Origin of the sequence: Nonomuraea basaltis, from assembly GCF_005893125.1 — a bacterium.
GTDB lineage: Bacteria > Actinomycetota > Actinomycetes > Streptosporangiales > Streptosporangiaceae > Nonomuraea > Nonomuraea basaltis.
Window position 1 is genome coordinate 1 of record NZ_VCJS01000084.1, and the last position, 50,964, is coordinate 50,964.

General features: G+C 71.0%; 39 protein-coding genes and 2 pseudogenes. 28 read left to right on the forward strand and 13 right to left on the reverse strand.

The features are described 5' to 3' along the window. Both EJK15_RS33355 and EJK15_RS33360 read right to left on the reverse strand, forming a co-directional pair. On the reverse strand, positions 1–929 hold a 929-nt coding region (locus EJK15_RS33355; RefSeq protein ID WP_138714465.1), incomplete at its 3' end, for a tyrosine-type recombinase/integrase. A 184-nt stretch (positions 930–1,113) separates the two neighbouring features. After that, complete coding sequence (locus EJK15_RS33360; protein ID WP_138714466.1) at positions 1,114–2,292, reverse strand: cysteine desulfurase-like protein; 1,179 nt, start codon at positions 2,290–2,292, stop codon at positions 1,114–1,116. A gap of 9 nt (positions 2,293–2,301) precedes the next feature. Here EJK15_RS33360 and EJK15_RS33365 point away from each other — a divergent pair, with 9 nt between their 5' ends. Genes EJK15_RS33365 through EJK15_RS33375 form a run of 3 tightly spaced genes read left to right on the forward strand, consistent with a single transcriptional unit; the run spans position 2,302 to position 5,994 of the window. Continuing rightward, complete coding sequence (locus EJK15_RS33365) at positions 2,302–3,354, forward strand: winged helix DNA-binding domain-containing protein (protein ID WP_138714467.1); 1,053 nt, start codon at positions 2,302–2,304, stop codon at positions 3,352–3,354. Positions 3,355–3,382: 28 nt separating this feature from the next. Next, positions 3,383–4,813: a WS/DGAT/MGAT family O-acyltransferase gene (locus EJK15_RS33370; protein WP_138714468.1), complete on the forward strand. Its 1,431-nt coding sequence runs from the start codon at positions 3,383–3,385 to the stop codon at positions 4,811–4,813. A gap of 53 nt (positions 4,814–4,866) precedes the next feature. Then, on the forward strand, positions 4,867–5,994 hold the full coding sequence (locus EJK15_RS33375; RefSeq protein WP_138714469.1) for a winged helix DNA-binding domain-containing protein: 1,128 nt from the start codon (positions 4,867–4,869) through the stop codon (positions 5,992–5,994). 172 nt (positions 5,995–6,166) lie between these two features. Here EJK15_RS33375 and EJK15_RS33380 read toward each other — a convergent pair whose 3' ends face one another. Next, on the reverse strand, positions 6,167–6,817 hold the full coding sequence (locus EJK15_RS33380) for a TetR/AcrR family transcriptional regulator (protein WP_138714470.1): 651 nt from the start codon (positions 6,815–6,817) through the stop codon (positions 6,167–6,169). A gap of 189 nt (positions 6,818–7,006) precedes the next feature. Here EJK15_RS33380 and EJK15_RS33385 point away from each other — a divergent pair. The 3 genes and pseudogenes from EJK15_RS33385 to add all read left to right on the forward strand — a co-directional run. Next, a pseudogene (locus EJK15_RS33385) lies at positions 7,007–7,912 on the forward strand (RNA polymerase sigma factor); the annotation flags it as partial. A gap of 188 nt (positions 7,913–8,100) precedes the next feature. Next, a complete protein-coding gene (locus EJK15_RS33390) occupies positions 8,101–8,868 on the forward strand; it encodes a class I SAM-dependent methyltransferase (protein ID WP_420847114.1) in 768 nt (255 codons plus the stop codon). Positions 8,869–8,992: 124 nt separating this feature from the next. Next, positions 8,993–9,940 (forward strand): adenosine deaminase, encoded by a 948-nt coding sequence (gene add / locus EJK15_RS33395; RefSeq protein WP_138714472.1) that lies wholly within the window; start codon positions 8,993–8,995, stop codon positions 9,938–9,940. Between the two features lie 112 nt (positions 9,941–10,052). Here the strand turns inward: add and EJK15_RS33400 are convergent, their stop codons facing one another. After that, positions 10,053–10,526 (reverse strand): NUDIX hydrolase, encoded by a 474-nt coding sequence (locus EJK15_RS33400; RefSeq protein ID WP_206061243.1) that lies wholly within the window; start codon positions 10,524–10,526, stop codon positions 10,053–10,055. A 142-nt stretch (positions 10,527–10,668) separates the two neighbouring features. After that, positions 10,669–12,690: a beta-galactosidase gene (locus EJK15_RS33405; protein WP_240777379.1), complete on the reverse strand. Its 2,022-nt coding sequence runs from the start codon at positions 12,688–12,690 to the stop codon at positions 10,669–10,671. A 358-nt stretch (positions 12,691–13,048) separates the two neighbouring features. Between EJK15_RS33405 and EJK15_RS33410 the strand changes: the two genes are divergently transcribed. Further along, entirely contained in the window at positions 13,049–14,059 is a 1,011-nt protein-coding gene (locus tag EJK15_RS33410) for a LacI family DNA-binding transcriptional regulator (RefSeq protein WP_138714473.1), read from the forward strand. A gap of 92 nt (positions 14,060–14,151) precedes the next feature. Here the strand turns inward: EJK15_RS33410 and EJK15_RS33415 are convergent, their stop codons facing one another. After that, positions 14,152–16,809, reverse strand: coding sequence for a CHAT domain-containing protein (locus tag EJK15_RS33415; protein ID WP_138714474.1), 2,658 nt, complete (start codon positions 16,807–16,809; stop codon positions 14,152–14,154). An 87-nt stretch (positions 16,810–16,896) separates the two neighbouring features. Between EJK15_RS33415 and EJK15_RS33420 the strand changes: the two genes are divergently transcribed. Then, the gene (locus EJK15_RS33420; RefSeq protein WP_138714475.1) at positions 16,897–18,120 is read left to right on the forward strand and encodes a S8/S53 family peptidase; all 1,224 of its coding nucleotides are present in this window, start codon (positions 16,897–16,899) and stop codon (positions 18,118–18,120) included. A 279-nt stretch (positions 18,121–18,399) separates the two neighbouring features. Further along, on the forward strand, positions 18,400–18,861 hold the full coding sequence (locus EJK15_RS33425) for a hypothetical protein (RefSeq protein WP_138714476.1): 462 nt from the start codon (positions 18,400–18,402) through the stop codon (positions 18,859–18,861). Between the two features lie 2 nt (positions 18,862–18,863). On the opposite strand, the gene EJK15_RS33430 is transcribed toward EJK15_RS33425, so the two are convergent. Next, the gene (locus EJK15_RS33430) at positions 18,864–19,436 is read right to left on the reverse strand and encodes an RNA polymerase sigma factor (protein WP_138714477.1); all 573 of its coding nucleotides are present in this window, start codon (positions 19,434–19,436) and stop codon (positions 18,864–18,866) included. A 658-nt stretch (positions 19,437–20,094) separates the two neighbouring features. On the opposite strand from EJK15_RS33430, the gene EJK15_RS33435 reads away from it, so the two are divergent. Next, a complete protein-coding gene (locus tag EJK15_RS33435; protein ID WP_138714478.1) occupies positions 20,095–20,685 on the forward strand; it encodes a hypothetical protein in 591 nt (196 codons plus the stop codon). A 125-nt stretch (positions 20,686–20,810) separates the two neighbouring features. Continuing rightward, the gene (locus tag EJK15_RS33440; RefSeq protein WP_138714479.1) at positions 20,811–21,743 is read left to right on the forward strand and encodes a glycoside hydrolase family protein; all 933 of its coding nucleotides are present in this window, start codon (positions 20,811–20,813) and stop codon (positions 21,741–21,743) included. Positions 21,744–22,042: 299 nt separating this feature from the next. On the opposite strand, the gene tnpA is transcribed toward EJK15_RS33440, so the two are convergent. Further along, entirely contained in the window at positions 22,043–22,459 is a 417-nt protein-coding gene (gene tnpA / locus EJK15_RS33445; protein WP_138714480.1) for an IS200/IS605 family transposase, read from the reverse strand. Positions 22,460–22,481: 22 nt separating this feature from the next. Here tnpA and EJK15_RS33450 point away from each other — a divergent pair, with 22 nt between their 5' ends. Genes EJK15_RS33450 through EJK15_RS33460 form a run of 3 tightly spaced genes read left to right on the forward strand, consistent with a single transcriptional unit; the run spans position 22,482 to position 25,142 of the window. After that, positions 22,482–23,675 (forward strand): RNA-guided endonuclease InsQ/TnpB family protein, encoded by a 1,194-nt coding sequence (locus EJK15_RS33450; protein WP_138714481.1) that lies wholly within the window; start codon positions 22,482–22,484, stop codon positions 23,673–23,675. Then, positions 23,656–24,096: a carbohydrate ABC transporter permease gene (locus EJK15_RS33455; protein WP_206061244.1), complete on the forward strand. Its 441-nt coding sequence runs from the start codon at positions 23,656–23,658 to the stop codon at positions 24,094–24,096. The genes EJK15_RS33450 and EJK15_RS33455 overlap by 20 nt, the downstream gene beginning before the upstream one ends. A gap of 38 nt (positions 24,097–24,134) precedes the next feature. Continuing rightward, a complete protein-coding gene (locus EJK15_RS33460; RefSeq protein ID WP_138714483.1) occupies positions 24,135–25,142 on the forward strand; it encodes a LacI family DNA-binding transcriptional regulator in 1,008 nt (335 codons plus the stop codon). Between the two features lie 60 nt (positions 25,143–25,202). Here EJK15_RS33460 and EJK15_RS33465 read toward each other — a convergent pair whose 3' ends face one another. Beyond that, a complete protein-coding gene (locus EJK15_RS33465) occupies positions 25,203–27,536 on the reverse strand; it encodes a rhamnogalacturonan lyase (protein ID WP_138714484.1) in 2,334 nt (777 codons plus the stop codon). A gap of 288 nt (positions 27,537–27,824) precedes the next feature. Beyond that, positions 27,825–28,904 (reverse strand): serine hydrolase domain-containing protein, encoded by a 1,080-nt coding sequence (locus EJK15_RS33470; RefSeq protein ID WP_138714485.1) that lies wholly within the window; start codon positions 28,902–28,904, stop codon positions 27,825–27,827. A gap of 216 nt (positions 28,905–29,120) precedes the next feature. Between EJK15_RS33470 and EJK15_RS33475 the strand changes: the two genes are divergently transcribed. The 4 genes from EJK15_RS33475 to EJK15_RS33490 all read left to right on the forward strand — a co-directional run bounded on the left by EJK15_RS33475 (position 29,121) and on the right by EJK15_RS33490 (position 34,567). After that, positions 29,121–30,020 (forward strand): alpha/beta fold hydrolase, encoded by a 900-nt coding sequence (locus EJK15_RS33475; protein WP_138714486.1) that lies wholly within the window; start codon positions 29,121–29,123, stop codon positions 30,018–30,020. A gap of 23 nt (positions 30,021–30,043) precedes the next feature. Beyond that, positions 30,044–30,817, forward strand: coding sequence for a MerR family transcriptional regulator (locus EJK15_RS33480; protein ID WP_138714487.1), 774 nt, complete (start codon positions 30,044–30,046; stop codon positions 30,815–30,817). A gap of 84 nt (positions 30,818–30,901) precedes the next feature. Then, positions 30,902–31,858, forward strand: a complete 957-nt coding sequence (locus EJK15_RS33485; RefSeq protein WP_138714488.1) for a hypothetical protein — start codon at positions 30,902–30,904, stop codon at positions 31,856–31,858. A 138-nt stretch (positions 31,859–31,996) separates the two neighbouring features. Continuing rightward, positions 31,997–34,567, forward strand: a complete 2,571-nt coding sequence (locus EJK15_RS33490; RefSeq protein WP_240777380.1) for a M14 family zinc carboxypeptidase — start codon at positions 31,997–31,999, stop codon at positions 34,565–34,567. A 135-nt stretch (positions 34,568–34,702) separates the two neighbouring features. On the opposite strand, the gene fusA is transcribed toward EJK15_RS33490, so the two are convergent. After that, positions 34,703–36,727, reverse strand: a complete 2,025-nt coding sequence (fusA, locus tag EJK15_RS33495; RefSeq protein ID WP_138714490.1) for an elongation factor G — start codon at positions 36,725–36,727, stop codon at positions 34,703–34,705. Positions 36,728–37,135: 408 nt separating this feature from the next. Here fusA and EJK15_RS33500 point away from each other — a divergent pair, with 408 nt between their 5' ends. The 6 genes from EJK15_RS33500 (at position 37,136) to EJK15_RS33525 (ending at position 43,371) form a co-directional block, all read left to right on the forward strand. Next, positions 37,136–37,855, forward strand: a complete 720-nt coding sequence (locus EJK15_RS33500; RefSeq protein ID WP_138714491.1) for a GNAT family N-acetyltransferase — start codon at positions 37,136–37,138, stop codon at positions 37,853–37,855. A 20-nt stretch (positions 37,856–37,875) separates the two neighbouring features. Further along, the gene (locus EJK15_RS33505) at positions 37,876–38,781 is read left to right on the forward strand and encodes a lysophospholipid acyltransferase family protein (RefSeq protein ID WP_171074675.1); all 906 of its coding nucleotides are present in this window, start codon (positions 37,876–37,878) and stop codon (positions 38,779–38,781) included. Between the two features lie 72 nt (positions 38,782–38,853). Next, positions 38,854–39,882, forward strand: a complete 1,029-nt coding sequence (locus tag EJK15_RS33510; protein ID WP_240777381.1) for an iron-siderophore ABC transporter substrate-binding protein — start codon at positions 38,854–38,856, stop codon at positions 39,880–39,882. Further along, complete coding sequence (locus tag EJK15_RS33515; RefSeq protein WP_138714494.1) at positions 39,879–40,877, forward strand: FecCD family ABC transporter permease; 999 nt, start codon at positions 39,879–39,881, stop codon at positions 40,875–40,877. Before EJK15_RS33510 ends, EJK15_RS33515 begins: the two co-directional genes overlap by 4 nt. A gap of 82 nt (positions 40,878–40,959) precedes the next feature. After that, entirely contained in the window at positions 40,960–41,988 is a 1,029-nt protein-coding gene (locus EJK15_RS33520; protein ID WP_138714495.1) for a FecCD family ABC transporter permease, read from the forward strand. 129 nt (positions 41,989–42,117) lie between these two features. Continuing rightward, on the forward strand, positions 42,118–43,371 hold the full coding sequence (locus tag EJK15_RS33525; RefSeq protein ID WP_138714496.1) for a low temperature requirement protein A: 1,254 nt from the start codon (positions 42,118–42,120) through the stop codon (positions 43,369–43,371). 33 nt (positions 43,372–43,404) lie between these two features. Here EJK15_RS33525 and EJK15_RS33530 read toward each other — a convergent pair whose 3' ends face one another. Both EJK15_RS33530 and EJK15_RS33535 read right to left on the reverse strand, forming a co-directional pair. After that, positions 43,405–44,346: an RNA polymerase sigma-70 factor gene (locus EJK15_RS33530; RefSeq protein ID WP_138714497.1), complete on the reverse strand. Its 942-nt coding sequence runs from the start codon at positions 44,344–44,346 to the stop codon at positions 43,405–43,407. A 278-nt stretch (positions 44,347–44,624) separates the two neighbouring features. Then, complete coding sequence (locus EJK15_RS33535; RefSeq protein ID WP_138714498.1) at positions 44,625–46,046, reverse strand: aldehyde dehydrogenase family protein; 1,422 nt, start codon at positions 46,044–46,046, stop codon at positions 44,625–44,627. Positions 46,047–46,316: 270 nt separating this feature from the next. On the opposite strand from EJK15_RS33535, the gene EJK15_RS33540 reads away from it, so the two are divergent. The 4 genes and pseudogenes from EJK15_RS33540 to EJK15_RS33555 form a co-directional block, all read left to right on the forward strand. Beyond that, positions 46,317–47,150: a helix-turn-helix transcriptional regulator gene (locus EJK15_RS33540; RefSeq protein WP_171074676.1), complete on the forward strand. Its 834-nt coding sequence runs from the start codon at positions 46,317–46,319 to the stop codon at positions 47,148–47,150. A 239-nt stretch (positions 47,151–47,389) separates the two neighbouring features. Then, a complete protein-coding gene (locus EJK15_RS33545) occupies positions 47,390–49,120 on the forward strand; it encodes an L-aspartate oxidase (protein WP_138714499.1) in 1,731 nt (576 codons plus the stop codon). 126 nt (positions 49,121–49,246) lie between these two features. Beyond that, complete coding sequence (locus EJK15_RS33550) at positions 49,247–50,065, forward strand: universal stress protein (protein ID WP_138714500.1); 819 nt, start codon at positions 49,247–49,249, stop codon at positions 50,063–50,065. 373 nt (positions 50,066–50,438) lie between these two features. Further along, positions 50,439–50,964, forward strand: a pseudogene (locus EJK15_RS33555) (IS200/IS605 family accessory protein TnpB-related protein); the annotation flags it as partial.

The following is a 50,964-nucleotide window of genomic DNA, read 5'->3' on the forward strand; positions in this document are numbered from 1 at the left end:
GCCTCGCGGCGGGTGCGTTCCGGGCGGCGGTCGTAGCGGGCCGTCGTGGCCGGGGACGAGTGGCCGACCAGAGCCTGGGCCGTTGCCAGGTCCACGCCCGCGTCCAGCAGCTCGCCGATGAACGTACGGCGGAAGTCGTGGGCGGTACGGCGGGCCGCGCCCGCCGCCCCCAGCCGCCGCGCCAGGATGTCGGCGATGCCCTGCCCGGTCAGCCCCACCGGGCGCCCGTCGCGCAGCCGCAGCCGCCCCGCCTTGCTGATCGGGCTGAACATCGCCCCCGGGGCGCTCCCGCGGATCGCCAGCCACCGCTCCACCAGCCCGATCGCGTCCGTCGTCAGGTAGACCATGCGCTCCTTGTCCCGCTTGCCGCGCACCCGCAGCGACCGCGCCCCCGAGTCGTAGTCGGCCAGCGCCAGCCCGCCGAGCTCGGCCCGCCGGCAGCCGGTGGAGTAGAGAACCGCGATCAGCGCCGCGTCGCGCACCCCGGCAGGCGAGTCGTCGCAGGCGGACAGCGCCGCGCCGACCACCTCCGGCGGCACGTGGTGCCCGGCGGGCAGGCGGCTCTGCCGTACCGGAGCCAGGTCGGAGGCGCGGGCGAGTTCCTCCGCGCTGGTCTGCCCGAGCCGCCACGCCTCCTTCAGCACCCGCCGCAACGCCACCAGGTGCTTGTTGACGTACGCCGCCGACCAGCCCTGATCGGTGAGCATCGTCCGGATGCGCACCGTGTGCTCGTACCGCAGCAGATGCCACGGCTGTCCTGCGCCCGTGGCCGTCTCGTCGCCGGTGAGCAGGCGCGCCAGCCGGTCGAGGCAGCCGCGCATGGTGCGGCGCGACTCCGGGCTGGTGAGCGAGTCGAGATAGACGTGGTACGGGTCGCGCGCCGGCTCGATCGGCGGCGCCCCCAGATCTGGTACGGCAGGCAGGCTCACCTGGACGATCTTAGAAGGGTCCAGTGGGTTCGCCCAGCTTGCCGGTCCAGTCCCTTCGCAAGTGGCCTGAGGATGGAGCCTTCTCCTCGCGAGAGGGTCATCCACAGACGTGGCGGATGCGCTGGACCGTCGACGCATGCTCTGAGACGGCCCGTGGAGCGGGCCAGAACCGGGGGGCAGGCGTTCATCCCAGGCGGGCCACCCCGTCGAGGAGCCGGTCCACGTCGGAGCGGTCGTTGTAGTGGACCAGGCCCGCGCGCACCGCGCCGCCCGAGTCGCGGATGCCGAGCGCGCCCGTCAGCTCCCAGGCGTAGTTGTGGCCGTTCCAGACGTTCACGCCGAGCCGGGCCAGGTGCTCGGCCACCTGGCGCGGGGTGTGCCCGGCCACGTTGAAGTAGGCGGTGGCGGTGCGCCGGGCCGGCTTGCCGTACACGGTGACGTCCGGCAGCGTCTCCAGCCCTTCGATCAGCACCGCGAACAGCTCCAGCTCGTGCTCCTCGGCCGCCGTCATCGAGGCCAGCAGGCGTTCGCGGCGGCTGCCCGTGCCCGGGACCATGGCCGCCAGGTGGTCGACGGCCGCCGTCACGCCCTCCAGGTCGGCGAAGGCCGCCGTGCCCGTCTCGAACCGCTCAGGCACCGTGCCCGGGGACGAGGCCAGCTTGTCCGGCCGGATCGTCTCCAGCAGCGCCGGGTCGGCCACCACCGCGCCGATGTGCGGGCCCGACCACTTGTACGCGCTGGTGGCGTAGAAATCCGCGCCCAGCGCGCGCATGTCCACCGGGCCGTGCGGGGTGGCGTGCACGCCGTCCACGTACATCAGCGCGCCCGCCCGGTGCGCCAGCTCGGCGATCGCGGGCACGTCGGGGCGGGTGCCGAGCACGTTGCTGGCCGCCGACACCGCCACCACCCTGGTGCGCTCGCCGATCAGGTCCGCGTACTGCTCGACCGGCAGCTCCCCGGTCACCGGGTCCACCTCGGCCCAGCGGACGGTCGCGCCGGTCTGTGTCCAGGGGCGGACGTTCGCGTCGTGGTCGAGCCTGGAGACCACCACCTCGTCGCCGGGACCGGCGATCGCCCTGGCCAGGCGGTAGGTCAGGGTGGTCATGTTCGGGCCGAGGATCACCCCGCCGGGTTGGCCGCCGACCAGGTCGGCCACGGCGGCGCGGCAGGCCGCCACGATCGCGTCGGAGCGGTGGCTGGCGGGGAAGGCGCCGCCCACGTTGCCGATCCCGCTCCGGTAGGCGTCGGAAATGGCGTCGATCACCGATCGAGGGGTCTGGGTGCCGGCCGCGCCGTCCAGATAGGCGTGGCCGTCGGTCAAGGCTGGGTACGAAGCGCGTACCGAATTAATGGGGAAAGGCATGATATGTAGATGCTCACCCTCAGGGACCTCAACCGCGCCACCTTGGCCCGTCAGCACCTTCTCGAACGCCACAAAGGGGACGTGGCCGACGTCGTGCGGCGGCTGGCAGGGCTGCAGGCCCAGGAGCCGCGGCCGCCGTATCTCGGGGTGTGGACGCGGCTGGAGGGCTTCGAGCGGGACGATCTGCACGCGGCGCTGCACGCGCGCACGCTGGTGCGCGCCACCATGTGGCGAGCGACGCTGCACCTGGTGACGGCCGCGGACTTCGCCGCATTCCGTGCTCTGCTCCAGCCCGTGCTGGCCGCCGCCGCGCGGCGCTTCGAGGGGATCGATTTCGACGCCGTCGTGGCCGCCGCCGACCGGTTGCTCGCCGGGCGGCCGTACACCTTCAACGAGCTCCGGCCCCGGCTGCAGGAGGAGTTCCCCGACGCCTACGACCGGGCACTCGGGTACGCGGTCCGCATGCTCACCCCGCTGATCATGGTGCCGGCCGAGGACCGGTGGAGCTTCCCGCGCGAGCCCGCGTTCGGGCTGCCCGGCATGGAGCTCGACCCCGCACCCCGCCCGGAGACGCTCGTCGAGCGGTACCTGGCCGCGTTCGGCCCGGCCACCCCCGCCGACGTGCAGACCTGGTCGGGGCTGGGCGGCCTCAGGCCCGTCATGGCGGCCATGGACCTGGAGCGGCTCGCCGGCCCGGCGGGCAGGGAGCTGTACGACCTGCCGGACGCGCCCCGGCCGGGCGGGGACGTGCCCGCCCCCATACGGTTCCTGCCCGACTTCGACACGCTGATCCTCGGACACGCCGACCGCACCCGCGTGCTGGCCGACGAGCACAAGGGCCTGGTCAGCACCAAGAACCTGCGTATCAAAGCCGTCTACCTGGTGGACGGATTCGCCGCGGGCACCTGGCAGATCAAGCGCTCGGGCAAGAGGGCCAGGCTGCTCGTCAGCCCCTTCGCCTCGACCCCGCTCGGCCTGCTGGAGGAGGAGGGACTGCGGCTGCTGGCGTTCGCCGAGCCCGACGCCGCGTCGTTCTCACTTGAAGTGGCGGACGGAGTCTGATTTGGTTCGGGGCGGAGGTGTCACCACCATGTCGCAGCTCACCGCCTTGGATGCGCAGTTCCTCCATTTCGAGACCGCCACGAACGTCGCCAACATCGCCGGTCTGGCCGTACTCGACGGCGACCTCAACCGCGCCGACCTGCAGGACCTGCTCGAACAGCGGCTCCCGTACGTGCCCGCCTTGCGGCGCAAGCTGGCCCAGGTGCCGTTCGGGCTGGACCACCCGTACTGGGTGCAGGGGGAGGATCTCGACCTCGACTACCACATACGCGAGATCGGCCTGCCTCCGCCCGGCGACGACCGGCAGCTCGCCGAGCAGGTCTCCCGCCTGCACGCCCGCCGCCTCGACCGCGCCCGCCCGCTGTGGGAGATCTACCTGATCCACGGCCTGTCCGGCGGCCGCATGGGCCTCTACACCAAGATCCATCATGCGGCCGTGGACGGGATCGGCGGCGCCGACGTGCTGGCCGCGCTGCTCGACACCAGCCCCCAGCCCGCGCCGCCGCCCCCGCACGCGCCCGAGCGCGACGAGCCGCCGCCCGGGCCGGTGGAGATGGTCGCGCGCGGGCTGACCAGGCTGGCGCTCAACCCCGCCCACGCCGTGCGGTTCGCGGCCAGGGCGGTGCCGCACCTGGACGAGATCCCCGTCGTGTCCCGGATCCCGGGCAGCCGGCTCGTCTCCGGGCTCGCCCGCAAGCTCGCCGGGACCGGGCAGGCGCCGGAGCTGCCGCCGCTGCCCGCGCCCAAGACGCCGTTCAGCGGTCCGGTGTCGCAGCACCGGCGCTTCGCGTTCGTGTCGCTGCCGCTGGAGGAGATCAAGCAGGTGCGCAAGGCGTTCGGGGTCACGGTCAACGACGTGGTCATGGCCGTGTGCGCGGGTGCGCTGCGCCGGTGGCTGGCCGCGCACGGCGGCGTACCGCGGCAGCCGCTGGTGGCGGGGGTGCCGTTCTCGTTGCGGGAGGCCGGTGTGGAGGGCGCCGGCAACCAGGTGACGATCATGACCGCGCCGCTGGCCGTGCACGTCGAGGATCCGGTCGCCCGGCTGCACCAGGTGCGGCACGCCATGCACCGGATCAAGGACAGGTTCTCGCTGGCGCCCGCGCGGTGGCTGCGCGAGTTCAGCGAGTCGATGCCGGCCGCGCTCATGGGGCTGGCGTCGAGGTCGGCGTTCGGGCTGGTGGGGGAGACCGTGCCGCCGATCAATTTGATCGTCTCGAACGTGCCCGGCCCGCAGTTCCCCCTGTACGTGTGCGGCAGGCGGCTGCTGACGCACTACCCGGTCTCCGTGATCACTGACGTGAGCGGCGGGGTGAACATCACCGCCTTCTCCTACGACGGCTCGCTCGACATCGGCGTCGTCACCGACCGGCGGATGGTCCCGGACGCGTGGGAGCTGGCCCGGCACCTGCGCGACGCCCTGGAGGAACTCCGCAACGCCGAGGCGACCCTGCCGCAGTAGTGGAGCGCTTAACGCGGAACCTTCCTTGCCGCATTGGTTTCTACGCTAGGCGCATGATCCTGAACCGCCGGGTGCTCAACCGCACCACGCTCGATCGCCAGCTCCTGCTGAGCCGCTCCGCCATGTCGCCCGCCGAGGCGATCGAGCGGCTGGTCGCAGTGCAGGGGCAGGAGATCGACGCGCCGTACATCGGGCTGTGGTCCCGCCTGGCCGCCTTCACCCAGGACGACCTGGCCGCCCTGCTGTACGGCAGGCAGGTGGTACGCGGATCCCTGCTGCGCGGGACCCAGCACCTGACGCTGGCCGGCAACTACGTGTGGATCCGGCCGCTGGTGCAGGTGATCCTCTCCAGGACCAGGCAGGCGGCGTTCGGCCGGATGATGCGCGACGTGGACCTGGACGAGTTCGCCGCACTGGCGCGCGAGCACCTGGCGGGGCGCACGCTCACCCGCCCCCAGCTGCGCGACCTGCTGCGGCGGCGCTGGCCCGAGGCCGATCCGACGGCGCTGGGCTTCTCGGCGCAGGCGCTGGTGCCGATCGTGCACACGCCGCCGAACGGGATCTGGGGCAAGGGCGGGGCCACGCCGTTCACGCTGGCCGAGGAGTGGCTGGGAGGGCCGCTGGACGGCTCGACCCCGATGGAACGGCTGGTGGAGCGGCTGGTGGTGCGGTATCTGGCCGCGTTCGGGCCGGCGAGCGTGATGGACGTGCAGATGTGGTCGGGGCTGACGCGGCTGCGCCCGATCATGGAGGCCATGCCATTTTTACGGAATTATCAGGACATCGAGGGGCGTGTCCTCTATGACCTGCCGGACGCGCCGCTCGTCGCGGAGGACGTGCCCGCTCCCGTACGGTTCCTGCCCTGGTTCGACAACCTCATCGTCGCGTACGCCGACCGCGGCCGGCTGATGACCGCCGAGCAGCGCAAGGCGGTGTGCGTGGGCGCCGTCATCTACCCCACCTTCCTGGTCGACGGAACTGTCGGTGGCATGTGGGACCTTAAGGACGGCGTGCTGACGATCGAGCCCTTCCACCCGCTGCCCGACGGTGTGATGGAGGAGCTGGCCGCCGAGGCCACGCGCCTGATGGCCTTCGCCCGCGTCGAGGAAGGGAGCATCACCTGGCTACCGCCCAGGCACCCGGAAGAGCCCGCCCCCGGGGGTGTCGAACAGCTCGGATAGGGGCACCCTGCGAGGGGCGGATTCGCGAGCGCGATCTGCCCAAGGTAGCTGGACGCGTACGGAGGGTAGAATCAGTGGGTGTTGTTCCGGCCAGAGCCCGCCCACGGGCTGTCGCGTGCCTCTTAGGGGCCCGGGCCGCCGCGTGCGTCCTCGGGACCCGCACACTCACGCGTCAGGCCTGTGGGTCGCGCGGGGCGAATTCGCCGATGGCGGGCTCGAGCAGGTCGAAGACCTGCCGTGCGGTCTCGGCGAGGGCGGCGGCGATCTCGTCCTCGCCCTCACCGGCCAAGGTACGGCTCTGCAGCTCACGGAAGAGCAGCCGGTCCGCCGCCGCGACCTGCGCCGCCACGGCCCGGGCGATGATCCGGGGCCGGCCGGAGCCGGCCGTTTCCGCGGCGAGCCGGTCGGCGAGGGCCTCTTCGCGCTGCTCATGGAGGTCCCGCAGGCGGGCGACCAGGGTCGGGCTGTCGGCGATCATCCTGGCGAATTCCCGTCCCGTGAAGCCGGCGACCGGATCGCGCCGCTCCAAAGCCGCCAGATACGTCCGCCGCACCGCCGCCAGCGCCGGCTCGCCGGGCGCGCGCTCCGCGACCGCCTCGGCCAGGCCCGTCACGAAGGCCTCGTGATGGTCGAGGGCCAGGTCCTCCTTGCGGGGGAAATAGTTGGTCACGGTCATCTTCGCCACTCGTGCCGCGGCGGCGATGTCGGCGATCGTCGTCCGGTCGAAGCCACGTTCCAGGAACAGTTGGGTAGCGTGGTCGGAGATGGCCTGCCGGGTCTCTCGCTTTTTCTGTTCCCTCAAGCCCAAGGTGTCGATGCCCATAGCGACAGTCTTCCACAAATTTTTAGGTTGGACCTGATTTTAGGTTGACTCTGTTTGGGGTCTGACCTAAGCTTAGGTGCGACCTAATTTTCCGTGCGTCCATCCAACGCGAGCGAGGAGTGAGTTTTGTCCGAAGCAGCAGAGGTTCTCGAACTGGACGACACCGTCGCCGACGGCGGCACGGCCGTCGGCGCCGACTCGGTCAAGGCGTACCTGAAGGAAATCGGCCGCGTGCCGCTGCTCACCGCCGAGCAGGAGATCGACCTCGCCAAGCGCATCGAGGCCGGCCTGTTCGCCACCGAGCGGCTCGAGACGGAGCCGGGGCTGTCCGCCGAGCTACGGGCCGACCTGGAGTGGATCGCCGACGACGGCCTGCGCGCCAAGCGCCGCATGCTCGAGGCCAACCTGCGGCTGGTCGTCTCCATCGCCAAGCGCTACACCGGTCGCGGCATGCTCTTCCTGGACCTGATCCAGGAGGGCAACATGGGCCTGATCCGGACGATCGAGAAGTTCGACTACCGGCTCGGCTTCAAGTTCTCCACCTACGCGACCTGGTGGATCAAGCAGGCCATCACCAGGGCCATGGCCGACCAGGCCCGCACGATCCGCATCCCCGTCCACATGGTGGAGCTGATCAACAAGGTGGCGCGGATGCAGCGCCGCCTGCAGAGCGACCTGGGCCGCGAGCCCACCCCCGAGGAGATCGCCGCCGAGACCGAGCTCGAGGTGGGCCGGGTCATCGAGGTCCAGGGCTACGGCCGCGAGCCGATCTCCCTGAGCACGCCGCTGGGTGAGGAGGGCGACAGCGAGTTCGGCGACCTCATCGAGGACACCGAGGCGGTCTCCCCGGCGGAGGCGGTCTCGTTCACTTTGCTCCAGCAGCAGCTGCACAGCCTGCTCGACCAGCTCTCGGAGCGGGAGGCGGGCGTGATCAGCATGCGCTACGGCCTGGCCGACGGCAAGCCGAGGACGCTGGACGAGATCGGCCGCGTCTACGGCGTCACGCGGGAGCGGATCAGGCAGATCGAGGCCAAGACGATGTCCAAGCTCCGCCACCCGTCCCGCTCGCTGGCGCTGCGCGACTATCTGAGCTGATCGCACCGATCATGAGGCTTCCAGGGGGGAAGCATGGAATGCCCGGGGTGCCGCTCACGTGATCTTGTGGGGTGACGGCACCTTTCTGGGGTGACAATGCGCCGACCGCAAAAGGCTGCGCAAACGAAAACTCAAGTCTGTCGCATTGGGCCTTTGACGGGCATGGCGGCTGTCCTAGATTCCCCATCGTGAAACGCTCCCGTTCCAGCCTCGTCCACCAGGTGACCTACGCGATCAAGAATCCGTGGAAGATCGCCCCCCATTTGCGGCGGCTGGCCCGTGACACGTGGTTCCGGCTGCGCACCCGCGACCACGTCGCCTACTACCGGGCCGTCATGAAGTCCGACACCGCGCGCGACCCCGAGGGCGCGGTCGGGTCGCACACGCACAGGCGGTGGCTGGCGCTGGGCCGCATGCAGTTCGACTACCTGGTCGAGCACGGGCTCAAGCCGGAATGCCGGATGCTGGAAATCGGCTGCGGCAATCTGCGCGCCGGGCATTTGTTCATCGACTACCTGCACACCGGCAACTACTACGGCATCGACATCTCGCCCGACATCCTTATGGCGGCGCAGGAAACGATCATCCAGCACGGGCTGCGCGACAAACTGCCGTATCTGACCCCCGTACGCGATCTGCGTTTCGCGTTCCTGCCCGATCAGCATTTCGACGTCGTCCACGCGCACAGCGTCTTCTCGCATTCGCCGCTGGAGGTCATCGAGGAGTGCTTCGCCCACGTGGGCCGGGTCATGAAGCCGAACGCCTGGTTCGACTTCACCTTCGACCGGACCGAGGGCAGGGAACACCAGGTGCTGCGGGAGGACTTCTACTACCGCACCGAGACGCTGGTGGCGCTGGCCGGGAGGTACGGGTTCACGGCGACGTTCATGGAGGACTGGGAACGGCTGCCGCACAAGCAGTCGAAGATCCGCCTCACCAAGAACCCCCTCAGCTAGCGGCGCCTGCCCAGCAGGGAGCGCTGCTGCTCGAGGAACCGCTCGCCGGCGGCCTGCCCTGACCATACGCCGCCGGGCGAATATCGGACTGCGTACGACGGGGGCATGCCTTTAGGGTTGGGGCGTGAGAGACGTACGGTCACTGCCCAAGGCCCACCTGCACGTTCACCTGGAGAGCACCGTACGGCCGGAGACCGTGCGCGACCTTGGCGGATCGCGCGCACCGGAGGGCGTGTTCGCGACCTTCAGGGACTTCGCCGAGCAGCGGGCGCGGGTGCGCGAGCTGCTGCGCACGGCCGACCACTTCAGGCGGATCGCGGTGGAGTTCTGCGCGGACGAGGCCGCACAGGGCACCCGCTATGCGGAGGTGACCTTCACCGCCGCATCGCACGGCGAGCGGCTGGGGGAGCCGGAGATGCCGCTGGAGGCGGCGCTCGAAGGGCTGGCCGAGGGCCGGGCCAGGTACGGGATCGAGTGCCGGGTGCTGCTCGACCACTCCAGGCGGCGGCCGGTGGAGCGGCTGTGGCGGACGTTCAAGCTGGCCACCCGCCATGAGCAGGTGATCGGGATGGGGCTCGCCGGCGACGAGAGCCATCCCCTGGCCCCGTTCGCGGAGGTGTGCGACGCCGCCAGAGATGCGGGGCTGCACCTGGCGCACCACGCGGGGGAGGCGGCCGGGGCGGACAGCATCCGCGAGGCGCTCGACCTGGGGCACGCCGAGCGGCTCGGCCACGGCATCCGGGTGCTCGACGACGATGCGCTGGTGGCGGAGGTGCGCGAGCGCGGGATCCCGCTGGAGGTCTGCCCCACCTCGAACGTCCTGCTCGGGCTCGTCCCCTCGCTCGCCGATCACCCGCTGCCGCGGCTGCGGGCGGCGGGGCTGGCGGTCACGATCAACACGGACGGGGAGACGGCGCTGGCGGACGAGTACACCCGGCTGCGCGACGTCTTCGGGTACGGGGACGACGACCTGGCCGAGCTGGCCCGGGCCTCGATCGACGCCTCCTTCGCCCCGGAGGATCTCAAGGTCCGGCTCCGAGGGGACGTGGACGCCTGGCTCCGGTCGCCGTGACCTCCTTGCCTCCGGACGGGGCTGTTCGGAGTTCGTCCTGCCGGCAGGCGGACGTGGATTGGGTTGATAAACCGGGATAAATGCGTTGACCGGCTCTCGGTCGGGGCCTCGTCTAAGGGCCGCTCACCCTGCCGTTGCGCGGCCGTACGCGGTAGAGCGCGAGCCCGGCGTCCACCACGTCGGACCGTTCGAGATCGGCGACCCGGTCGAGGTCCACCCACGCGGCCTGGTCGGTGGAGCCGCCGACCTCGTGTCTCAGCGTGCCGCCGAGAATCCGGCCCTCGTAGACGATGCGCAGCCCGTGGAAGTCGGCCTCGCGCCCCGGGCCGCGAGGGTGGCGCCGGCGCACGGTGTCCATGCCGAGCAGGGTCTCGACGGCGATCCGGTAGCCGGTCTCCTCCTCGACCTCGCGGATCGCGGCGTCGACGGGATCCTCGGCGTGGTCGAGGCCGCCGCCCGGCAGCGTCCACTGCCATTCGTCGGCGCCGACCCAGCGGGCGAGCAGGATCTTCCCGTCGTCGATGCAGATGGCGTACGCGGAAACGCGCAATTCCTTGTTGATCATCACATTCGCCAGGTCTATCACGACAGGTGACCATGGCCGAAATCCGCCGGTCTCCCCGCCCGGCGCGTGCCTGGACTGCCCCGGTATGACCTCTGAGCAGAGCCGTGGGCCGGTCGGCTTCGGCGACGTCGGTCATCCCTGACGCCGCCGAACACCATCCGGTCTATGCGCGAGCCAGCCGGATCACCGCCGCCCCGAGCGGCTCCAGCTCGGCCATCCCCGACACCGCCTGCCCGGTGAGCAGGTCCGTCCCCTCCCCGCCCAGGGGGACGGACGCGCTCAGCTCGGCGCTGTGGTTGAGCAGGAACACGTACTCGTGCGTCCCGTCCCCCCGCACAGCGCATTCCACGTGGGCGGGAGCGCCGTCGAAGCGTGTGGACACGCCCGCCGCCTCCACCGTCTCCGCCACGAGGGCGTCGAAGGCGGCCCGCTCCAGCAGCGTCGCGACGTAGACCACCCGGCCGGCGCCGTACCGGTTCTCGACCACGGCGGCCCGCCCTGCCAGCAGCCCGTCGCCGTACGTCGCCAGCGCCGTGCCACCCTCCAGGTGCAGGTCCTCGCGCCACCAGGCCGACGTGGTCCGCCGCCCGTCGGCGAACTCGATCGCGAACTCCTCATGCGGCCGCGCCGGCCAGTACTCGTCGATCTTGGCGCCGATGAGCTGCCGGAACGCGCCCGGGTACCCGTCGGGCCGCACCCGGTTGCTGCCGTCGACCACGCCCGAGAAGAACGACATGAGCACCGTGCCGCCGTTCCGCGCGAACTCGGTGATCCGCCGCACGCCGTCGTCGTCGATCAGGTACGCGTTCGGCACCACCAGCACCTTGTACGACTCCATCGCCGACCCGGCCGACACCACGTCCACCGGGTAGTGCCGCTCCCACAGCGGCGTGTAGTGCCGCATGACCGTGTCCGGATAGCTGAAGTCGTTACGCGGCAGGCCGAACGTCTCCTCCAGCCCCCACCAGGCGTCCCAGTCGAACATGATCGCGATCTCCGACCGCGACGTGGTGCCCGCCACGGGCGCCAGCAGCTTCAGCTCCCGGCCGAGATCGGTGATCTCCCTGAACGTCCGCGAGTCCGGCCCCGAGTGCGGCAGCATCGCCGAGTGGAAGCGCTCCTGCCCGCCCTGGCTGGCCCGCCACTGGAAGAACATCACCGAGTCGGCCGCCCGGGACACCGCCTGCAGTGAGCCGAGCCGCATCCGCCCCGGCTCCTTGACGATGTTGAGCTGCCACTGGCTGACCGCGCTGGCCGCCTGCTCCATCAGCATCCACGGCCGGCCGCCCTTGAGCGAGCGGAACAGGTCGTAGTTGAACGCCGCTGACACGTGCGAGTCGGCGTCGGCCGGGTTCGGGTAGATGTCGAGCGCGACCGCATCCTCCTCCGGCGCCCACTTCCAGTAGTCGGCGTGCCGGAAGAAGCGCATGAAGTTGGTCATGACCGGAATGTCGTCGCGGAAGGAGCGGACGATGTCGCGCTCGGCGACGTAGCACTCCAGCAAGGCGTCGGAGCTGAAGCGCTTGAAGTCGAGCCTGCGGGACGGGTTCATCCAGTTGCGCGGGATGTTCGGCACCTCGATCTGGTCCCAGTCCGTGTAGATCTGGCCCCAGAAACGGGTCGTCCACGCCTCGTTCAGCGTGCCGAGGTCGCCGTACTTGCGGCGCAGCCAGCGCCGGAAATTGACCGACGAGGCCTCGTTGTACGCCGTCGGCCCGTACTCGTTGCTGATGTGCCACATCGCCAGCGCCGGATGGAACGAATAACGCTCCGCCAGCTTGGTCGTGATGTTCGCCGCGTATTCACGGTAGATCGGCGACGACGGATCGTAGTGCAGCCGGTTACCGAAACCGAAGGGCTGCCCATCGGCCATGATGGGGAACACCTCGGGATGCAGCTGCGTGAGCCAGACGGGTGGTGCCGCCGTGGGCGTGGCCAGGTTCACGCTGATGCCGCTCTCGTGGAGGAGGTCCATGATCTCGTCCAGCCAGCCGAACTCGTACTTGCCCGGATCAGGCTCCAGCGACGCCCACGCGAAGACGCCCAGCGAGACGGCGTTGACGCCGGCCTCGCGCATGAGGCGGACGTCCTCCCGCCAGACGGCGGGATCCCACTGCTCGGGGTTGTAGTCGCCGCCGAAGGCGAAGCCGCCCACGCGGCTCCTGAACGCGTCCATACGGGTCATGTCAAATGCTCCTGTGTTAGTTCCACCGGCACGGCGGTCAGCCGCCGCTCGGAGCCGGTGATCTCACTGCCCGCCACGCCGCCGGCCCGGTCAGGCACCCTCGTTCATCGTTCGCCGCTTTACAGCCCTGACAGAATTCGAGTCAGAAAGTTTCTGGCCAACTTTCCGAAAAATTGCCGTGACATTGCCGATTCGTTACGGTAGGCTGCCGGTCGCAACAATGTCAACCGTCCTCGGCGAATAGCAGCAAACCGCCAGTTGTGCCAGTTCAGAGGGCTATCTGGCCCCACGATATTTTCCGAAAGTTCTAACTCGCCGGTGTCGGCCGGAAGGCGGCACCGCGCCAGCGGGAGGTCCTGTGCCCCGAGCCACGCTCGCCGACGTCGCGGCGGCCGCCGGAGTGTCGGTGCCGACGGTCTCCAAGGTCCTGAGCGGCAAGAAACACGTCTCCGCCGCCACCAGGGACAAAGTCCTGGAAGCGGTCCGCGCCTTCGGATACGAGGCCCCGCGCCCGCCGAGCACGCCCCGCGCCGGAATCGTCGACCTGCTCATCGACGGGCTCGGCTCGCCGTGGGCGCAGGTCCTCATCAGAGGCGCGGAGAAGGCGGCGGCGCGGTGGGGGTTCTCGCTCGTCGTCACCTCGTCCGCGCGGCCCGACTTCGACCTGCGGCGGTGGATCGGGATCATGCGCAAGCGCGGCACCGACGGGATCGTGCTGGTGCTCTCCCGGGCCAACCTGGACGAGATCGTCGCCATCGAGGAGCTGCTGCACGTCCCCCTGGTGCTGCTCGACCCGGTCGGGCAGCGCGACCCGCGCGTGTCCACGGTCGGGGCCACGAACTGGTCGGGCGGTGTCATGGCCACGACCCACCTGCTGGAACTGGGGCACACGCGGGTCGGCTTCATCGGCGGGCCGCTCGACGTGCAGTGCACGCTCGACCGCTACGAGGGCTACCTGGCCGCGCACCGCACGTTCGGCATCGAACCCGACCCGGAGCTGACCCGCTACGGCGACTTCCTCGTCTCGGGCGGCAAGAGATTCGGGGGCGAGCTGCTCGACCGCGACGACCCGCCCACCGCGGTCTTCGCGGGGTCCGACCTGCAGGCCGCCGGCGTCTACCAGGCGGCGGCCGAGCGCGGCGTCCGCGTCCCCGGCGACCTGTCCGTGGTCGGGTTCGACGACTCGCCCCTGTGCGAGATGCTGTCGCCGCCGCTCACCACCGTGCGCCAGCCGCTCGACGACATGGCGAACGAGGCCGTCCGGCTCATCTCCGAGGAGCTGACCCACCCGAGAGGGGCCGCGGGCACGCGGATAGAGCTCGCCACCACGCTGATCCTCCGCTCCAGCGCCGAACGCCTCCCCAGATGAGCGAGGTGGATCGCGGCGGCGCGTGACGAAAGTGCCCAGGTGGTCCAGGGTTCACGGCCCTCAGCGCCGCGACGTGCCGCTCCCGGCGGACGTCAGCCCGCGCCGAGGCAGAGGAACGACCAGCCCGCGGCCGTGGTGACGGGGTCGTCGGCGGTGGCGCGGCAGGCGTTGCGGAGACCGGCGGGCAGGCTCGCCCCCGCTCGCAGCTCGCGGTGGAGGGCGACCATGAGCGGGACCACCGCGACGTCGTTCACCGGGACGACGCTCGCCACGATGCCGGTCGTGCCGAGCTGCATGAGCGAGACCGCCAGCCCCAGCAGCTCGTCCGCGCCGGCCGAGTAGGTCCGGCCCGAGTCGCAGCTGGACAGGACGACCTGCTGGGGCGCCTGGCGGAGGCGTTCGAGGTCGTAGACGGTCAGCGGGCCGTCGTCGACCCGCAGCGAGGAGAACAGCGGGCTGTCGGTACGGAACACGCCGTGCGCCGCGACGTGCACCAGCCGCGCCCCGTCCATCGCCTCCAGGACGCGGGCGACGGTGGCGGTGCCGTCACCGAGCACGATCGGCCGCTCACCGCGGCCGAAGCGCCCGGAGCCGGCGGAGTCCTGGAACTCGCGGGCGATGCGCGGCACCTCGGCGCCCTCCGACGGCAGACCCGGGCCGCGGACCAGCGCCACGCCCGCGCTCTTGGCCTCGGACCGGCGCGCCCGCAGCCAGGACGCGGCCGACGGCGCCACGCTCACCACCCGGTCGCGCAGGCTGGGGAGCAGCGCCCAGGGCACGGCCTGCAGCCGGCCGGGCGGGACGATGACGATCTCCCGGTCGCCGAGAAACCGCGCGGCGTCGCCGAGCAGCAGGCGTTCGAGCGCCCGGCCGGCGCCGTCCAGCTGGGCGAGCAGCTGCTCGGGCGTCAGCGTCGAGCGCCCGTGCGCCAGCCGGGACAGCCCGAACCTGATCAGATCGACCTGCCGGGCGACCTGCTCCGTACGGCCCGCCGCGCACCTCCTGACCCGGCCGGCGCCGCAGCACACCAGGACGTGCAGCTCCCCGTCGACGTCCACGAGCTCCAGGAGCCGCCCATCGCCCAGCTCCTCGCGCACGCCGGACAAGTCGAACGAGAACGGCACGGTACGGTCGCCGCCCTGGGCCCGCAGCGCCCTGGCCCGGGCCGCCCGCTCCAGGCGCAACTGCTCGTGCCGCAACGCGGCGATCGGCAGCCCGCGAGCCTGGGCCTCGGCCAGCCGGCTGGTGACCACCCGCATCGCGGCGAGATCGGCCTGCAACTCCTCGTCGTCGGGCGGCCGTACCGGCGGAACGGCGAGCGCGCCGGCCCGCCACCGCTCGCTCCACGACAGCAGCAGCCGCGGCTGGTTCAGCCGCAGCGCGTGCCGCTGCGCCAGCCTGGCCAGCTCGGCGCCGTGCGCGGTGGCCTGCGCCCGCAGCTCGGACGAGCCGAGCGTGGCGCGGTGCTCGTTGATCACCTCCAGGCCGCGCCGGCACGCGTGCATGAGCCGGCGGTGGTCGCCGACCGCCTCCGCGCGCAGCGCCTCGGCCAGCCAGCCCGCGGTACGGGAGAGCGCCGGGCCCCGGCGCCGCGCCCTGGCCGCGATGGACAGGTGCTCCTCCGCCACCGCGGTCCGGCCCAGCGCGAGCGCGACCTGCCCGGCCACCAGGCGGCTCAGCGGCAGGCGGGGCGAGGACAGCGCGGCCAGCTCGCGCGCGCACCTGGCGGCGTCTCTCAGCAGCGCACCGGACGGCGGCCCGGCGGCGAACTGGGCGCGTATCTTGACCAGCCGGGCATGCGCCCGCCACCAGGGCCGGCGTTGCCGGTCGAAGAGCCGGGCGGCGGTCCCGGCCCGGTCCAGCGCGGCCGCCGGCCGACCGGCCGCCAGCGCGCCCTCGGCCGCCGTCAGCAGCAGCTCGGCCCGCTTCAGCGGCGAGCCGCGGACCCGTTCCAGCCGGGCGATCTCGGCGTCGGCCTCGTCCAGCGCTTCCTCGGCCAGCCCGGCCGCCAGCAGCGCCGCGCAGCGGTGGATGCTCAGGGTGGGGTCCGACGCGCCGAGCCGGGCGAAGCGCTCGGCGGCGGTGTCGAAGCAGGACAGGGCGACCGGCAGATCGCCGATCCGCAGCGCCAGCACGCCGCGGTGCATGGTGGCGTCCACCGACTCCAGCTCCTGCCCGGTACGGGCGAACAGCTCCTCGGCGCGGCCCAGGTCGGTGACCGCCGGCCGCACGGAGCCGAGCGCGAGGCTGCAGAACGCCCGCTCGGTGAGCGCCCTGGCCTCCCAGAGCAGGTCGCCCTCCAGGCGGAGCACGGCGATCGCGCTGTTCAGATCGGCGAGCGCCGCGCGGTGCCGGCCGAGGGCGAGCAGGACACCGCCGCGCCGCAGCAGGATCCGGCCGCGTAGCAGGCCGGTCGAGCGCTGCGCCGCCGCGTTCAGCGCGTTGCGGCCCGAGGTCGTCCGGCCGGCGAAGACCAGCGCCACGCCGAGGGTGGCCAGCACGTCGTCCTCCCGCTCGGTCGACTCTGAGGCGCGCGCGAGCCGCCGGGCCGCCCGCAGCTCCCGCACCGCGGCGTCGATGTCGCCGAACTCGCGCAGCACGATGCCGATCGCCTGCCGCGCGAGCGACGCGTCGAAGGGCGGAAGGCCTCCGGCCAGCAGGCACCGCGCCCGGTCCAGCGCCTCGTAGGGGCGCGACAGCGCGAGGGGCAGCAGCTCCGTCGTTCCGGTCTCCGCCGGGTCGGCAGACATATCCAAGACTTTTGACGACCCCCGTACCGCGCGCAAGGCCTGAGTCGATGAAGAGGGTGGCACAGAAGCCGTCAGAAGGGTCGGGCCATGGACGCCGCGTTCGAATCGCAGTACCGCCTCATGCAAAGGTCGTTCGCCAGCAAGGGCATCGAGATCAACGTCGCCTTCGCCCCCGGAGGCGACGTCGACTACCTCTACCGGACCGGCCGCCTGCTCACGCGGGTCCGCGACGACAACCTGGAGCGACTATCCAGGCTGCTCCCCGGCGTCGTACGCGTGGACGAACCGGGCTGGGGCGACCTGGCCGTGCTGTCCATCGAGGGCGTCGAGCGGGGCTCGCTCACCGTCCCCGAGGCGCTCAACGTGCTCGACGAGCGGCTCGGAGACGACAACCCGGTGCGGCGCGGCCGCGCCCCGCTGGCCACCCCCGACCACGTGGTGCACATCACCCGGCTCTGCCCGGCGACCGAGCCCGAGCTGCCCAGTGGGAACCCGGCCGGTCCGTGGCCCGCCCAGCGCCCGCCGACGGCGAACCCGGCACCGGTCATGATCGGGGTGGCCGACACCGGCCTGCTGGACGGCCCGCTGCCCGCCTGGCTGAACGGAGTCACCGGTGACCCGGACGCGCTCGGCCCGATCCTGTCCGGCGGCCTGCCCCGCATCCCGCCGTTCAAGGGGCACGGCACGTTCATCGCGGGCGTCGCGCGGTGCATGGCCCCGCAGGCCGGCGTGTACGTGGCCGACCACTTCACCATGTCCGGCGGCGAGCTCGAAAGCGCGATCGTCGCCCGGCTCGACGACCTGATCCAGCAACACAACCCCGCCGTCGTCAACCTGTCCGCGGGCACGTACACGCGCAACAACTGGACCTCGCTCGGCTTCGAGGCCTTCCACGAGGCGCATCCCGGGCTCGTGCTGGTCGCCGCGGCCGGAAACGACGCCACCGACCGCGAGTTCTACCCGGCGGCGTACCCGTGGACGTTGTCCGTCGGCGCGCTCGGGCCGGACCAGCTGCACCGCGCCTGGTTCAGCAACTACGGATCCTGGGTGGACGTGTACGCGCTGGGCGAGGGCATGGTCAACGCCTACGCCACCGGCGAGTACACCTACCAGGAGCCGCCCAAGGCCCCCGCCGTGCAGGTCTTCGGCGGCATGAGCAGGTGGGACGGGACCTCGTTCGCCGCGCCGCTGGTGGCGGGCATGATCGCGGCCCACATCGCGCGGACTGGGGTGCCGGCGGAGGACGCCAAGAGCGCCGTGCTCGGGCAGGCCGTCATGCTGCCGGGCGTCGGTCCGGCGCTCCCCGTCTAGCCGCGACCGCCACCATCGGCGAATCCGCTGCATCAACGACAAGGTCACCTGCTCCGGCAGAGGTAAGCGACACCGACGAGCGAAGGTGGCATCCGATGGCCGGCGGCAATGGGGTCGATCCCCGTTCAGCATCCGGAACCCTCCGGGCCCCATCGCCGTCTCCCACGGACTCGTCGCGGCCGGCCCGCTTCCCTCACAGGCGCGATCCGTACGAGGATGAGAGGGCGCGGGCCGGGCGCCCCGATGAGCCACCGAAGCCGACGGAACAGGATGAGTGACATGGCCACGTCACCGTGGGCCGACGACGAACGGCTGCTGGCCGCGCTCAAAGACGCCGGCCAAGCGGCGGCAGCGGTGCCGCGCGAGCTCGTCGAGGCCGGCAAGGCCGTCTTCACCTGGCGCGATCCCGACGCCGAGCTCGCCGCCCTGGTCTACGACTCGGCGCTCGACGGCGGTCTCGCGTCCGCCACCAGAGGAGGGCCGCGCATCCTGATCTTCAATGTGGCCGACGACCACACGATCGAGGTCGAGCTCGGCCCCGACATCCTGGTCGGGCAGCTCCTGCCACCGCGTCCCGGCACGGTGGAGCGCCAGCTGGCCGGCGGCGAGACGATCTCCGCGCCGATCGACGACGGTGGCGGCTTCGCCCTCAGACCCGCTCCGGCGGGCACCTTCCGCCTGCGCTGCGTCTGCGACGACCTGGTCCTGACCACGGCCTGGGTGACGCCCGATCCCGCCTGAACTCACGCCTGCTCCGGGTCGGCGAACCCGCTCAGGGATGGGTGGCGGCGTAACCTGGCCAGGCACCGGGCGCGCTGCGGGCCGATCCCCCCGATCGGCATCCCCAGCTTCTCGCTGATCTGCGCATACGACAGCGGGGTCTCGCGGAGGAAGAGGCCGAGCAGCGTCCTGCAGTGCTCGGGCAGCTCGGCCAGCGCCCTGCGGAGCGCCAGCCGCCGCTCGGCCCGCTCCACCTCCTCGTGCACGACGGCGGACTCGTCCTTCAGCTCGACGTCCAGCACCTGCTCGACGTCCTGCCGGCGGCGGGCCGACCGGTAGACGCGCAGGCATTCGCGCTGGGCGGTCATCGCGATCCAGCCCGGCAGCGCGGCGGGCTCGCGCAGCCCTGCCAGGTGCTCGACCAGGCGCAGCCACACGGTCTGCGCCACGTCGAGCGCGTCGGAGCGGTCCAGCCGGTAACGCAGGCAGATCGACCACAACAGCGGCGAGTAGCGCTCGACGATCTCGTCCCACGCGTCCTGCTCGCCCTTGCGGGCCTTGACGACCAGTCCCACGACCTGCGGATCATCTCGCATGCCGCCTCCCAGGCGCGGTCACGCATCGTGTTGCCCGACATCCGGAAACGCTACGGCACGAGCCCAACGCCTGCCACCTTCCGCGTCTTCGCGGCGGCAGGGCGGCCCGCCTGCCGGGCTTCCTCATGCCGCCCTCCCCGACCACCTCGTCGTTCGACGTGGCCGTCATGATCAAATGAAGGGTGCCGGGGGCGGGCCGGTGCTCGTGGGGAGCCACCCGCCCCCGGCTCCGGGCTTCGGCGACCGAACGCGCCGGCCGCGATCGTGATCTACCTGTCGCACACCGTCCTGTGGAGCGCCGCCGGTATGCTGGGCGCCGCTGGGGAGACCGCGGCGGGATGGCTTGCCGCTGGTGGCGGGCGCGGTACGCGTCCTGCGCAGGGAAGTGGGCGAGCTGAACCTCGCAGGGTAGATCTTTGCCCGGTTCATGGTGATTCGTTTGCTTTTGTCCGATTTAGGTCGTAACGTAGTACCTGTTGCCGGCGAGTGACCCGTGCCTTACCTCCGATTGAAGGACGGGCTCGACCGGAATCGGATCCCCGGGTTCCCGGATTCTGAAGCGCTCCATGTAGTGACCGTGTGGCTTGATGCCCGGCTACGTCCGTAGAGACGAGAGCGCAAATGTTCGTTGTCCCCTAACAAAGGACTTGCCTGACCTATGTCTGCTCGTATGCGCTCCATCGCCCTGCTCGCCGCCTCCACCCTCGGCGCCCTGACCATCGGCTCTGCCGCCGCCTCGGCCGCCTCCGCCGACTCTGGCGCCACCGGCCAGCAGGCCATGCTCAAGGGCTCCACGACCGCGTCCTACTTCTGGGACGACTCCTCCGGCCGCGCCGGTGACACGGGCCTCCCGGCCGCCGGCAAGCCCATGCAGAAGGGCCTGGCCGCCAGCCCGAGCTGGCCGCTGCTGACGGAGGGCTACGTCATGTACAAGGGCAAGAAGCTGCCCTTCTTCGTCGGTGACCGCGGTCCCGGCGACCCCTCCAGCCGCGGTGTCATGCTCGACCTGGACGCCAAGACGTTCGCCGAGCTGACCGGGGGCTCTTTCAACGACGACACCCTGGGCGTCGACGGCGTCGAGGGCGAGGGCCACATCAAGATCGACTACGTCATCACCAAGTGGGGCGACGGCGTCGGCAAGAAGAACTTCCCGGTCGCCTTCTCCACCGGCGCCTGGTCGGAGCGGGACTCCCGTCCGGCCACGCCGGCGAAGGTCAAGACCGTGTCGGTGAAGAACCCGGCCGGCTGACCGGCGCCGTACTGGTCAGGTACGTCGCGCGCGTCCACGAGGAGGGCATCCCCAGCCGGGGGTGCCCTCCTCGCCTGTATCGTTACAAAATCGATCAACGGGACGATCAACAGGAAAGGACGGCCATGACGGACGTTCCCCGGCCGCTCTACCGCGACCCCATGCACGACGGCGCCACCGATCCCACCGTGATCTGGAACCGGGCCGAGCGCGCGTGGTGGCTCGTCTACACCAGCCGGCGGGCGACCGCGCCGGACCGCCAGGACGTCAGCTGGATCCACGGCACCGACCTCGGGGTGGCCTCGTCCGCCGATGGCGGCGTGAGCTGGCTCTACCGAGGGACGATCGAGGGGCTCGACACCGAATGGGGCCGGCACACGTACTGGGCGCCGGAGATCGTCGACGACGGCTCCACGTACCACATGTACGTCAGCGTCATCCGCGGCGTCCCCGGCGCCTGGCGGCCCTACGAGCGCCACATCCGCCACTACACGAGCCCCGACCTCGTCCGCTGGACGTACCGATCCACCCTCGGCCTGTCCTCCTCGTACGTGATCGATGCCTGCGTGGCCGCCCTGCCCGGCGGCGGCTACCGGCTCTGGTACAAGGACGAGGCCGACGACTCCCACACCTGGGCCGCCGACAGCCAAGATCTCTACCACTGGCAGGTCAAGGGGCCGGCGGTGACGATCTCCGTGCACGAGGGGCCGAACGTGTTCGCCCTCGGCGGCCGGCACTGGATGATCGTGGACGAATGGCACGGCCAGCGCGTGCTCAGATCCGACGACCTGGAGACCTGGCAGCCCCTGGGCCTCGTCCTCGACAAGCCGGGCAGCGGCGAGCACGACGGCGGGTACGGCCACCACGCGGACGTCGTGGTGACGGGGGAGGAGGCGCTGGCCTTCTATTTCACCCACCTCGACGCGCCGGGCGGCGGGCGGCGGTCGGCCGTGCACGCCGCCCGCCTGCGGGTCCGCGGGGACGAGCTGACCTGCGATCGTGATGAGAAGCTGACCGGTCCGATTCTGCCCCGTGAAGGCCCGGTAACACATCCTTGACACTCGGTGGTTTGTATCGATACAAATCGGCGAAGGGATGGAAAGCCGACATGGCCCAGTATGCCGGGGCGGCCCGTACGCCCGACGGCGCGATCAGGCCCGAGCGCGCGGCCGGTGAGCCGCCGTCGCCGACGGGCCGGCTCCTGGCCGATCCCTCCCTGGTCGTGGCAGACGGGTGCTACCAGATTCGTCGGCAGTGCTCCGGCGTTCACTGTTCACGCCGGGGGTGAAGCCGACCAGCCCGCGTAGCGGGGCAGGAATAGCCGATTCGCCGCCAGGCGAATCGGCGTCCACCGAGTTCAGGTGGGCCGGTTCTGCTGTTCGATGTACTGGCGTAGGACACTGATCGGAGCGCCGCCCACCGACCCGGCGAAGTAGGAACCCGACCACAGCTTGTTCGCCCGATAGTAGTGGCGGGCGAGTTCGGGGAACTCCCGACGCATCCGCCGTGATGACACTCCTTTGAGGCTGTTGACCAGCTTGGACAGGGCGATCTTGGGTGGGAAGTCGACCAGCAGGTGGACGTGGTTGTTCTCGCCGTTGAACTCGGTCAGCTGGGTTTCGAAGTCGGCGCACACCGATCTCATGATCTCTTCCATGCGGGTCAGGTGGGTGCCGGTGAAGACGCGGTGCCGGAACTTTGTCACGAAAACCAAATGGGCGTGGAGGAGGAAAACACAGTGTCTGCCGGTCCTGATTCCGCTGTATTCGTCCATAGGCCAACTGTAGGATGCGGTCGTGCAGCTCCGTTACTCCTTCCGGCTGGACCCGACCCCGATGCAGCGGATCGCGCTGGCGCGGGCGTTCGGGTGCGCGCGGGTGGTGTTCAACGACGCGCTCGCGGCCCGTCGTCAAGCGCACGCGGACGGCTTGGCGTTCATCAGTGACGGGGACCTGTCCAAGCACGTCATCACCGAGGCCAAGCAGCGCCCGGATCGGGTGTGGCTTGGCGAGGTGTCGGCGGTCGTGCTCCAGCAGGCCCTGGCTGACGCCTGCATGGCCTACCGCAACTTCTTCGCCAGTCTCAGCAGGAAGAGGAAGGGGCCGAAGATCGCCGCGCCTCGGTTCCGGTCCCGCCGGGACCAGCGGCAGGCGATCCGGTTCACCAGGAACGCCCGGTTCAAGGTGGGGGAGAAACTGACCTTGCCGAAGATCGGCGACATCGCGGTGCGCTGGTCGCGCCGCCTGCCGTCGGTCCCGTCCAGCGTGACGGTGATCAAGGACGCGGCGGGCCGGTACTTCGCCTCGTTCGTCGTCGAGGTCAACCAGCACCCCCTGCCTCAAAAGCAGACCGAGACCGGCATTGACCTTGGGCTTGAGCACTTCGCGGTGCTGGCGGACGGCCGGAGGATCGACTCCCCGCGGTTCCTGCGCCGGGCGGAGAAGAAACTGCGCAAGCTGCAGAAGGCGTTGAGCCGTAAGCAGAAGGGATCATCCAACCGGGCCAAGGCCCGGATCAAGGTCGCCCGCCAGCACGTGAAGGTCGCCGACGGACGGCGCGAGTTCCACCACCAGGAATCCACCCGGATAGTTCGCGAAAACCAAGCGATCTTCGTGGAAGACCTGGCGGTCAACGGACTGGCCCGCACCCGGCTGGCCAAGAGCGTCCACGACGCGGGCTGGTCGGCGTTCACCGCCATGCTGGAGTACAAAGCGAAACTGTACGGGCGGACGTTCGCCAGGATCGACCGGTTCTTCCCCTCCTCCAAGCTCTGCTCAGTCTGCGGGACACTCGCCGAGCAGATGCCGCTGGCGGTTCGCAAGTGGGACTGCTCGTGTGGGGCACATCACGACCGGGACGTCAACGCCGCGATCAACATCCTCGCCGCTGGACGGGCGGAGAGACGAAACGCCTGTGGAGGCCAGGTAAGACCATCGCTCGCGGTGGCACAGGCCGATGAAGCAGGAAGCCGTGGAAGTGCCGCCGCATGAACGGCGCGGCACAGGCCAGAATCCTCGGCGTTTACGCCGGGGAGCGCGTCAATTCCTCATCCAGGGGTACCTGCGGTCGCTGCCGATCTCGATCTTCGAGGCCGCGCGCATCGACGGCGCCGGACCCTGGCAGATCTACTGGCGGATCGTGCTGCCGCTGATCCGGCCGATCCTCATCACGGTCGGCGTGTTCCAGACCATGTGGATCTGGAACGACTTCATCACGCCGAACGTGTTCATCAGCTCGCCCGACAAGCAGACCCTGGTCCTGCAGGTCTACAAGGCGGTCGGGGAGTACAGGGTGGACTGGCCGGCGTTCATGACGCTCAGCGTGATCGTGCTGATCCCCGTCGTGATCTTCTTCATCGCGATGCAGCGTCACATCGTCGACGGGCTCCTCCAGGGGAGCGTCAAGGGCTGAGATCATGAGAGGATGCGGGCCGTGCGGGCGATGAACGAATGGTGACGATCCAGGACGTGGCCAAGGCCGCGGGTGTGTCCGCCATGACCGTGTCACACGTGATCAACGATCATCCCCACGTCAAGAGCGAAACCCGCGAGCGTGTGCTGCGGGCCATCGCCGATCTCGACTACCGGGTCAACGTGGCGGCGCGCAACCTGCGCACCGGGCGTACCGGCACGATCGGGCTCGCCGTGCCCGAGGTGGACCGGCCCTACTACGGGCACCTCGCCGCCGCGATCATCGCGGCGGCGGCGCGGCACAACCTCAAGGTGGCGATCGAGCAGACCGGCGCCTCGCGCGAGGGCGAGCTCGCCGCGCTCGCCCTGTCCCGCAACCGGCTCTATGACGGGCTCATCCTCAGTACGGTCGGGCTGGGACCGGCCGACACCGACCTGCTCAAGGTCGACTACCCCATGGTCATCCTGGGGGAGCGGATCTTCGACGGGCCCGTGGACCACGTCGCGATGCCCAACGTCGAAGGCGCGCGGGCGGCGACCGCGCACCTGATCGAGCGGGGTTGCCGCCGCATCGCGCTGATCGACGGCCGGCCCGGCGATGACGTCGATGTCTCCGGCCTGCGCTACGACGGCTACCGCGAGGCCCTGGAGGAGGCGGGCATCCCCATCGACCCGCGGCTCCTGATCCACATCCAGGTGCTGACGATGGAGGAGGGCGCCGCCGCCGCGCGCCGGCTGAGCGAGTCCGGGGTCGAGGCCGACGGCGTTTTCTGCGTGACAGACACGGTCGCGATCGGGGCGCTGCGCGGCTTCGCCGACGCCGGGGTACGCGTGCCGCAGGACATCAAGGTCATCGGCTTCGACAACATCGCCGAAGGCGCCTACAGCGTGCCCTCGCTGTCGTCGATCGACCCCGACCACCCGCTCATGGCCAGCACGGCCGTCCGGTTCCTGGTCGGGCGGCTGGCGGAGAAGGGCAAGAACCAGCGGGTCGCGCGGGAGTTCATCAGCCGCTTCACGGTCGTGGCGCGCGAGTCGACCGGCTGACCTCCCTGCCCACCGACGCGTCAGGCCGGCACCCCCGCGCCGGCCTGACGTGCGCCGCCCCTAGCTCCTGGGCGTCCAGATGCGCGGCACCGGCACCCGCGACCAGTCGATGTCCGAGGCGAGGTAGAAGCTCGGATACGCCGGCTGGTTGTAGCCCGTCTGCTGCCTGGCCACCTCCACCCGGTACTGCGGGTCGTGCATCAGCGTGTACAGCTTGCGGTTCGTGACCTCCGTGCTGAGGTGGATCCGGATCGCGGTGCTGTCGGCCGTGCGGACCAGCAGCTCCTCCCGCCAGTCGCCGAACACGTCGGCCACCAGCCCCGGGTTGCCCTTGGTCCAGTTGTTGGCCAGCGTGCCCTCCGCGGTGAGCACCGTGCCGCGCTTCCAGTCGTCGATCGTCGGCGTCTGCAGCACGGTGGTGGCGGCGCCGTTGACGATCTGGGTCGTCATGTCGGCCGCCCAGCGGATGCTCATATTCGTGCCGGGAGTGCTCCTGCCGAGGTGGTCGCCCCGGACCGACCACAGGCCCGCCTGGATCGCCTGGTTGGACGGCACCGACGACCACGCCTCCAGGCCGCGGAGGGCGGGGTCGATGTCGCCCACCATGCCGCGCCCGGTGTCCACGCCGCTGTAGCCGCCGAAGAGCACCTCGCCGGTGGCGGCGTCGCGCATCGCCCACCCGTACGGTGCCCAAGGGCCGCCCTCGTGCACCGTCCAGATCTCCAGGCCGGGGCGGTCGGGGTCGAGGTCGCCGACGTGCATGGCGTCTCCGTGGCCGAGCCGGACGTTCTGCCCCGGCACGTTGCTCTGTGGCGGGCCCTCGGCGAACGAGGAGTACAGCACGTCGCCGTCGTCGTCGATCGTCGCGGCGCCGTACACGATCTCCTGCCTGCCGTCGCCGTCCACGTCGGCCACGCTCATCGAGTGGAAGCCCTGCGTGGTGATGTCGGCGTACTCCGGGTCGGCGCCGGGCACGCCGTGGGGTGAGGCGTTGAACGGGTTGGTCATCGGCGCGTGGCCGCTGTCGACGTACCAGACCTCCTTCAGCTTCCTGCCGTTCCAGTCGTAGGCGACCAGCGTGGTGCGCGTGTAGTAGCCGCGCGCGAACACCGCCGACGGCCGCTTGCCGTCCAGGTAGGCGACCGAGGACAGGAACCGGTCGACCCGGTTGCCCGGCTCGATGCGGCCCATCGCGTAGTCACCCCACATCAGGCCGTCGTCGCCGCGGCCCGGCTTGTAGTGGATGGTCTGCAGCTCCCTGCCGGTGGCGCCGTCCAGCACCGACAGGTACTCGGGGCCGGTGATGACGAACCCGGCGAACTCCCGCAGCCGGTTGTTGCCGCTGCGGCCCGGCGCGTAGACGTCGACGAAGTGCGTGGCCAGCTCCACGGCGGCCTCGTGGGACAACGGGTACTGGTGCTTCGGCTCGATGCTGAAGGCCTGCTCCAGCGTCTTCGGCCAGCGCCCGGCCACCACCTCCGGGTGCTCGTGCCACTTCTCGAACATGGCGACGACGTGGTCGAAGTAGTCCGCCGCGCTCTTGCGGTAGTCGTCGCCGTGCGCGTGGCCGGCCTTGACGTCCTGCCTCGGCATCGTGACGTATCGCTCGGAGACGACCTGGCCGCGGTCCCCGTAGCGGATGATCTTCGTGCCGGGGGCGGTCTTGAGCATCATCTCCGAGCGGCCGTCGCCGTCGAAGTCGTAGACGAGGAACTGCGTGTAGTGGGCGCCCGAGCGGATGTTGACGCCCAGGTCGAGCCGCCAGCGCAGGGTGCCGTCCAGCTCGTACGTGTCCACGTACGTATTGCCGGTGTATCCGCGCTGGGAGACGTCCTTGGAGTTCGACGGGTCCCATTTGACGACGTACTCGTACTGGCCGTCGCCGTCCACGTCGCCGACGCTCATGTCGTTGGCCGAGTAGGTGTAGGCCTCGCCCGCCGGGGTCACTCCATCGGCCGGTTTCGTGAGCCGAAGATCATAAAACGATTTAACCCAAGGCGTGGCGGCGGCGCTGCGCCGGCCCTCCCGGCCCTTGACGATCGGGGCGACGCGGTACTCGGAGGAGCCGGCTCCCGTGGCGTCGAGGTAGTTGGTGCTGTCGGTGACCGTCGCGACCGGGCGGCCGTCGCGGTAGACGCGGAAGTCGGCGCCGGTCATGCCGGTGGCGCCGTGGCCGGACACCTCGTCGCCCAGCAGCCGCCAGCTGAGGAACACTCCCTCGCTGGTGGCGGCCGCCACCAGGCCGCGGTCCAGGTATTCGAGCTGTACGCCCGCGCCCGGCCGGCCATGGCCGCCGTCGGAGTCCGCGGCGGCCGGGAGCGCGGCCAGAGGGGCGCAGAGGAGGGCGGCTAAGGCGGTGGTCAGCGCGCGGCGGATGCCGCTGGGTGGTCTCATGTCACGGGCTCCTGAGGGTGATGCCCGCATGGGGGCGCGGTGGCCCCCGCGTCCCTGGCGGATTAAATCGATATAATTACGGACGGAGATTATTGGGAGGCTGTGCGGTTTGTCAAGGATTGTTTTCCGGTGCATTTCGCGAAATTAATGCACGTGTTTGCAGTGAATGAATTCGCCTGTCTCCCATTCCTCTGCGAATTACCGCGCGATCTCCAAGAGAACGGCGCCGGTGCTGTGGCTCACCTGGGCCGCAGCCGCGTCAGCGGGCCGCCGCCTGGCCACCCGGACTCAGCGGTCGCACATCGCGGCGACGAAGGCGTCGATCAGGTGCCGCCGATTTTCGGGCACGCCAGTGACGTAGACGGTGGCGGCGCGCCCGGCCCGGTCCCGGCCGCTGAACACCGCGGCCCCCGGCATGTCGCCGGCGGCGAAGTAGGCGTAGCCGCAGCTCGACTTCATCCCGGCCACGCCGTAGCCGTAGCGGGCGCCCGCGGGCCAGCCTTCCTGCTCGACCTTCACCGGCCGGGTCATCATCTTGCTCAGCGGGGCCTTACGCCAGAACCGGTTGAGGTCTTCGGGAGTGGAGACCAGGCCGCCGCTGGCACCGAACTCGTAGGTGGGCAGCTGGTCGGTCAGGTCCACCTCGCCGCCCTGCGGCTGGCCGGGGTGCACCCCGTAGGTGTGGGCGTGCGGGCCGCGGATGCCGTAGTCGCCCTTGGCCGGCCAATACGTGTCCCGCATCCCGTACGGCTTGAGGATCAGGTCCCGGCTCGCCTGGCGGAAGTCCTTGCCGGTCACTGCCGTCACGATCATGCCGAGGACCAGGTAGTTGGTGTTGGCGTAGGCGAAGGAGCCGCGGGGCGTGGGCTTGAGCGCCAGCGCCACCTGCAGGAAGTCCGGGAAGGGTTCCTTCCACTCGATCGCGTTGAAGTACTCGGGCAGGCCGCTGGTCTGCTGCAGCAGCATCCGGACGGTGATCTTCCGACCGTCGATCTCGGCGCCGTCGCCGGTGCCGCGCAGCACCCCGGGCAGGTAACGCTCCACCCTGGCGCCCAGGTCGACCTTCTTCTGATCGACCAGCCGCAGCACGGTGGCGGCAATGATCGGCTTGCTCCCGCTGGCGATCCTGAACCGGCCCTGGGGGCCGATCATCGGCTTTCCGGTGCCCCGCTCCGCGGTGCCGGAGCGCCGGGTCACGGTCGCGCCGCCCGGACTCCGCACCTGGCTCAACGCGCCCGCCATGCCGTCCTCGGTGGTGAGCAGGTCAAGGCGGGACTGCGGCGAGGGCGTTGCGGCGGCGGCGAAGGCGGGGGTGACAGGGGCGAGGACCAGGGAACCGGCGACGGCAGCAGCGAGCAATTTCGTCATGCCTCCAATGTCGCGGGAAGATCACTCAGGATCAGTCACGCCTGCCTGCCTGTTGGGGTGGGGGTCTTCCCTACCGTCGAGGTGATCGCCAAGCGGCGGCCAGCCGAGATCATCTTCTCGGTTCGGTGGCCCAGAAGCCGGCGGTCGCGGGTGTGCGGACGTCATGTCGCCGCGCCGCTTGACCCTGACGCAGCGTCAATCTCTCAGCATGGTGGCATGACCACGAAAACCAGTGCGATCGAGGTCGCCGGACTGCGCAAGTCGTACGGCGACCACGACGACGATGGGGAGCGGGCGGAGAGAGGCGACAGGACGATGCGGCACTTCACGATCCACCACGACGGCGTCACGATCCCGGTGTCTCGCGACGGCCGGGGACGGCCGCTGGTCCTGTGCCCTGGGCTGAACTCGACACAGGCCGACCTGCACGAGCTGACCGAGCTGCTGTGGCGCGACCACGACGTGGTGACCTTCGACCTCCGGGGCCATGGCCTCGCCTCGGCCGCCGACCGATACTCCTTCGAGGCGTTCCTCAGCGATCTCGTCGCAGTGATGACGGAGCTGGGACGCCTCGACCCGCCCGGGGCGCCCGTGCTCGTGGGCTACTCGTTGGGCGCTGACCTGGCCGTGCACTATGCCTCCGAGCATCCTGGCACCGTCGCCGAGCTCGTTCTCATCGACGGGGCGAACCCGGTGCCCGAACCGTTCATCACCGAGGCCGCCCTGCCGGAGTTCCGCGCCATGTGGGAGGACCTGGCGACGCAGCAGGAGGCCGAGCGGGGCACCGCGCGTCAGGTGTTGCTCACCGCCCAGGAGATTCTCGACCTGAACCTCGAGATCGATGTGATTCGGTCCGAAATCCTCGACCGGTACAGGAAGATCGACCGGCCCATCAGCATGATCATGTCGACCTCGATGGCCGGCGACAGCGGCGAAGGGCACGCGCCGCGGTTCAATCAGAACTGGCGTGCCGGTGTCGGGCGGCTTGTCCGCGAGCAGCCGCACATCGCCATGTCCTGGCTCGACGCCGACCACCGGCTGGTCTTCACCCATGCCCCGGAAATCGCCCAGATCATCCGGAGTGCACAAGGCCCAGCCGGCCAGGCGACCTCCTGAGCAACTCCTGGGAGGCTGGTCAGATGCTGACCATCGGCGAGCTGGCGTCGTACGCCGGAGTGACGGTGCGCGCGGTGAGGCACTACCACGCCAAGGGGCTGCTGCCGGAGCCGGAGCGGGACCACTCCGGCTACCGCAGGTACGACGCCGGCGCCGTGGTCGAGCTGATCAAAATCCGGACCCTCGCCGAGGCCGGGGTTCCTCTGGCGCGGGTGCGGGAGCTGCTACAGGCCGACGAGGAGGAGTTCGCCGCGGCGATCGCAGACATCGACAAGCGGCTGCGGGCGGAGATCCGGCAGCGGCAGCGGCACCGCGAGCAGATAGCCCGGCTCGCCTCCGGGGACAGCCTCGCGCTGCCCCCGCAGGTGGTCGAGTACCTCGACCGACTGCGAGCGCTCGGGGTCGACGAGCGGATCATCCAGGTCGAACGCGACGGCTGGATCCCGCTGGCCGCGCACTCACCCGAGCGAGTCCCGGAGTGGATGGCACGCAAGCAGGAGCAGATCGCCGACCCGCAGCTCATCGACTTCTATCGCACCCTGGGCCAGGCTCTCGACCGGCCCGGCGACGACCCGCGGCTGGTCGAGCTGGCCGACAAGCTGGCCGCCTACATCACGCGAACGGCCGACGAGCAGGGCGAGGACTACGTCGACGACACCGATATCGAGCCACCGCTCGTCAAGCTGATGGACACGCTGGCGTTCGACACCGCGCCGCCGGCCCGTCGACTGATCGAGCTGCTGAAGCAGCGAGGCTGGACAGGCTGGACCAAGCTCGAGCGCGTGGCCCCGGGTTGAGGACTGCCGCCTGCGGGTTGTGAATTTATAGTGACAACATGCTGTTGGCCGGGATCCGAGATCGCTCTCCGATTGGAGCCCCGCATGACCGCCTCCGAGACCGAGACGCCCGCGCCGACGCTCGACCTGCTGGCCCGCCCGTCGGGCGGGTTCGCCATGGTCGCCATGGATCAGCGCGAGAGCCTCAGGCAGATGTACGCCGCCGCCACCGGCGAGCGGGTGGGCGACGACACGCTGACCGCGTTCAAGCTGGCGGTGGCCAGGGAGGTCGGCCCGCACGCGTCCGGATTCCTGATCGACCGGGACTACGGCTTCGACCGGGTGGCCGCCGAGCGGCTGGTCCGCGGCGGGTTGATCGTCGCCGTGGACAGCCTCCAGCAGGCCCCGGACGGCCCCGTCGAGGACACGTCGATCGACGAGCGGGTCGACCTGGCCGCCGCCCGGCGGGCCGGCGCCGTCGCCGCCAAGCTCCTGCTCATCTGGCGCGACGACGAGCACCGGCAGCGCCGCCTGGACGTCGCCGCCGAGTTCGTACGGCGGTGCGCGCGGGCAGGCCTGCTCTCCGTCCTCGAGGGCGTGGCCAAACCGGCCCTCTCCGCGGGTGAACACGATGCGGATGCCGCGTTCGACGGGCCCGCCGCGATCCGCGCGGCAGCCGCCGAGCTGGCCGGGCTGCGTCCGAGCCTGTACAAGGCCCAGGTCCCGCTCGCGGGCGCGGCGCCGGAGGAGCGGCTGGTCGAGGAGTGCGCGCGGCTCGACGAGGTGATCCCGGTCCCGTGGGTCGTGCTCTCGCAGGGCGTCGACCGCGACGACTTCCCGGCCGCCGTACGGGCCGCCTGCCGCGCGGGAGCGTCCGGGATGCTCGCCGGGCGCGCCGTCTGGAGCGACCTGGTCGGCATCGACATGGCCACCGGCTCCGGCGAGAGCGCCGGCGTGGCCTCCGGTGATCTCGCCGCCGCGTTGCGGGCTCGCGCCGTACCCAGGGTCCAGCACCTGGCGAGCATCGTCGACGAGCACGCGCGCCCGTGGCGCGCCCGATGAGCTGACGGCCGAGGGGGCCGTGCCGGCGGGCGCGCGCATCGGGGGTGCCGGCCACGCGTCGCTATGATCACGGTGTCCTGTGCGGTTTGTCCTGAAAACTTACGGACGAGACCGCACTTCTCATCCGTGGAGGACGCCGTGCGCTTATCCATCGCCTTCTTGAGCATCGCCGCCTCGGCCGCGCTCCTCGTCCCGCCAGGGGCGGCGACAGCCGATCCCGTCGAGCCGCCCCACCCCGCCGTACGCGACTTCGGCAACGGTCCCGAGCGGAACGAGGTGGCGGCCGGAGTGGAGGAGGGGCAGCAGGCAGAGTCACTTCGCCGCACCCCGGAGACGGAGTCGTACGGGATATCCCGCGACCGCGGCTACCCCAGGCAGATCCGGCTCCCGATCCCCGCCGAGAACCCCGCCGACGCCTCCATCAAGCTCGGCCTCGTCCCGTACCACGCCATCGCGCCCAAGCTGAACGACCTGCAGCGGCGCAGCGATCGGGTGAGCGTCGAGATCGCCGGCCGCACGCACCAGGGGCGCGACCTCTACCTCGTCACCGTCACAGCCCCCGAGAGCCGGAGCGCGGCCGGCGAGCAGAGCAAGATCCGCGACCGCATCGAGAACGACCCGGCCGGCGCCGCCCGCGACAGGAAGCTGGCCGGCAGGTACAAGTCGCCGATCTTCGTCAATGCCAACATCCACGGCAACGAGTGGGAGGGCACCGACGCCGCTCTGCGTACCATCGAAGAGCTCGCGACCAGCAAGGATCCGCAGACGGCCGCGCTCCTCGCCCGCACCAGGCTCTATTTCAACATCACCGCCAACCCCGACGGCCGGGTCAACGGGGTTCGGGCCAACGGCGCCGGCTTCGACCTCAACCGCGACTTCGTCACCGCCTCCCAGCCCGAGGTCCGGGCGATGCGCCAGATCATGATCGACACCCAGCCGGTCGCCATGATCGACCTGCACGGCTACGTCAACGGCACGCTCATCGAGCCCACCACGCCGCCGCACGGCGCCAACTACGAGTACGACGTCTTCATCAAGAACACCTATGCCAACGGGCTCGGCATGGAAGCCGCCGTCAACGCGCTCGGGTACACCTTCGAGAAGGACGGCGTCCACCCGCCGCAGATCCCGTTCCGCGACTCGGCCGAGGGCTGGGACGACTGGCCGCCGATCTTCACCCCGCAGTACGCGCCCTTCCACGGCACGGTCGCCTCGCACACCGTCGAGATCCCGCTGCGGGTCAACAACGCCGACTACAACCAGCTGCCCGCCGAGGAGCTGCGCCGCCGTTCCGCGATCAACACGGACGTGGCCGCCGCCGCGATCCGCGCCACGTACGGCTTCGTGGGGACCAGGCACGACGAGCTGATCGCCGACCAGATCGAGGTCTTCCGGCGGGGCGCGGCCGGCGAGCCGTCCAAGGTCGTGCCGCTCGGCATCGTGCCCGGCTTCGGCCCCGAGGACGTCTACAACACCACCTACCCCCGCGCGTACGTCATCACCGGCCGGCGCTCCGCCACCGCCGCCGCCCGCCTCGTCGACCACCTGATCGCGAACGACGTACGGGTCGAGCGGGCCAGGCATCCGTTCCGGGCGAACGGCACGACGTACCCGGCCGGGTCCTACGTCGTGGACATGCGCCAGCCCAAGCGCGGGCTGGCCAACGTGATGCTGGAGCCGGGCGCGGACATCTCGCCCAGGGTGGATGCGATGTACGACATCTCCGGCTGGAGCCACGGCCTGCTCTGGGGCGCCTCCGTGGACAGCGTCGCCCCCGGTTCGCTCCACGTGTCGTCGGAGCCGGTCAAGGCCGCCGCGCCCACCGGGTCGGTCCCGCGTGCCATCGGGCCGCTCGCGCTGAAGGTGACCGACGCCAAGGAGGTCCTGGCGGTGAACGACCTGCTGGCCCAGGGCGTCACGGTGACCTGGGCGAACGACGGGAGCGCGATCGTACCGGCAGGGGCCCGGCAGGCCGCCAGGACGGTGTCCGACCGGTACGGCGTGGCCTTCACCCCGGCCGGGCCGGCCACGGGCACGCCGCTGGCGCAGGTGCGGGTCGCCGCGGCCGCGTCCGCCGACGAGCTGTTCACGCTGCGCGAGCTGGGCTTCCCCGTCACCCCGGTCTCCACGGCCGTGCTCAACGCGGGCTTCGACTGGAGCGGGACCGATGTGCTGTACGTCTCCAGCGGGCTCAGCCACGCGGCGCTCAACCCGGCGGCCCGTACGGCGCTCGACGCGTTCCTCGCCACGGGCGGCGTGATCACCCGGGGCGGCACGGGCGCGACGTTCAACGCCGCAGCCGGGCTGCTCACCGCGACCGCGGTCGCCGGCCGTGGCGACGCCAACGGTGTGGTGCGCACGGTCTCGTCCGGCGGTCCCGTCGGCAGCGGGTCGCCTGAGCACTCGTTCGTGTACTCGCCGCGCTGGTTCACCGCTCTCGGGGCCGAGGTGACGGTCGAGCAGTCGTACGCCGCCGACGGGCCGCTCGTCTCCGGCCACTGGCGGCCCAACGACAACGGGACCGGCGGCCCGGACGCGGCCAGGGGCCAGGCGGCCGTGGTCAGCGGCAGGGACGAGCGGGGCGCGGCCGTGGTGCTGTTCGGCACGGAGCCGCTGTTCCGCAACCACCCGAAGGGATTGTTCCCGCAGGTGGCGAGGGCGCTGTACTGGTCGGCCGCGGTCACCGGTGCGACCGTCACCACGCCCTAGCGCCACGGGCGCGACGGTCACCGCGCCTTGGTGCCACGGGCGTGACCGTCATAGCGCCATGACGACGAGCCGGCCCGGCGGCCTTTCGCGCCGCCGGGCCGGCTCGTCACTTCGCCGCTCCGGCCCGGCCTGGTGTCACCGGCCGGGCGCCGGCGCGTACCCGCCGGGCCGAGTGGTGAACGTGCCCCGGCCCTGGGTTCGGCTACGCAGCCGGGTCGCGTACCCGAACAGCTCGGCCAGCGGCACCGTCGCCGTGATCACCACCGTGCCGGCGCGGGCCGTCGAGCCCGAGACGCGGCCGCGCCGGGCGGCCAGGTCGCCCAGCACGCCGCCGGCGGACTCCTCCGGCACCGTGACCGTGACCTCGGCCACCGGCTCCAGCAGCACCATCTCGCAGGCCCGCAGCGCCTCGCGCAGCGCCAGCCGTCCCGCCGCGCGGAACGCCAGCTCGGACGAGTCCTTGGGATGGGTGGCCCCGTCGGTCAGCGTGACCCGCAGCCCGGTCACCGGATGGCCGCCGAGCGGGCCGCCGGCCAGCGCGTCCCGGCAGCCCGCCTCGACCGCCCGCACGTACTCGCGCGGCACCCGCCCGCCGACCACGGACGAGCGGAACTCGAAGCCCTCGCCGTCCAGCGGTTCCACATCGAGCACGACGTGGGCGAACTGGCCGGCGCCCCCGTCCTGCTTGACGTGCCGGTACAGCAGCCCCGACACCCCGCGCGCCACCGTCTCCCGGTGGGCCACCCGCGGCCGGCCGACGGCCACGTCCAGCCCGTGGTGGCGGCGGAGTTTCTCCGCCGCCACCTCCAGGTGCAGCTCGCCCATGCCGGACAGCAGCGTCTGGCCGGTCTCGGCGTCGGCCCGCACGGACAGCGACGGGTCCTCCTCGGCCAGCCGGGCCAGCGCGGCGGCCAGCCGGTCGGCGTCGGTGCTCCTGCGGGCCTCGACCGCCACGGACACCACGGGCTCGGTCACGCCCGGCGGCTCCAGGACCAGCGGCGCCCCGGGCGCGCACAGCGTGGCGCCGGCGCGGGCGCCCTTGAGCCCGACCACCGCGACGATGTCCCCGGCCACCGCCCGCTCCACGTCGGTGTGCCGGTCGGCCTGCACCCGCAGGATCCGGCCCACCCGCTCGGTACGTCCCGCGCCGGCGTCCAGCACCGTGTCCCCCTTCCGCATCGTGCCCGAGTAGATCCGCAGGTAGGTCAGCCGCCCGGTGGCGGTCGAGCTCACCTTGAACGCCAGCGCCGCCAGCGGCGCCGCCGGGTCCGCGGCCCGCTCGCCGCCGTCCTGCGCCCGCACCGCCGGCACGTCCAGCGGCGACGGCAGGTACGCCACCACGGCGTCCAGCAGCGGCTCGATCCCCCGGTCGCGGTAGGCCGACCCGCACAGCACGACCACGCCCGCACCGCTGCGCGTCAGGTCCCGCAGCGCGGCGGCCAGGGTCGCCGCGGAGATCGCCGGCTCCGCGCAGAACTCCTCCAGCGCGCCCGGATGCAGCTCCGCCACCGCCTCCTCCAGCAGCCGGCGCCGCCGCCGCGCCTCGTCCAGCAGGGCGTCCGGCACCGGGCCCTCCTCGGCCCCGCCGCCATCGGCCCACACCAGCGACCGCATCCGCAGCAGGTCCACGACCCCGGTGAACGCGTCCTCGCTGCCGATCGGCAGCTGCACCACCAGCGGCGACGGGTGCAGTCGCGCCCGGATCGACGCGACCGCCGCGTCCAGGTCGGCGCCGGCGCGGTCCAGCTTGTTCACGAACGCGATGCGCGGCACGCCGTACCGATCGGCCCGCCGCCACACCGACTCGCTCTGCGGCTCGACCCCGGCCACGCCGTCGAACACCGCGACCGCGCCGTCGAGGACCCGCAGCGAGCGCTCCACCTCGTCGGAGAAGTCGACGTGGCCCGGTGTGTCGATCACGTTGATCCAGTGGCCGTCCCAGACGCAGCTCACCGCCGCGGCGAAGATCGTGATGCCGCGGTCGCGCTCCTGGGAGTCGAAGTCGGTGACGGTCGTCCCGTCGTGCACCTCGCCGCGCTTGTAGGTGGCGCCGGTCAGGTACAGGATCCGCTCGGTGACGGTGGTCTTGCCGGCGTCGACGTGGGCGAGGATGCCCAGGTTGCGGATGGCGGTCAGCGGGTTGGAAACACGAGTGCGCATGGCCTATGGCCCTTCATGACGCATGGGAACAGGACAGCGCGATTCCCCGGCGAACGGCCCGGGTCCGGGCAGGCGGGAACCCCTCGGCAGAAGGGCGGATGTTCGTCAGGACGTCCAGTGACGGCCGCGCAGCCGGCACCGGGGCGACGAAGACACCAGGATCACCTCGTAGCGCGACGGGGGGACGACGGCAGCGGTGCTGTGGCGCACGGCCGGCTCCTCTCCCTCGTCGATCGCGGTGCGTCGGTTCGAGGCGAGTGTAGTGAAACCGGCGTGACCAGAGAAACGGGTTTTCCGCCGGGCGTGAGGTTCATCACGCGGACGCCTGCCTGCCGCCGAAGAGAGACGCCGCCGTCATTTCCGCATGTCGACATAGGCGCGAGACGCTTTCAGGGAAGGACGCGCCCCATGACGATCTCTCTTGACACGGGTCGGTACACGGTCGGCATGGCCACGAGCGCAGCCGACGTGCGGGCAGCGCAACGGCTCCGGTACGAGGTCTTCGCCGAGGAGATGGGGGCGCGGCTCGACAGCCCCGTCTCCGGGATCGACGCAGACAGGTTCGACGCCTACTGCGACCACCTCCTCGTACGCGACGGCGCCGAGGTCGTCGGCACGTACCGGCTGCTGCCGCCGGGCCGTACCGACCGGCTCTACTCCGACGCGGAATTCGATCTCCGCAACCTCGCCCCCATCAGGAAGGGCCTGGTCGAGGCCGGCCGCACCTGCGTGCACCCCGGCCACCGGGACGGCGCGGTCGTGGGCCTGATGTGGGCGGGCATCGCTCGGTACATGGTGAGCGGCGGACACCAGTGGCTGGCCGGCTGCTGCTCGGTGCCGCTCGACGACCAGGGGGCGGTGGCGGCGGCGGTCGCCGAGCGGGTGCCGCTCGGGCCGGAGGAGTACCGGGTCACGCCGCGCGATCCGTGGCGCAGCGGGCGGGGCGCGGTCCGTACCGACCGGTTCGTGCCGCCCGCACTCCTGCGCGGGTACCTGCGGCTGGGGTCCTGGGTGTGCGGGGCGCCCGCGCACGACCGCGACTTCGGCACCGCCGACTTCTTCGTGCTGCTGTCCATGGCCCGCGTCAACGCCCGCTACCTGCGCTACTTCCTGGGAGAGACGCCGTGAGCGGCCCTGGAGGTGCCGTGGTGAGCTCGGTCGCGCAGCTCAACCCCTGGCGGCCGCTCGGGCCGTGCTCGCCCGCCGCCTGCGTGGAGGTCCCGGCCGCGCAGGCCGGGCCGGTCCGCCTGGTGGCGCGGCTGTCGGCGGCGCTGCTCGTGGTGCTCGCGGGCGTACCGCTGTCCCTCGCGACCTGCAGGGTGCGCGCCGCCCGGCGGGCGGAGATCACGAGGGTGTGGGCGCGGCTGCTGCTGCGCGCCCTCGGCATCAGGGTCGAGGTCGCCCCGGGAGCGGAGGGCGAGGGCGGCCTCGTCGTGGCGAACCACATCTCCTGGCTCGACCCGATCGTGATCGCGGCCACGGTGCCGTCGCGGCCGCTGGCCAAGCGGGAGATCGCCGGATGGCCGGTCGTCCGGACGCTGGTGGCGGGCTCGGGGGCGCTGCTCATCGACAGGGAGCGGCTGTACGAGCTGCCGGCGACCGTCGCGGCGATCGCGAGCGCGCTGCGGGCGGGCGACACGGTCGTCGCCTTCCCCGAGGGGACGACCTGGTGCGGGCGCGGCATGGGCGGGTTCCGGCCGGCGGTGTTCCAGGCCGCGATCGACGCGGGCGCCCCGGTGCGACCGGCGACGCTCCGCTACCGGGAGGGCGCGGCGACCTCGACCCGCGCCTGCTACGTCGGCGACGACTCGCTGCTGGCCTCCCTGCTGCGGGTCGCCGCGACCCGGCATCTCGCCGTCGAGGTGACGCTCCTCACCCCGATACGGCCCGCCCTCGCCGGCCGGCGGCCGGACGCCCGCGCGGCACTGGCCAGGATCGCCGAGGCCCGGGTACGCGCCAACGTCCTCGATGACGCGCACGGAACGCGTACGGAGGCATTGGAGGCCGCCTGGCGGCCCCTCGGCGTGACCGCGACGGCCGATCATGCAGTTTGACATTGCCGGACGCTCATCCATTAGGTTAGCCTCGCCTAAATAGGCGGCATTGATCTATTGAGGAGCCGTTCTTTGACACGCACGCTCACCCTCGTGGCGCTCGTCCTGATCACGATCGTTGGCTGCGGCTCCACCGCGCCCGCCCCCGCGCCCGCCACCGGCGCGGGCAGCGCCACGGCCGCGGCCGGTGCCTTCCCCGTGACGATGGCGCACAAGTACGGCAGCACCACGATCCCCGCCGCCCCCAAGCGCGTCGTCACCGTCGGCCTCGTGGAGCAGGACGCGCTGCTCGCCCTCGGCGTCGTGCCCGTCGCCACCACGGAGTGGTTCGGCGGTCACCCGGGAGCCATCGGCCCGTGGGCCAAGGACAAGCTCGGCAGCGCCACCGTGCCGCAGGTCCTGAAGGACACCGGCAGCGGCCCCCAGCTCGAGAAGATCGCCGCGCTCAATCCCGACCTGATCATCGGCCTCTATTCGGGGCTCACCCAGGAGCAGTACACCACCCTGTCGAAGATCGCCCCGACCGTCGCCCAGCCCAAGGAGTACATCGACTACGGCATCCCATGGGATGAGCTCACCAAGAAGGCCGGCATCGCCGTCGGCAAGGCCGCCGAGGGCGAAGCGCTGGTCAAGCAGGTCGAGGACCGGTTCGCGCAGGTGCGGAAGGAGCACCCCGAGTTCAAGGGCGCGACCGCCCTCATGGCCACCGTGTACGAGGGCTACTTCGTCTTCGGCAGCCAGGACGCGCGCTCCCGCCTGCTGGGCTCGCTCGGCTTCCAGCTCCCCACCGACCTCGACAAGGCCATCGGCGACAAGTTCGGCGCGAACATCAGCAGGGAGCGCCTCGACCTGCTCGACACCGACGCGATCGTCTGGAGCGTGACCGACATCCCCAAGGGCCAGGCCGAGCTGCACGGCGACAGCGTCTACAAGGGGCTCAAGGTGGCCACGGAGGGCAGGGAGGTCTTCCTGCAGGAGAGCACTCCGCAGGGCGACTCCGTGGCGTTCCTCACCGTGCTGAGCCTGCCGTACGTGCTCGACATGCTCGTGCCCAAGCTCGCGACCGCGGTGGACGGCGACCCGGCGACCAAGGTCACGTGAAGGCCCTCGGGGTCGCGGCGGGCGCGCTGATCGTGGTGTGCCTGCTGTCGCTCTCGCTCGGCGCCCGCCAGATCCCGCTCGACCAGGTGGCGGGAGCCCTGGCGGGCACGGTGACCGACCGCGACATCCTGGACGTCATCTGGTCGGTACGCCTGCCGCGCACGCTGATCGGCGTGCTGACGGGCGCGGCGCTCGGCCTGTCGGGCGCCCTCATGCAGGCCCTCACCCGCAACCCGCTGGCCGACCCCGGTGTGCTGGGCGTCAGCGCGGGCGCGGCGTTCGCCGTGGTCCTGGCCATCGGGGTGTTCGGGGTCGGGGCGCCGGGCGGGTTCGTGTGGTTCGCCTTCGCCGGCGCCCTGGTCGCCAGCGTCGTCGTGTACGGGCTGGCCGGGCTGGGGCGCGACGGGATGACGCCGGTCAAACTGGCGCTGGCCGGGGTCGCGGTGACGTTCCTGCTGAGCTCGGTGACCAGCGCGTTCGTGCTCGTGGACCCGGAGTCGCTCAGCCGGTTCCGGTTCTGGTCGGCGGGATCGCTGTCCGGCACGGGCGGGAATGTGCTGCCGCAACTGCTGCCGTTCGTGCTGGTGGGGGCCGGGCTGGCGTTCGCGTGCGGGCCGGGGCTCAACAGCCTCGCGCTGGGCGACGACGTGGCCCGCGGGCTTGGGCGCCGGGTGGGGCTGGTCAGGCTGGAGGGGGCGGCGGCCGTCATGCTGCTGACCGGGTCGGCCGTGGCGGCCATCGGGCCCGTGGTGTTCGTCGGGCTCGTGGTGCCGTACCTGGCGCGGGCCCTGGCCAGGCGCGACGGCTCGGAGGCCGACCACCGGCTGCTGCTGCCGCTGGCGGCCATGCTCGGACCGTGCCTGCTGCTCACCGCCGACATCGCCGGCCGCGTCGTGGCACCGCCGATCGAGGTGCAGGCGGGGCTGCTGGTGGCCTTCATCGGCGGTCCGTTCTTCGTCGTCCTGGCCCGGCGCCGGCGATTGGCGGAGCTGTGACGGCACGGGCCGTACTGCATCGGTGTTCGGGGGGATATGTGATGGAGCGGGCTGGAATACGCTGCTGGTCAGGGGAGCTGTGATGAGCCAGGTCGTCACGTTCCGGCTGTCCGTACCGCCCATCTCCGGCGTGCTGCGCCCCCGCCTCATCCTGGTGTGCCTGGCCGTGGCCGCGGCCGCCTTCCTGGCGTTCTGCCTGGGCATCGGGCTGGGGGAGGTCCCGCTCGGCCTCGGCGAGGTCGTCGGGTCGCTGCTGGGAACAGGAGACCAGGGCACCGCGTTCGTCGTACGCGAGCTGCGCCTGCCCAGGGCGTTGACCGGGCTGCTCGCGGGCATCGCGTTCGGCCTGTCGGGCGCGCTGTTCCAGACGATGACCCGCAACCCGCTCGCCAGCCCTGACATGATCGGCGTCACGCAGGGGGCGGGCGTCGCCGTGGTGGCCGGGATCGCCCTGGGCCTCGGCGTCGGACTCCAGGTGCTGGGCTTCGCCGGGGCCGTGTTCGCCGCGCTGATCACGTACCTGCTGGCCTGGAGACGCGGCGGCGCCACCGGCAACCGCATCGTCCTCGTGGGAATCGGCCTGTCGTGGATCTGCACGAGCGCCACCGAGTACCTCATGGTCACCAGCGGCGATTTTCAGGCACAGCAGGCGCTCGGCTGGCTGTTCGGCAACCTGAACGGCCGCACCTGGGACCACGTGATGCCCCTGGCGATCGCGTTGGCCGTGCTGGCACCCGCCGCCCTCCTGCTGGCCCGCTGGAGCCAGGTGCTCCAACTCGGCGACGAGCTGGCGGTCGTCCTGGGCGCCCCGGTGCAGCTGGCGAGGCTGACACTCCTGATGACGGGTGTCGCCTTGGTGGCCTTCGGAACAGCAGCAGCGGGCCCCGTCGCCTTCGTGGCCCTTTCCGCCCCGCAAATCGCCCGCCGCCTGGCCGGCACCGCCTGGCCACCACCGCTGGCCTCGGGCCTCGCGGGCGCATTCATCGTGCTGGGCGCGGATTTGATCGCGAGGTTGCTGATCCCAGACGTGGAACTGCCGGTCGGCGTGGTTACCGGCGCCCTGGGAGCCCCGATCCTGCTGTGGCTCCTGGCCAGGACACGCCGCCGGTAGGTCGCCCGAGGTCTTCGCCCGGGGCACGTAGGGCTTCTGATGCGTATTCTCGGCGTCGCGTTGTCACAGATCGGGATGCTGCGCTGTCTTTCAGACGGACCGGACTCCCAGAGCGACAGGAGTGAGCCCTTGCCACCAGCCAGCACCACGATCCGGATCCGGGTCCGGATGAGCGCTCGCCCCATCGACGAGCCGCACCGCGCCGCGAGCCAGCTTGAGCTCCTGTTCGACCTCACCTTCGTGGTCGCGGTCGCGGCCGTCACCGCCCAACTCGCGCACAGCATCGCCGACGGTCACGGCCTGGCCCAGCTGGTGCCGTTCCTCCAGGTGTTCTTCGCGATCTGGTGGGCGTGGATGAACTTCACCTGGTTCGCCTCGTCCTACGACACCGACGACGTCGCCTACCGGCTGCTGACCATGGTGCAGATGGCCGGCGTGCTGGTCCTCGCCGCCGGTGTGCCCGCCGCGATCAGCGACTCCGATTACGGTGTTGTCACGCTGGGCTACCTCATCATGAGGGTGGCGCTCGTCTCCCAATGGCTGCGGGCCGGTTTAGAAGACCCGGACAGCCGCCGCACCGCGCGGCGCTACGCCGCCGGCATCAGCCTCGTGCAGCTGGGATGGGTGCTTCGCTTCCTCCTCGTGGATACGGGCGCCCTGCCCTCGTCTTCCGCGCTGCCGCTCTTCGCCTGCCTGGTCGTCCTAGAACTCGCGGTGCCACGGTGGGCGGAACGGGCCAGGGCCACCAACTGGCACCCGCACCACATCGCCGAGCGCTACGGCCTGTTCACCATCATTCTGCTCGGTGAAAGTGTCCTCGCCGCGAGCAGGGGAGTCGAAGGAGCGCTCGAAGCAGGCGAGATCAGCGGTGGCTTCGTCGTCATCGCTTTCTCCGGCCTCGTCCTGCTGTTCGCTCTTTGGTGGCTCTACTTCCTCGTAGAGGCCGGCGAAGGTCTCAGCGACCGCCGTCATCGGTCTTACCTGTGGGGATACGGCCACTATGGCATCTTCGCGGCCCTGGCGGCCCTCGGCGCCGGGCTCGAAGTGGCGGTGGAGCAGAGCGGGCACGCCGTTGCGGCATCACCGCTGGCACTCGGCTACGCGGTCGCCATCCCGGTCGGTGTGTATCTCGCTCTGCTGTGGGCGGTACACGCACTTGTCGTCGCAACGCCCGTCTTCTTTCCCGCTGTGGTTCTGGGCTGCGTCATCGTCATCTTGGTGCTGCCGCTCGCGACGCCCTGGATCGGTGTGGCCGCCGTGGTCGCGGTGATCGCGGCCATCTGCGTCGTGCTGGTCGCCGTCACGATCTGGACCGCAGTCGTTGGGGCCCGCGCTGGAGCGCGTCGTCATGGCCCGCAATCCTCCAGCTCCGGCGAGGCGTAAAGGAGATCTGGGACGGTCCACGCTGGTGCAGGGTCATCGGCCCTGCGTGGCTGGTGGCGGGTCAGGCCCGGTGGACACCGCGGTGAGCTTGGCCGGGTTCATCATCCACAGCACCTGGTCGATGCCCTGCTCCGAGGCGTTGACCGTGAGGACCGTGAACACCTGTCCGTCGCGGCTGAGCAGGGCTGAGGTCTGGCCGTTCGTGGTCGCCCAGGCCACGTCGACACCGGTCCAGAAGCGGTCCGCGAATGCCTTGACGTACTTGGCCACCCGCGACGCGCCCGCCACGGGGAAACGAGAGGCGCGCACGGCGCCGCCGCCGTCGGAGTAGCTGGTCACGTCCGCGGCGAAGAGCTCCTCCAGCGCGGTGAGGTCGCCGGAGCGGGCCGCGGTGACGAAGGCGGTCAGCAGCCTGCGTTGTTCGGCTCCGGTCACGGGCGTGCGGCGCTCGACGAGTACGCGCTTGCGGGCCCTGCTGACCAGCTGGCGTACGGCCGCCTCGTTGAGCTGGACGATGTCGGCGATCTGCCGGTAGGGGTAGTCGAATGCCTCCCGCAGCACGTACGCCGCGCGTTCGGTGGGCGAGAGCCGCTCCAGGAGCAGCAGCACCGCGAACTCCAGGGCCTCGCCGCGCTCGGCGCCGAGGTAGGGATCCCCGCCGGTGTCGACCGGTTCGGGCAGCCATGGGCCGAGGTAGGTCTCGCGGCGGACGCGGGCGGACTGGGCGGCGTTGATGGCCAGCCGCGTGGTCGTCGTCGCCAAGAACGCCGCCGGATTGTCCACCGTGGCGCGGTCATACGCCTGCCAGCGCAGCCAGACGTCCTGCACCAGATCCTCGGCTTCGGTGACACTGGCCAGCATCCGGTACGCGATCCCGAACAGGCGCGGCCGCACACCGTCGAACACCGCCACGGCCTGTTCGAGATCTTCCGGTCCGCCAGATTCGCTCGTCGGCACGGTATCCGCCACTGTCATCGCCCCCTGCTCCGGCGTCCCCCCTCGTCGGTAGTCCGAGCTTCGGGACCTTCCTGGACTGTTACCTGCCGCCTACCCCTTGAACAGCGGGGACAGGCCAGTAGCGGGGAACAGTCCAGGAAGATCTCCTCCGGCGCAGCGGCCGGCCAGACGTCTGCTCTCACAGACAGCGACGCGGTCACCCCATGCCGCGATTCCGGTGGCAGCCGCGGAAGGCCGCTGTGGAGCTTGCCGTGGCAGAGCCGGCCGTGCGGCCGGGCGGGGTGGTGGCAGGAGGATCAGCCCTGGATGGACTTGGTCTCGAGATACTCTTCGAGGCCGTGGCGGCCGAACTCGCGGCCGTTGCCGGACTGCTTGTATCCGCCGAACGGTGCCAGGACGTTCCAGTCGGCGCCGTTGACGTCCACCTGGCCGGTGCGCAGCCGGCGGGCGATCGCCATCGCGCGGTCGTGGCTGCCGGACACGGCGCCGGTGAGTCCGTACATCGTGCTGTTGGCGATCTCCACGGCCTGGTCGTCGCCGCTGTAGGGGATGATGGTCAGGACCGGGCCGAAGATCTCCTCCTGCGCGATCACCGCGTCCGCCGCGACGTCGGCGAAGATCGTCGGCCGTACGTACGCGCCTCCGTCCAGCCCTGCGGGCTTTCCCCGGCCGCCGAAGACCAGCCGGGCACCGTCGGCGATGCCCCGCTCGATGTAGCCGTTGACCCGCTGCCGGTGCTGCTCGGAGGCCATCGGGCCGATGTGGGTGGCTTCGTCCGTCGGGTCACCGACGACGTAGGTGGCGGCGGCGGCCACGGCCAGCTCGACCGCCTCCTCCTGCCGCGACGCCGGCACCAGCATCCGCGACCACGCGCCGCAAACCTGACCGCCATTGGGAAAGGCCATGGCGACGCCACGAGCGACCGCCTCAGGGAAGCCGGCGTCGTCGAGGATGATGTTGGCCGACTTACCGCCAAGCTCCAGTGTGACCCGCTTGACGGTCTCCGAGGCCGCCGCGGAAACCTGCCGGCCCGCACGGGTGGAGCCGGTGAACGACACCATGTCGATGCCGGGATGCGCCGCGATGGCCGCACCGACGGCCGGGCCCGTGCCATGGACGATGTTGAACACCCCGGCGGGCAGCCCCGCCTCGGCCGCGACCTCGGCCAGGATCGCCGCCGTCAGCGGCGCGATCTCCGACGGCTTGAACACCATGGTGTTGCCCGCCAGCAGGGCGGGCGCCAACTTCGAGACGATCTGCTGGAGCGGGAAGTTCCATGGCGTGATGGCGCCCACGACGCCGATCGGCTCACGCACCACCAGCGAATTGCCGATCCGCTCCGTCCAGTCGAAGGTGGGGGCGAGCGCGGCGAAGGACGCCGCCACCGCCACCGGGAACGCCGCCTGCGCGGTGCGGGACAGCGTGATGGGGGCGCCCATCTCGCGGGTGATCGTGGTGGCGATCTCCTCGGCCCGGCTGCGCAATCCGTCTGCGATGCGCCCGACGACCCGCCCGCGTTCGGCCGGGTCGGTGGCGGCCCAGCCGGGGAAGGCCGCGGTCGCCGCGGCGACGGCCTGGTCGACGTCTGCCGTGGTGCCGTCCGGCACCTGAGCTATGACTTCGCCGGTCGCCGGGTTCACCACGTCGATCATGAGAGTGGATCCGGCGGCGTTCTGGCCGCCGATCCAGTGGGCTGCTGTCTTCAGTGCTGTGCTCATGCAACGACCCTGACAGCAGGGCGAGGCCGGAGGAATGTTCTCCCAATCCGGGGATCCGGCCTGGCTCGATCCCCGTCTCGCCGATCCAGGGACCGGCAGAACATGGATCCGGGCGGCCGGCGCCTCGATACTCGACACCCCGGGGGAAACATTTCCGGCCAGGAAGTGTTGCCGGGGCGAATGCGTAGGCGACCGTACATGCGGCCTCCCGCCGGCCGGCCGGGGTCGCGATTCGCCCACTCCGACAACGCGCAGAGGAGATCGACCATCGTGGACCGGGTCCGACTCGCCGAATTCCTGCGAAGCCGCCGGGAGGCGTTGCAGCCAGAAGACGTAGGGCTGCCCCGTGGCGGGCGGCGGCGTACGGGCGGGCTGCGGCGCGAAGAGGTGGCCGTGCTGTCCGACATGTCGGTCGACTACTACAGCAGGCTGGAGCAGCGACGCGGGCCGCACCCGTCAGAGCAGATGCTCGCCGCCCTCGCCGGCGGCCTGCGCCTGTCTCTCGAGGAACGCGATCATCTGCTCCGTCTCGCGGGTTACGCCACCCCCCAGCGGACCCTGCGTGCCGACCACGTCAACCCCGGCATGATGCGCGTCTTCGACGGCCTCGAGAACGCCGCCGCCCAGGTCGTGAACCACATCGGAGAAACGCTGAAGCAGACCCGGCTGTCGAAGGCGCTGATCGGCGATGAGACCTCCCGCACCGGGATGGCCCGCAGCGCGCACTACCGGTGGTTCACCGACCCCACTGCGCGATCCATCTATCCCGAGGACGACCACCCAACACATAGCAGGCTGATCGCAGCGAACCTGCACGAGATGTACACCCGCGACCGTGAGGACCCGCGCCTGGCAGCGGTCGTCGACGCCCTGCTCGCCGAGAGCGCCGAGTTCACCGCGCTGTGGCGCGAGCACCCGATCACCGGTCTGTACTGCCCGCCCAAACGCATCCAGCACCCGCAGCTCGGCCCGCTCGAACTGCACTGCCAGACGTTGATCGACCCCGACCAGTCCCAGATGCTCGTCGTCTACACCGCGCCATCGGGCAGCGATAGCCGCGACAAACTGCGCCTGCTGTCCGTCATCGGCGACCAGCGCGTCTAGCAGGTCGCGTCTGGCGTGCTCCTCCTCGTCCATCAGACGCCGCTCGCGCGGACCAGACCGGTTCGCCTGGCCGTCGATGGGGGTGACCTCCGTGGTGGCGAAGCGATCCAGGACCTCGTACGAGGGGCGGCCGGATCCGGCACGAGCGACCGCGCGCAGCAACGAGGATGTCACAAATCACGCCGCTACCCGGTCTTGCTTCTGGAAGGGTTTTCGTCGATGCGGCCAAAGGGAGCACCATGCATTCGCCAGAGCAACGGATCGCCACGTCGGTCCTGGTCATCGGCACGGGAGGAGCCGGGCTGCGGGCCGCGATCGAGCTCGCCGAGCGCGGGGTCGGCGTCCTCGCCGTGGGCAAACGGCCGAAGGCGGACGCGCACACCTCTCTCGCGGCGGGCGGCATCAACGCGGCGCTCGCCACGATGGACCCCGAGGACACCTGGCAACAGCACGCGGCGGACACCCTCAAGGAGAGCTACCTCCTCGCCAACCCCCAGACGGTGCGCATCGTCACCGAAGGGGGCGCACGGGGCATCGAAGACCTCCAGCGCTACGGCATGCCGTTCGCCCGCGAACAGGACGGGCGGATCTCGCAGCGCTTCTTCGGCGCCCACACCTACCGGCGCACCGCCTACGCCGGGGACTACACCGGACTGGAGATCCAGCGCACCCTGATCAACCGCGCGGCACAGCTCGACGTCCCCGTCCTCGACACCGTGTACATCACGCGCCTTCTCGTCCGCGACAACGCGGTCTTCGGCGCGTACGGGTTCGACCTGACCGACGGCAGCCGCTACGTCATCCACGCCGACGCGGTGATCCTGGCCGCCGGCGGCCACACCCGGATCTGGCGGCGCACCTCCTCCCGGCGGGACGAGAACACCGGCGACTCCTTCCGCCTCGCGGTCCTCGCCGGCTGCCGCATCCGCGACCCCGAGCTGGTGCAGTTCCACCCCTCCGGTCTCATCGCACCCGAGAACGCGGCCGGCACCCTCGTCTCCGAAGCGGCTCGGGGCGAGGGCGGAATCCTGCGCAACCAGCTCGGCGAGCGGTTCATGTCGCGCTACGACCCGGAGCGGATGGAGTTGTCCACGCGCGACCGCGTCGCCCTGGCCGCGTACACCGAGATCAAAGAAGGCCGCGGGACCCCGGACGGCGGCGTCTGGCTGGACGTGTCACATCTGCCGCGCGAGACGATCATGACGCGGCTGCCTCGTGTCTACCAGACGCTCCTGGAACTGCAGATGCTCGACATCACCAAGCAGCCGATCGAGATCGCACCGACCGCGCACTACTCGATGGGCGGGGTCTGGGTACGACCCGAGGACCACGGCACGGGCGTCGACGGCCTGTACGCGATCGGGGAGGCGGCCAGCGGCCTGCACGGCGCCAACCGCCTCGGCGGCAACTCACTCATCGAACTCCTCGTCTTCGGCCGCATCGTCGGGCAGGCGGCGGCCGAGTATTCCGCGGGCCTGGAGGCCCAGCGCCGCTCGGCCGAGGCGCTCGACGCGGCACGGGCGGAGGTGGACCAACTCCTGGCCGCCGACGGCCCCGAGAACGTGCGCGCACTGCAACGAGCCCTCCGCGACATCATGACCGAGCACGCCGGCGTGGTGCGCGACGAGAGCGGCCTGCTGAAAGGCCTCGCCGAACTTAAGGCGGTAGAAGCGCGCATCAACGATGTCGGCGTGCACCCGGACATCGCCGGCTTCCAGGACCTGGCCCACGCCTTCGACCTGAAGTCCGCAGCGCTCGCCGCCCGCGCGACGATCGAGACCGCACGTGAGCGTCGCGAGACCCGCGGCTGCCACAACCGCTCCGACTACCCCGATCTCGACCCCGCACTGCAGGTCAACCTCGTGTGGTCCGGTCCCGGATCGGTGGAGAGGGAGACCATCCCCCCGATTCCCGTCGAGATCGCGGCGCTCATGCGCGAGGTTTCCAGCGTCGGAAAGCTCGTCGAGTAGCGACCATCGGGCGATGCGGCCGAAGAAACATCCCGGCTGCCCGATTCCACACCGCGGCACACATCGTCGCCGCCCGCTACACCGCTGACGGCGCAATGGCGCCCTCCCCCTGAAAGGACGGCAACGATGAGCCCTGTAGTCGTAGGCGTGGACGACTCCGAGGAATGCCTGCGAGCTGTGGAGTGGGCCGCTGGCGAGGCCGGACGCCGCCGACAGCCGCTGCAGATCCTCCACGCCTTCATCTGGCCCCTCCTGGGAGTACCCCTCGGACCGGCGCCGGGAGCGCCTCCCGAAGGCGGCCTCCGGCACGCCGCCGAACGCATCCTGGCCACCGCACTGGCCCGTGCACAAAAAGTCGCACCCGACATCGAGGTGACCACCAGCCTGCCGGAAGGCGAGCCCGCCACCGCACTGCTGCACCGGTCTCACCAAGCAGAACTCCTCGTCGTGGGCAGCCGCGGGCTCGGCGAAGTAGGCGGCCTGCTCCTGGGATCGGTAGGCGCCCGACTCGGGAGCGAGGCCGCCTGCCCCGTCGTCGTCGTGCGCGGGCCCGTCACGCCACGGGGACCTGTCGTGGTGGGCATCGCCGACGATGGCGAGAGCGAGGCTCTGCTCGCCTTCGCGTTCGCGCATGCCGCCCGGACAGCGAATGTCCTGATGCTGGCGCATGTCAGCACCGAGAGATCAGCCAGTCCAAGAAGCCTGGCCCTGCCCGAGCACCGCCTGGCCCGGTGGCAGGAGCGCTACCCCGCGGTCACGATCGTCCAGGAGTCTCTCACCGGCCAGCGGGGCAGGACGCTGACGCACGCCGCGTCCGAGGCGTCCCTGCTTGTTGTCGGCTCTCACCACCGCCACGAGCTCAGCGCGCTGATGCACGGCTCGGTCAGTCAGACCGTCCTCCACCACGCCACCTGCCCCGTGGCGATCATCCCGGTCCATCGGTAGGTCCCTGCGCGCCACATGGCCGTGTGGGGGTCGGCAACAGTTGTTCTTTGAGTGTGCGTAAGTGTGCACGAAATGACAGGAGCTGATGCCGGAGTGTGCGCCGTGAACCTCACGGTTGGTAGAGAACACAGGGTGCGCGGGCAAGCGTGACGCCACGGCCGCACGGGCCATAAAGGCTTGCGTATCGCTCAAATGTTCTGCCCAACGGTGGCAAACTTCGGTAGTCTATTCGTCACCTTCAGTAACGGCTTGGGAGGTGGGGTTGACGTCATGCAGGCGTACCGGGGTGCTCGCGATCTCCATCCAGCGATCTCTTCACATGCCTGCCGCTCGGCCAACGGCTGTGCCCGCACGACGCTGGAGGCCACGGCGCATGGCTGAGCAGCTGCGACCGATCGAGGCGCCGTTCGTCGCTGCCGCTCCGTCGGGTGTGGCGGTCCGGGATCGTCTCAAGGGGCTGAGCGCCCGGGATGAGATGGTGCTGCGGCTGGTGGGTGCGCATCTCGGCACGCTGGCCTCCAGCGATCTTGCGGTGCGCTGCCGGGACGGGCTGGCGCACGACGCGGACCGGTGGGCGCAGCGCAAACGCGAGCTGACCGCGCTGTCGTCGGCGCGGTGGGCCGGGGCGATCACCAAGGCGTCGCATGACCAATGGGCACTGGCCCGCCGCTGCCAGCTCGCCCACATCCAGAACCTCGAGGCCGCGATCGCGACGATCACGCGCCGCCTTTCCGTGCCCGTGGGCCAGAAGGCCACCAAGGACACTCCGGCGGGGTATCGCTCGCGCAAGGAGTGGTTCGCCAAGTCTCGCCGCCTGCACGTGCTGACCGATCGGCTGGCCGCCGTGCGGGCGGACTGGCAGGCCGGGCGGGTGCACATCGTGCGGGGCGGCAAACGGC

Bases quoted from the DNA above. Each gene is read 5' to 3' on its own strand.
- EJK15_RS33370 (WP_138714468.1), top strand. From the start codon at position 3,383: ATGTCGCAGCTCACCGCCTTGGATGCGCAGTTCCTCCATTTCGAGACC.
- EJK15_RS33465 (WP_138714484.1), bottom strand. From the start codon at position 27,536: ATGAGACCACCCAGCGGCATCCGCCGCGCGCTGACCACCGCCTTAGCC.
- EJK15_RS33430 (WP_138714477.1), bottom strand. From the start codon at position 19,436: ATGCGAGATGATCCGCAGGTCGTGGGACTGGTCGTCAAGGCCCGCAAG.
- EJK15_RS33380 (WP_138714470.1), bottom strand. From the start codon at position 6,817: ATGGGCATCGACACCTTGGGCTTGAGGGAACAGAAAAAGCGAGAGACC.
- EJK15_RS33480 (WP_138714487.1), top strand. From the start codon at position 30,044: ATGCTGACCATCGGCGAGCTGGCGTCGTACGCCGGAGTGACGGTGCGC.
- EJK15_RS33440 (WP_138714479.1), top strand. From the start codon at position 20,811: ATGACGGACGTTCCCCGGCCGCTCTACCGCGACCCCATGCACGACGGC.
- EJK15_RS33500 (WP_138714491.1), top strand. From the start codon at position 37,136: ATGACGATCTCTCTTGACACGGGTCGGTACACGGTCGGCATGGCCACG.
- EJK15_RS33535 (WP_138714498.1), bottom strand. From the start codon at position 46,046: ATGAGCACAGCACTGAAGACAGCAGCCCACTGGATCGGCGGCCAGAAC.
- EJK15_RS33365 (WP_138714467.1), top strand. From the start codon at position 2,302: ATGCTCACCCTCAGGGACCTCAACCGCGCCACCTTGGCCCGTCAGCAC.
- EJK15_RS33470 (WP_138714485.1), bottom strand. From the start codon at position 28,904: ATGACGAAATTGCTCGCTGCTGCCGTCGCCGGTTCCCTGGTCCTCGCC.
- EJK15_RS33420 (WP_138714475.1), top strand. From the start codon at position 16,897: ATGGACGCCGCGTTCGAATCGCAGTACCGCCTCATGCAAAGGTCGTTC.
- EJK15_RS33545 (WP_138714499.1), top strand. From the start codon at position 47,390: ATGCATTCGCCAGAGCAACGGATCGCCACGTCGGTCCTGGTCATCGGC.
- EJK15_RS33425 (WP_138714476.1), top strand. From the start codon at position 18,400: ATGGCCACGTCACCGTGGGCCGACGACGAACGGCTGCTGGCCGCGCTC.
- tnpA (WP_138714480.1), bottom strand. From the start codon at position 22,459: ATGGACGAATACAGCGGAATCAGGACCGGCAGACACTGTGTTTTCCTC.
- EJK15_RS33405 (WP_240777379.1), bottom strand. From the start codon at position 12,690: ATGACCCGTATGGACGCGTTCAGGAGCCGCGTGGGCGGCTTCGCCTTC.
- fusA (WP_138714490.1), bottom strand. From the start codon at position 36,727: ATGCGCACTCGTGTTTCCAACCCGCTGACCGCCATCCGCAACCTGGGC.
- EJK15_RS33475 (WP_138714486.1), top strand. From the start codon at position 29,121: ATGACCACGAAAACCAGTGCGATCGAGGTCGCCGGACTGCGCAAGTCG.
- EJK15_RS33485 (WP_138714488.1), top strand. From the start codon at position 30,902: ATGACCGCCTCCGAGACCGAGACGCCCGCGCCGACGCTCGACCTGCTG.
- EJK15_RS33530 (WP_138714497.1), bottom strand. From the start codon at position 44,346: ATGACAGTGGCGGATACCGTGCCGACGAGCGAATCTGGCGGACCGGAA.
- EJK15_RS33415 (WP_138714474.1), bottom strand. From the start codon at position 16,809: ATGTCTGCCGACCCGGCGGAGACCGGAACGACGGAGCTGCTGCCCCTC.
- EJK15_RS33375 (WP_138714469.1), top strand. From the start codon at position 4,867: ATGATCCTGAACCGCCGGGTGCTCAACCGCACCACGCTCGATCGCCAG.
- EJK15_RS33460 (WP_138714483.1), top strand. From the start codon at position 24,135: ATGGTGACGATCCAGGACGTGGCCAAGGCCGCGGGTGTGTCCGCCATG.
- EJK15_RS33550 (WP_138714500.1), top strand. From the start codon at position 49,247: ATGAGCCCTGTAGTCGTAGGCGTGGACGACTCCGAGGAATGCCTGCGA.
- EJK15_RS33520 (WP_138714495.1), top strand. From the start codon at position 40,960: ATGAGCCAGGTCGTCACGTTCCGGCTGTCCGTACCGCCCATCTCCGGC.
- EJK15_RS33435 (WP_138714478.1), top strand. From the start codon at position 20,095: ATGTCTGCTCGTATGCGCTCCATCGCCCTGCTCGCCGCCTCCACCCTC.
- EJK15_RS33360 (WP_138714466.1), bottom strand. From the start codon at position 2,292: ATGCCTTTCCCCATTAATTCGGTACGCGCTTCGTACCCAGCCTTGACC.